A 57,671-nucleotide genomic window follows, 5' to 3' on the forward strand; every position below is an offset into this window, starting at 1 on the left:
GCGGGAAGCCCGGTGGGCTTCCCGTAGCGTCAGCCTGAGCGAGGCGGTAGTCGAGCGAAGGCCGGATTGAGTCCGAGCGTAGCGAGGTCCGCTGTTGCGGGGCCGAAGGCGAGCCGTTAAGCGGGAAGCCCGGTGGCTTCCCGTAGCGGCCGTAACTCAGCAACAACCGCGCGCAACCATTGAGTTACGGTCGTTTCCCGCCTCGTAAACGACCGTAACTCAACAGGAACGACGCACCCTCATTGAGTTACGGTCGTTCACAGGGCCTGAAATGGCCGTAACTCAACAGGAGCGCGTGCGTGTTGCTGAGTTAGGGTCGTTATCCGTCAAGAACCGGTCGAGACCGAGTCCGTAACGGCAACGCGGATTCAGTCACGGCCACCATCCCATCTTCTTCCTTCTCCTTTTCCATTCCGGCCCGTGCGGGTTTTCTCTCCTTTCGCCCCGCACGGGCCTCTTTCATATCGGAATCGGCCCGCGGCCGATGCTGTTCGACGGCATCGCGCGCAGCACGATGCCATTCCTCACTTCGAAGCGATCATCATGACAGAATTCACATCTTCAGTCACCTGCGATCACAACCGCATCGTCATCGACGGCAAGCCGCGCGTGCTGCTGTGCGCGTCGCTGTTCCCGTTCCGCGTACCGCGCGGCCAGTGGCAGCAACGTCTGCAAGCCGTCAAACGACTCGGCTACCACGCCATCGACGTGTACATCCCGTGGAACTTCCACGAAACCGCGCCCGGCGTGTGGAACTTCGCCGGCAACCACGACATCGAGGAATTCCTGCGCATGACCCACGCGGCCGGCCTCTACGCGATGGTGCGCCCCGGCCCCTACATCTGCTCCGAATGGGACGGCGGCGCGATCCCCGCATGGGTCGCCACCGACCCGGAGCGTGGCGGCGGCCGTACCGCGCTGCGTCAGAACGCCCCGCGCTTCCTCGACGCCGTGCGCGAATGGTACGGCCATATCCTGCCTATCATCGCCCGCCAGCAGTACGGCCACGGCGGCCCGGTCATCGCCGTGCAGGCCGACAACGAACTCGACTTCTACTCCTGCCGCGATCCGCGCGGCTACATCGGCGCGCTCGCCGACATGATGCGCGCGGCCGGCATCGACGTGCCGATCGTCGCGTGCGCCGGCCAAGGCGACATTGAGCGCGCGTTCGGCGGTGCGAACGGCGTGACCCCGGCCGTCAACCTGTACGCCGACGACAACGGCGTCGACATGGATGCGCACATCCGCTACTACCGTGCGGCCGCCGACCGGTACGACGTGCCGCTGATCGTGACCGAAACGAACCGTTGGCATCGCACGCTGCGCCGCATGGTCGGCGCGGGTGCGCGGTTCGTCGGCCCGTTCCTGCAGGTGTCGGGATGGGATTACGATTTCTCCACATCCGTGAACAATTGGGGTCATCTTGAGTCATATATGACCCATGACTACGATTTCGGCGGCGTGATCGACCCGGCCGGTCAGGAACGCGAGGACGCGGACGACGCGCGTCGACTGAGCGCGATCATCGCGGCGTTGGGGGAGCGGCTCGCGGCCGCCGAACCGGCCGAATCCCAGTCGGTTGCGTTCCGCGAGACAGTAGGCGTCCGATCCTGCCACGCCGGGCAAGGTGAGTGTCATGTCGAGCGGAGCGAAGCGGAGTCGAGACATCTTGTTGACGTCGATGCGTCCAATCGAGCAGTTGCCGCGGTCAACACCGAACTCGGCATCGGCATCCTCGATCTGGCGGGCGGCGGCCAGCTGCTCACGCTCACCAATGTTTCCAAGCACGATCTGGCGGTGCCGACCGTGTCGGCCACGGCCCGCGATCGTGAACTGTCGCTGCCGGACGTGACGGTGCCGGTCGGTGCCGGCATGATGATCGTCCGTGATCTTCCGGTGGACGATCGGCTGACGTTGTGTGCGACCGATGGAGAACTGATCGGTCTGCATACCGATACCGTACAGACTGATCATTCGGGTGAAGATTCGACGAACGTTGCCGGTTCGAGTGAAGACGATGTGCAGAACGACGCGGCATGTGAACGCACCGTGATCGAACTGTCGGCGCCGACCATGCATGCGGGGCAGGTGTGGGCGGCGTTCGCGCCCGGTGAGGATTCCGCGATCGCCGTGAGCAGTCAGTGCGGTGACGTGGAGACGCACATCGAACACGATGCGCTGTTCGTCTCCGGCACCGAAGGATCGGTCGCATTCACCATCTGCGGCGGTGCACGCGCGTACCGGATCGTCGTCTCCCAACCGGTCAAACAGTACGCGCCGACCAGTGCGCCGGTCACGACGGTCACCGAAGTTGAGACGGACGACACGCAGCCGGCATGGTCGAGGATCGATCCGTCGGCGAACGACGGTCGTGCATTGCCAATGGAGGATGTCGGTCGGTATGCCGGGGCCATGCGGTACTCGGCTGCACTCGACGCTGCGGATTACGGCACTGTGACCGGTGTCGTGCTGCGTGATGCGGCCGATACGATCAGCGTGCGGTACGGTGATCGCGACTTTCACGACATCGATACTGATGATCGTAACGGTCGCGATTCCGACACCAATGATCATGATGGACGCGAAATCTTCACGCCGTGGCAGGCCAACGGCGGCGGGGCTCTCTATGTGCCGTTCGTTCCTGATCGTTTCCGCGCTCATCTGGGCGACGTCGTCGCGGATAGTGTGGTTGAATCCGGCTACGATCCGACCGCGGCCGCATCGCACGAACTGTCCGTCACCGCGCGCATCTGGGGTCACTCCAACTTCGACGACGCACGTCTGCCATCGCTGCGACTGACCGCCAAACGCGGCATCACCGGCGCGCTCGCCGTCAACCAGACCATCGATCTCGGCTCCGGCTGGCTCACCGTCTACGATCCCGACGATCCGGCCGAGGAGCAGCGTCTCCAGCACGCCGGACTCGTGCTCGGCGCCGATCCGGAACCGCGCGGCGGACTCGGCGGACGCACCACCGATGTCTGGCCGCACAAGCTCGCCTACACGCGCGTGCTGCACGTGGGCGATGCGACCGTCGCCGCACTACACGTGCGCCGCGGCGAGGCTCGGCTCGACGTGCGACTCAACGGTCGCACGGTCGGTTCGATCACCCCGCTGCAGCCGACCCTGTGGCTCGGCGAAGTGCACGACGGCGACGAACTCACTGTCGTCGTCTGGCGCGCATGGGGCGAGAACGCCGGGCGCATGACGCTGCTCGCGGGCCGTGAAATCACCGGCTGGACGATGGCCGCACAAGGCCTGCCCGAACTGCGCGCCGCGGCGGATAGTGCGTGTGATGATGTGCGTTCCGTGAAGCTGCCGCTGAGCGTCGCGCCCGGCGAAGGCGTGTGGCTGCGCGTGCCGCGTGCGGCGCTCGCCGATGCCGTGTGCTCGATGAACACGGTCGTGCGGTTCGACGGCGACGGGCTGCAATTGACCGCGTTCACCGACGACCTGTGCCTGGGACGCGTCGTGCTCGGAGGATTGCCGGGCACGATGTTCGGCGGCGGCCACGGCGACCTGTTCCTCGTCCCCGAGGAGTCGGCCGGCGACCTGCGGCTCTACGCCGAAGCCACACGCGACACCGCCGGCACCCTCAACGTCATCACCCTCGGCGGCCCCGTCGACCTCGACTGACACTTTCCCGAAAGGCATCATCATGAAAACTCCCATCGATCTGAACGATCCGTACGGCTATCTGCTCGTCCACTTCATCGAAGACCCCGAGCACTACACCGAACGCATCTACCTCGACCTATCCGAAGGCGACGATCCGGAACGCTGGCATCCGCTGAACGGCGGCAACCCGATCCTCACCTCCACGCTCGGCACCACCGGCGTGCGCGACCCGTATCTCGTGCGCAATCCCGAAACCGGCCGCGTCTACATCATCGCCACCGACCTGCAGGTCTTCGCTGGCGGCAGCGGGTCCGACGGCGGCAGCGACTGGTATGCGTTCTCGCATCACGGCAGCACGAATCTCATCATCTGGTACTCCGACGATCTGGTGCACTGGAGCGAACCGCACGCGCTCGACGTGTCCCGCCGCGCCGACGGCACGCATGCGCAGCTCGGCATGGCGTGGGCTCCGGAGGCACTGTGGGTGCCGGACTACTATCCGGCTGGTTCCGAGGCCGAACACGGCGGCACGCGCGGCGCGTTCGTGCTGTACTGGTCGAGCAAGCTGTTCGCCGACGACAACGTCGAGCACAAGGACGATTCGGTGTACGACCGTGTGATGTGGGGCGCGACAAGCGATTTCACGAACGAGACGTACGAGTACGGCGGCCTGTTCATCGACCTCGGCCGCGACACGATCGACACGACGATGATCCAGCGCGTGCTGCCCGACGGCACGATTCGCACCTACCGCGCGACCAAGGACAACGGACCGCAGACCTCCAACATCTGGCTCGACTCGACCGATGCGAAGCGCTGGTGGGAGCCGGGAACCGAGTGGCACGTCATCCAGAAGAACATCGGCGTCGACTGGACGCCCGACCATCATGCTGGCGGTGTGGAAGGTCCGGCGCTGTTCGCCTCGCATTCGGATGATCGCGTGTATCTGTATGTGGACGTGATTCCGTCGATCGGCTACCGTCCGATGGTGTCGACCGATCCCGATCGCGGATTCGACTACCTGCGCTCCAACGATTTCTATATGGCCCCGCACACCAAACACGGTGGCGTGATGTCCCTCACCCGTGCCGAATACGACCGCATCAAGGCCGCCGACGGCACCATCGGCTGAGACGGATGATCGTTCGCGCTATCCGGTTCCGGTCGCCGCGCCCCATTCTGTCCCAGCACAACTATTCTCGGAAATCAGCCCCGTCGTCCGGAAACAGTCGCACTGGGATATCGTCAGTGCAACTATTTCCGGACGACTCCATTGGCAATCGGGGCGTTAGCGGATGCGCTCGGCCAGCACCCATGCAGCGTAAAGGGGAATGCTCCTGAGATCACCTTCCACGCCGAAGTTCTTCGCGCTCAGTCGCACCGCATAGGCCGGCCGGTACTTCGCGCGATATGCGACGAGGCTGCGCGCTGTCACATTGCCGCCCGACTTGACCTCGATCGGCACCACGTTGCCGTCGCGGTCGCGTACGATGAACTCCACTTCGCCGCGATTCAGGTTACCCCAGTAGTATGCGGGGATTTCGGCCGCCGTGAGCTGTTGCAGCACGTAGTTCTCGTTCAGCGCGCCGCGGAATGCGGACGCCTTGTCGTCCGCCGGCATCAGATCCGTAAGCGTCACGTCGTAATCGCACGACAGCAGTCCTGTATCGGCCATGTACACCTTGAACGTCGAGGGATCTTCGAATGCCCTGAGCGGCGCGGTCGGTTCGCTCACCTGCGTCAATCGGGTGATGATGCCCGCCGAGACCAGCCACGACAGCGCGCCTTGATACGCGTTGGCGCGACCTCCGGAACGGATCGTCTTGTACTGGAACTTGTGGTTTTCCTTCGCAAGCTGGCGGGGGATGCTGTTCCAGGCCTCGAGGATGCGCTGGGTCTCGCGTGCGGACGAATACTTGGCCATGTCCGCCGTATAGGCCGTGGTGATGTTGCGTTGCAGGGTGCGGGCGGTCTGCAACGAGCCGCCGGATTCGATGTATGCCTTGGTCGGTTCGGGCATGCCGCCGACCAGCATGTATTCGCGAACCAGCTCCATCGCCTTGTCGTGAAGCATGAATGGCCGGGTCGGGCTGTCGTATGCCTCGCGGATGTCGTCGACGAGCCGGTCCTCGCCTTTTGCCCACAGGTATTCCTCGAAGTTCATCGGATGCAGCGTGAGCATGTCGACCTTGCCGACGGGGAATGAATATTTGCTGCGGTTCACCTTGACGCCGAGCAGGCTGCCGGCGGCGATGACGTGATACTGCGGTGCATCGTCGCAGAAGTATTTGAGACTGGTCAGCGCCCGTTCGCACAGCTGGATCTCATCCAGAACGATCAGCGTATGCTCGGGGCTGATGTCCATGCGCAGCAGGCTTTCCAGCCCGTGGATGATGTCCGTCGGCGCGATCGATTGGCCGAAAATCGCCGCGGCCCGTTCGTCGCGGGAGAAATCGACGTACGCGATGTTATCGAACGCGCGGTCGGCGAAATGGGTGATCGCATACGTCTTGCCGACCTGCCGTGCCCCGAACAGTACCAGCGGCTTGCGATGCGCGGAATCCTTCCACTGGGCGAGTTGCGAGTCAATCGTTCTGCGCATGACGTACCTTCCGTTGTTAAAAATGCAAAAATATACATTTTTAACATGTTAAAAATGCGTTAACTTACATTTTTAACAGTATAACAGCAATGTGCGGCACTCGGCACAAATCCGTCATCGAGTCCACTTGGTCAACGATTTGTCCACCTATCGGTGCGTGGCGGACGGCGTACGGTAGGCATCGTTCGTCAACGATAACCGGCAATCGGCCGGTCACCGGCATAAGTCAAAGGAGCCGATATGTCTACCGCATCCGCGCAGCCCAACCCGACCGCGCAGCACAGCAAGCCGCTCGCGTTGCGCAACGTCATCGTCACCGACCCGTTCTGGCACACCGAGCAGGAACTCGTGCGCACCGCCGTCATCCCGTTCCAGTGGAACGCGCTCAACGACAACGTTCCCGGCGCCGCCCCCAGCTACTGCATGCACAACTTCAAGGCCGCCGCCGCGCAGAACCAGCGCAAGAACACCGAAGGCAAGAAGTTCGTCCCGCCGGCCTACACCTACCGCGGCTTCGAATCCAAGCCCGAGGACCCCAAGCACCCCGATCCGGACAAGTTCTACGGCTTCGTGTTCCAGGACACGGATTTCTCGAAGTGGATCGAGGCGGTCGGCTACAGCCTGACCCAGCATCCGGACGCCGAACTCGAGGCCACCGCGGACGGCGCGATCGACATCGTGTGCGCGGCGCAGCTCGACAACGGCTACCTCGACACCTATTACATCCTCAACGGCATGGACCGCGCGTTCCACAACCTGCGCTGGCACCACGAACTGTACTGCCTTGGCCACCTGATCGAGGGCGCGATCGCGTATTATGAGGGCACCGGCAAGGACAAGCTGCTCAAGGCCGCCGAGCGTTTCGCCGACTACGTGGGCGAGTACTTCGGTCCGAAGGAAGGCCAGTGCAAGGGCTACCCGGGCCATGAGATCGCCGAGATGGCGCTCGCGCGTCTGGCCGACCTGACCGGCGAAAAGAAGTACCTCGACCTCGCCAAGTTCTTCATCGACGAACGCGGCACCGAACCGAACTACTTCATCTACGAAGGCGAGCGCGACAAGCGCGACGGCTACTCCGACACCAACTGGACGTTCGACTGCGAGTACACGCAGGCCGACAAGCCGGTGCGCGAGCAGAAAGAGGCGGTCGGCCATGCGGTGCGCGCCGGCTACCTGTACTCGGGCATGGCCGCGGTTGCCAAGCTCACCGACGACGCCTCGCTGGTCGAAGCGTGCGAGAACCTGTGGCGCAACATCGTCGACAAGAAGCTGTACATCACCGGCGGCATCGGCGGCACGGTGAACGGCGAGGCGTTCTCGTACGACTACGATCTGCCGAACGACGCCGCGTATTCCGAGTCGTGCGCGGCGATCTCGCTCGCGTTCTTCGCGCGCCGCATGCTTGAGATCGCGCCGAAGGCCGAATACGCTGACGTGATGGAACAGGCGCTGTATAACACGACGCTGGCGGGCATGGCGCTCGACGGCAAGAGCTTCTTCTACGTCAACCCGCTCGAGGTCAACCCGTACGCCTGCCACAAGGACAACCGTGTCGGCCATGTCAAGCCGGTGCGTCAGAAGTGGTTCGGCTGCGCGTGCTGCCCGCCGAACATCGCGCGCATCGTCGAGTCGGTGCAGGAGTACGCGTACACGGTCAGCGACGATACGTCCACCCTGTTCACGCACCTGTACATGGGCGGCGTGGCGCGGGCGACGCTCGGCGGCGCGGACGTGACGCTGGACGTGGCGGCCGAACTGCCGTGGAAGGGCGACGGCGCGGCGACCGTGCGGCTCGGTTCCGAGGAGTCTGCCGACGTGGCCTCCGCGGCGACGTTCACGTTGGCGTTCCGTCTGCCGGGTTGGGCCGGTTCCACGGACGCCGCGGCGGGTGCGATCTCGGCGTCCGGTGAGGCCGACGGCCGTGTCGTGCGTGCGGTGCGTGACGGTTACGTGTACTTCACCGGCCAGTGGCGTGACGGTGACGAGGTGACGTTCGACTTCCCGATGCCGGTGCGCATGATGAAGGCGAATCCGATGGTGCGCGAGGACGCGGGTCGCGTCGCGTTCGTGCGCGGCCCGATCACGTTCTGCGCCGAGGAGCGGGACAACGGCGCGAACCTGCACCTGCTGCACGCGGACGTCGCGGCGATCCTGGCGGACCCGTCGTCGGTGAAGGTCGTGCCGTTCGAGTTCCATGCAGGTGCGGCCGGCATCGACGCGGACGGCCAGGGCGAGGTCGACGAGGTGACCCGCGACATGGTCAAGCTTGAGGTGCCCGCGTGGCGTGAGCCGGTGCCGGCCGGCGCGTCCGCGGAGTCGCCGGCGTTCGCGCCGCTGTACGCCGAGTACCGGCCCGCCAAACGTGAGCCGGTCACCGCGACGCTGATCCCGTACTTCGCGTGGGCCAACCGCGGCGAGAACGAGATGACCGTCTTCCTGCACGACTGATCGCGGCCGTTTCCGTAATACCAATAACCTATAGCGGGCGTGAAATCGTTGAAATTCCAACGATTTCACGCCCGCTATCGTATTTCCCCTCGAAACGCGCATCGGGTAGCGTGGGAGGCAATGGCGCACACAGAGGCTGTGGGGGCTGGAGTGCCGACCAATACCATCACAAGAGGGAAGAAGCATCATGACTCAGTCAACGCAACGCACCATCGTGAAGAAGGTGATCGCGCCCATCGCGCTCGCCCTGTCGTTCTCGCTGGCACTCGCCGGCTGCGGCTCGGCCACGTCGGCGAACGGCGGCGACTCCGTGCAGCCCAGCGAGACCGGCGCGAAGACCACCACCGGCACGCCGCTCAAGGATCTCAAGATCGCCAGCGCCTCCGCGGTCAGCACGCTCAGCGTCAACCAGGAGGCCGGCAGCGCCAACTACCAGCTCGCCGCGCTGTACCAGGAAGGACTCACCGGGGTCGACGCCACCGGCAAGGTCGTGCCCGCGCTCGCCGAAAAGTGGAGCAGCAGCGACAACAAGACATGGGTGTTCGACCTGCGCAAGAACGTGAAGCTGCACGACGGCAGCACGCTCACCGCCGACGACATCCTGGACTCGATCAACACCGCCCGCGACGCCAAGCTCTCGCCGGGCCTGTCGGTCTACTGGCCGGACTACGTCGACAAGGTCGAGAAGACCGGCGACAACCAGATCACCATTACGCTCAAGACCCCGCAGACCGAATTCCCGACGCAGGTCTCGAACGTGGCCGGCCTGTTCGTCACCTCCAAGAAGTTCCGCGAGGAAGCCGGCTCCGACTACGGCTCGGCCAAGAAGCTCATCGACGGCACCGGCCCGTACCAGGTCACCGAATTCGACCCGTCCAGCCACGTGACGCTCAAGAAGTTCAAGGACTACTGGGGCGAGAACGACGGCCCCGACACGGTGCGCGTCGACTTCATCACCGAGGACGCCACGCGCCTGCTCGCCTTCCAGGACGGCAAGGTCGACGCCTCGTTCAACGTGCCCGTCACCAGCGTCGCGCAGTGGACCAAGGATGACGCCAAGGTCACCGCGTACTCCGACCGCTCCTACTACGGCCTGACCTTCGACCAGGGCGTCAAGCCGTTCGACGACATCCACGTGCGCAAGGCGTTCTCCTACGCGCTCGATAAGGACAGCATTGTCAAGGGCGTGCTCAAGGGCTACGGCGAGGTCGCCACCGGCATCGACTCGCCCGAGCAGCTCGCCGGCTGGACCGACAACGACAAGGATAAGGCCGCCGCGAAGGTCAAGGATCTCGGCGCGCTCAGCTACGACATCGACAAGGCCAAGGACGAACTTAAGCAGTCCTCGCAGGCGGGCGGATTCAAGACCACGCTCACGTATCCGACCGGCTACCCGGCCGTCGGCAAGGCGTCGCTCGCGCTCGCCGAATCGCTCAAGCCGCTCGGCATCACGCTCGACGTCAAGGAGATCCCGCTCGAGCAGTGGCTCAGCGAGGTCGGCAACGGCAAGCAGGGCGTGGCGTGGATGATCTACAACCCGACCACCCCGCAGCCGAACGAGGTCACCTCGTGGCTGCTCGCCGCGGGCGGCACGGGCGCGAACCCGGCCAACTGGAAGGACGACGACGTGGCCGCGAAGACCGATTCGATCGGCACGCTCACCGACACGTCCAAGAAGCTCGACATCGTGCTCGACACCACGAAGACCGCACTTGAGCAGGACATCTACTCGCCGGTCTACTGGGGCAAGGCCGCCGTCGCCACGCGCAAGGGCGTCGGCCTGAAGAACATCGACACGTTCTGGCTCGGCACCAACTGGGCCGCCGACTTCGTGCAGCAGCAGTAGGCCGTCGCCAAGCGGTTCCGATTCGATCCATCCGGCTCCCCGCCAAGGGGAGCCTCAACCATGTCTGGAGGGCAACGGTGCGTGCGCTGACTTTTCTCGGCAAACGGCTGGGCAACCTGCTGTTGCTGCTGTTCGTGCTGTCCGTGGTCACGTTCAGCCTGCTGTATCTGACCAACAGCGACCCGGCGCGCACGCTTGCCGGCGCCAAGAAGGTGAGTGCCGCGCAACTGGCCGCGATCCGCGCGCAGTACCATCTCGACGAACCGCTGTGGCGGCAGTACCTGCGCTGGGCCGGCAACCTGCTGCACGGCGACTTCGGCGTGTCCATCCGCACGCAGCTGCCCGTCGCGCAGATGATCGGCCAGCGCGCGTGGATCACGCTCGCGCTGGCGGTGATGGCGTTGGCGATCGCGCTGGTCGTCGGACTGCCGCTGGGAGTGCTCGCTGCACGGCGCAACAGCCGCTGGCAGGACCGGCTCGTCACTGCGCTTGCCGTGGCCGGACTGAGCGCGCCGAGTTTCGCGGTCGGCCTGCTGTTGCTGTACGGACTGTCGGTGCAGCTTGGCTGGTTCCCGATCTACGGCCTGGGAGACGGCGGATTCGTTGACGCGATCTGGCATCTGACATTGCCGGCGATCACGTTGGCGATCGGATTGGTCGCCTCGGTGGTGAAGATCTCGCGCGCCTCGCTGATCAAACAGATCGATACCGACTACACGCTGTTCGCCCGGTCGCGCGGCGTGAGCCGGCGCACGATCCTGCTCGCCCAACTGCGCAACGCATCGCTGCCGATCGTCACGTCGTCGGGACTGCTCATCGCCACGCTGGTGTCCGGCACGGTGATCGTGGAGACGACGTTCTCGATCGGTGGTCTGGGCACGCTGCTGCAGACGTCCGTGACGTTCAAGGACATTCCGACCGTGCAGGCGATCACGATGATCATGGCGACGATCATCTGCGTGGCGACCGCGATCGTCGACGCGTTGGCCGCGCTGATCGACCCGCGGCTGCGCGTGCGGAGGCCGGTCGCCGCTGCGGGACGTGACGACCGTGACCGTCCGGATACGCGTTCCGGTGAAGATGGCGTGAGCAATGATCATGCTGGTGAACAAACGGTGGAGGTGACGCGATGATCGTGAAGATCTGGCACCGATTGCCGCAGATTCTTGCTGTGATCGTGCTGGCGGCCGTGATCGTGCTCAGCGTCGTGCCGGCCCTGAGCGCCGGTGCGCTCGACCAGAACATCCTGCTGTCCACCGCGCCGCCGGACGCCGATCATCCGCTCGGCACCGACGCGCTCGGCCGCGACGTGCTCAAGCTCACGCTGGCCGGCGCGCGCACCGCGGTCACCGGACCGGTTGTCATTGCGGCAGGCGCGATGACCGTCGGACTGGTCTTCGGCCTGACCGCGGCATACGTCGGCGGATGGGTCGACTGGATCATCTCGCGCGTGGTCGAACTTATGCTCTCGCTGCCCACGCTGCTGCTCGCCATCGTCATCGCCGGCGTGATCGGCGGCGGCTACTGGACGAACGTGCTCGTGTTCGTGATCCTCTACGCGCCATACGAGGTGCGGCTCGTGCGTTCGGGCGCGCTCGCGCACATCAACGACCCGTTCCTCGACGCGGCGCGGCTGCTTCAGCTCGGGCCGCTGCGCACGCTGGCATTCCACCTGTTCCCGGTCATCCGGCCGCTGGTGGGCGCCGCCCTGTTCCTCGACATGAGCAACGCGCTCGTGTCGTTGTCGTCGTTGTCGTTCCTTGGTCTCGGCGTCTCCCCGCAGGCGGCCGACTGGGGGCGTCAGCTGTCGGACGCGCGCAACCTGCTGTTCGACAACCCGTTCGCCGCGATCGCGCCCGGCGTGGCCATCATCGTCACGTCGATCGCGCTCAACATCGTCGGCGACTGGATCACCGAAATCAGCGAACGGGAGGAACGGTGAACGTCATGGTCTCAGCGTCATCCACATCATCCGCGGCATCCGCCGAACCGGGGCTCGCCGCAGCCGTCCCCGCCATGCAGGTGCGCGGACTGCACGTGACGATCGCCGGCAAGCCCATCATCCGCGGCGTCGACCTGACGATCCCCGCGAACGCGACCGTCGCCGTGGTCGGCGAATCCGGCTCCGGCAAGTCCGTCACCGCGAAGGCGTTGTCCGGACTGCTGCCCGAACGATCGCGGGCGACCGGCGACTACCGGCTGTTCGGCGAGCCGGTCGATCTCGAATCGGGCGAGCGCGCGTGGCGCAGGCTGCGCGGCGGCATGATCGTGTGGCTGCCGCAGGATCCGTTTTCGTCACTCGACCCGCTGCGCACATGCGGCCGGCAGATCGAGGACGGTCTGCTCGCGGCCGGTCGGCCCGGACACGCGGGTGACGGTTCGCAGACGACCGATCGCGGCAAGCCGGGCAGGGCACAACGTCGCGCCGCCGTCGAACGGCTGCTCACCGACGTCGGACTGCCGCCGGCCGTGGCCGACGCGTATCCGCACGAACTGTCCGGCGGCATGAGGCAGCGCGTCGCCATCGCGGCCGCGCTCGCGCCTGCCCCGCGCATCCTCATCGCCGACGAGCCGACCACCGCGCTCGACGCATCCACGCAGGAAACCGTGCTCGACCTGCTCGAATCGTTACGCGCGTCGCGGCATATGACGCTGCTGCTCATCACGCACGACCTTGCGCTGGCCGTCGAACGGGCCAATCATCTCGTCGTCTTCCATGGCGGCGAGGTCGTCGAAGAGGGCGGCCGCGACCAGGTCGTGCACCATCCGCGCTCGCCGTACACGCGCGAGCTGCTCGAGGCCCACGCCAAGCTGCACGTCGAAGCGCCGGCCGAAACCGGCGAAACCGTCGTCATGGCGGCGCATCATCTGATGAAAACCTATCCGGGAGCGGTTGCTCCGGCCGTGGACGACGTGTCGCTCGACGTGCGCGCCGGCGAGATCCTCGGCCTCGTCGGCGAATCCGGCTCCGGCAAATCGACCGTCGCGCGCTGCATCGTCGGCTTGGAGACGCCGGATTCCGGCAGCGTCGTCTACACGGGCGACGACGGCAACCCGACCGGATGGTCGCGCGGCGAGGCGCAGCTCGTCTTCCAGAACCCGTACGGGTCGCTCAACCCGACCATGACCGTGCGCCAGACGCTCGCCGAAGCGCTGCGCGTGTCCGGCAAACCGGCCGACGACGCGGCCGTGCGCGCGCTCGTCGCCAAGGTCGGGCTGGAAGCCGAATACATCGACCGCAAGCCCGGCACATTGTCGGGCGGGCAATGCCAGCGCGTCGCCATCGCCCGCGCGCTCGCGCCCGAACCGAAACTGCTGGTCGCCGACGAGGCCGTGACCGCACTCGACGCGAACATCCAGACCCATGTGCTTGAAACGCTGCTGGAACTGCGCTCGCGGCTCGGGCTGGCGATCCTGTTCATCTCGCACGATCTCGATACGGTGCGCCGCATCGCCGACCGCATCGCCGTGATGCGTCACGGCCGCATCGTCGAGACCGGCACCACCGACCAGGTGATGAACCATCCGCGGCATGACTACGTGCGCGGGCTCATCGCCGCCATGCCGCCGTCGCTGGACTGACCAGCCGCGTCCGCCTTGCCGTCTCGCCGTCTTGCCGCGCTAGCGTGCGGCGGTACCGCGGGCGCATCCGCACAACCGTAAGGAGTCGATCATGATCCGAACCATCGCTTCCGTCATTGCGCAAGGCGCTTCGCCGCGCGAGATCGATGGCATCGTCATCCCCGAGCCGACGGCGAGCGCCCTCGCCCAAGCCGGCGGCGCGCTCGTGCGCACCGTGTATCTGGCGGTCGACGACGGCCGCGACCCCGACGGTGCGGACGAAAACGTCGGCGGACGTGACGGCGAACATGATGTCGAATCTGACGATGCCGGTACCCCGACCATCGCGGCGCTGCTCGGCTATCACCGACCGCACACGGCCCAGCAGAAACTCACCGCGATCGGAGGTGATCGCCGGCTGTGGCGCGATCTGATCGCGTTCGCCGAACGGGATGCGCTGCGCGATCCTGACATCGCCGTGATCAAATACGATCTCAATCGGTCAGATGCGATCGATACGGCTGGTCGCACTGATCAAACCGATCAAATCGATCGAACTGATCAAATCGATCGAACCGACCAAAACGGCGATGAATCCGACACGACGCCCGACCTGCCGCGCACCGACGGCGCGGCCACGCACTATCGGCAGACGACCGAATTCACCTGCGGGCCGGTCGCGGTGCTGACCGCGATGCACCGGCTCGGCCTCGCACCGCGGCCCACGCGCGCCGAGGAATTGCAGATGTGGCGCGAGGCGACGGTGGCCGTGGCGTGCGAGCCGTACGGTCTTGCGCTCGCCGCCGTCCGTCGCGGGGCGCACCCCACGATCCGCGTATCCGCCGCGGGACCGGTGCTGCATCCCGACAGCCGTCTCGGCATCCTCGACCCGGCGATGGCCCGCGACACGCAGATCGCGTTCGAACGGCAGGCGCACGAACAGGGCATCGACGTGCAGATCGCGCCGTTCGACGCCGCCGACATCGCGGCGCTCGTGGATGCCGGCCATGTGGCGGTCGTGCTCATCGACGAGTTGCACATGCACGGCGAAGCGTGCCCGCACTGGGTGACCGTCACTGGTCGCGATCCGGCCAGCGGGGCGCTGCTGATCGACGACCCGTGGACGGATGCCGAGTACGGCGAGACCGGCGTGGACGCATGGCAGCTGCCGGTTCGCCCGGAGGACTTCGATCTGATGATCCGCTATGACGCGCCGCGTTCGGCGCAGGCCATGCTGGTGTTCTGACGTTATCGGTGTGCTCGTCGCCGGGCATGGGTCGCAAGGGGCGCGTGTGTTCGTGCGGCCTGGTTAGGCTGGCGGGTATGGACGTGACGACGTGCCGGCTGGACGGACCGGTGGAATTCGTGTCGATCGGGCGGTTTGTATCCGGCCCGGGATGGCGGCATGCGCGCCGCACGATCGACTCGTTCGAGCTCATGTTCGTGCGCCGCGGCGAACTGCCGATCCGCGTGGGGGCACGTGAAATGCACGTGGGCGCCGGCGAGATCATCCTGCTGCCGGCCGGTGTCGAACACGCGGGCATCGACATCATCACCGACGATCTCGAGTTCTACTGGATGCACGTGCGGCTGCCGGCCACACGCGCGGTCAGCGAATCAGACATCCCGCAGGATGACCGGATACTGATCATTCCTGATCGGAGCCGTATCCCGGATCCCGATCGTGTGGCGGTTCTGTGCGGGCAGATGATTGATCTGTACGCGCGGTTCGGCCCACACCGCAACGTGTACTGCGACTACTTCGCGACGACCCTACTGCTGGAGATCAGCGCGCAGATGCGCTCAGTGATAGCGGTGCCGGCACAGGATGCGCCGCAGACCGGCATCGTCGGCATTCGCACGGACGGTCGACCGATCCTCGCGTCCGATGTCGCCGTCGCCGGGCGCTGGCACGGAGGAGTATCCGAGGATCTGTCGAATCCGATCCGCCGCGCCATGCTCGCCGGCCGCGACGATCGTGCCTTGCTCGGAACCGGCGTCGGCAATGCGCAACCCGTGCCATACGGCAATCGGCAGGCCGGGCTCGCCCCTATGCTCGCCGTACGTGCGTGGATCATGGCGAACGCAACCGACGATCTCACGGTCGCCGGCATCGCGGCCCGCTTCCACTATTCGCCCAGCTATCTGACGGCCATGTACAAGCGCGTGTTCGGTGTCGGTGTGGTTGAACAGATCGCCGAATACCGCATCGACCGCGCCCGCGAACTGCTCAGCTCAACCACGTCGCCGGTCGCGGACATCGCCCGCGAGGTCGGGTACGCCGATCCCAAATACTTCATGCGCGTGTTCAAGCGCCGCACCGGACTGACGCCGGGCCAGTACCGTGCCGCGTTCCCCAAACGCCTCTACAACAGCGTGTGAGATGGCCTGCCGTGGCGGGAAACGCCATCAGCTCAGCAGCGCGGCGATGATCGCGATAAAGATCGGGCTGGTCAGCGTCGAAATGAGGATGCCGTCGCGCGCGAACGTGAGGCCCACGTTGTATCGTGCCGCGTAGTTGTACACGTTCTGGCCGGTCGGCAGCGCGGCGAGCACCACGCACGCGTACAGCACGTTGCCGCGGAAGCCCATCACGAAATACGCGAGCAGGAACGCGATGATCGGCATCACGATGTTCTTGAGCACCGCGACCGTGAAGATCGCTGGCACGTCGCCCTTCTGCTGCAACGGCTTCGTGCCGTGCAGCGACATGCCGAACGCCATCAGGATCATCGGCACCGCGGATTCGCCGATCATGTTGATCGGGTCGTACAGGTAGTTCGGGATGAACCAGCCGGTTTTCGCGTTGATGGCCGACAGGGCGATGCCCAGCAGCGAGCCGATGAGCAGCGGCTGGTGCAGCGGCTGCGTGAGGATCGCCTTGGCCGAGACCTTGCCCTTGGTGGTCACGTCGAGCGCGGTCAGGCCGATCGGCGTGAACAGGGCCTGCTGCATGACCAGGATCGGCGCGACGAGCGCTCCGTTGCCGAGGATGTACGTGGCGATCGGCAGACCGATGTTGTTCGAGTTCAAGTACAGCGAGTTGAGCGAGCCGATGATCGCGTCAGGCGCGCTCATGTGGAAGAACATGCGGTTCAGGATCAGGAAGACCACGCCGACCAGCATCGCGGAGAAGAACGCCACGATGATCGACGAGTGGAAGATATCGAAGATCGGTTCCTTCGACAGGATCGCGAACATCAGGCACGGGCTGGAGACGAAGAAACTGAACCGGTTGAGCACCATCTGGGCGGTCGAACCGCCGATCTGCATACGCGCGGCGATGTATCCCGCCAAAATCACGATGCCGATGACGCAGAAACCTTCCATCGCGCTCAGCAAACCCGCCATGATCCACCCCTCTTCATCAATCCTGCAACGTTCCCCATAGTGCCACACGCGGCATGTTCCCGCGGGTTCGTCTCATACCGTAAGCGCAGTGCGCGACGTGCGTTTGGCCCGCGACTCGCGCCAGAACGTCAGGCACACGAAGCCGAACACGAACGCGACCGGCAGCATATGCCGCTCGAAGTTGTTCGCCGGCGCGGTCGCCATCACGCCCATGAGCAGCAGCAGCGGGAAATGCGTGAGCAGCGTTCGCCAACGGCGCGCGATCACCTCGGCCGCGCCGACCAGCAACGTCAGCGTCACGTAGAAATTGCCGTGCGTAAGCCAGCCGAGCAGCGGGATTTTGCCCCAATGCCGGGCGAACTTCGCCACGGATTCGCGCCAGTCATGGTTCACGAGTTTGAGCCACGTGCTGGTCTTCTGCACGTAGTCGCTGGTCACGTAATAGTCCATCGACACGTACGGCAGGTCGGTCGGATCGAAGTAGCCGAAACATTCCGCCAGCAGCGCGTCGAGCGCGATCACCGGGTTCGCCTTGACGATCTCGAGCCATGCCGCATTGAAGTTGCGCATGTCTGCGGGCGTGACGGTGCGCCACTTGTAGCTCACCTTCTTCGACTGGATGCCCGACGATTTGACCGGGTCGGCGTCCTGCCGGAAATACGCCTCGGCCATCTGGTCGAGGTTGAAGATCGGTTCGAGCTTCCTGCGCGCGTCGGCCGGAATGCCGTTCGGATTGAGCTTGGCGACGCGGGCGATCATCTGCAGCTGCACGCCGCGGCTTTCGATCGGGTCTCCGTTGATGATCATGCCGCTCGAGACCATCAGCGAGATGCCGCCGTGGATCACCAGCGTCGGCAGCAGCAGCGCGACGACATACGTGCGCCAACGTTTGCGGTCGGCGATCAACGCGAGCACGATCTGCGCGGCGATGATATACCACGCGTACTTCGCGGAGATCAGCATCACGCAGGAGGCCGCGGCGAACGCGATTAGCGAACGTTTGCGCAACGGGACGATCCGGTCGAGCGGACGCGTGCCGTCGCGGTTGCCGCGTCGCCACGTCATGTGCAGCTCATACCACACGCCGAACCACCAGACGAACGCGAACGCGAACAGCGGCGACTTCGTCAGCGAGATCGTCGAGAACAGTGCCAGCGGGCAGGTCAGGAAGAACAGCAGGATCACGAACCGCGCGAACCCGCCGGCCGCACGGTTCGGATACGGTTGCGGTCGCAGCCGGGTGATCGTCAGCGATCCCGTCACGCCGCGCTCGGGGCGGGCGAATTCGACCGGCCGCACGTACTGCGGTCGTTCGGGATGCATGTAGTCCGGATCGTCGATCGCGTACGCCGGCCGCAGCCACGGCAGGTTCAGGAACCGGTGCGCGCACGAGGCGACGCAGAAGACGGCGAACAGCCATTGCAGGAAGGACAGCACGACGAAGCCGGCGTCGTTCGAACCGGTCAGGTAGCGCGAGACCGACGCGGCCGAGCCGTATACGACGGTGAGCACGATGTTGTGCTGGTCGGTCAGATACGTGGGCTCGCTCGGCCACATGTAGTGCGCGGTCGGGTAGATGTCCATCGGCACGAACGAGAAGAAGCCGATGTACGGCTGCTTCATGCCGGTCCACTGGTTCCACGCCCAGCTGAACTCGCGGGCCTGCGAGCGCACGTCCGCGCCGAACGCGCTCATGAGCGTGAGCGGCACCCACAGCCAGCCGGCGGCGAGGATGAGCGTGATCTTCCAGCCGCGGTCGGTGGCGCGGGTGATCGCGCGGCCGATGGCGGCGAATGAGACGCGCAGTCCGGTGGCGACGTGGCCGGCTCGCACCTTGCGGCCCCATGCGCGCCATTCCATCGGCAGGTGCCAGGAGTCGGGCAGGATGCGGCGGCCGGTGCCGCGGCGGGCGAGCGCCCAGATGATTGCGAACGTTACTGCGAACGTGAGGATGCTGTACGTGGTGTTCGTGCCCGTCCAGTCGGCGATCGAACCGTCCTCCCAGTACAGCGGGCCGACGCCCACGCACAGGGCTATCCACAGGCGTGCGAGCACGGCCAGCGTCCAGCGGGCGGCCGCGCCGATGCGGGCGAGCGCGGCGGCGGGGCGTGGCGGTTGCGTGTGGGCGAGAGTGTCGCCGTGAATACGGTTGCCGGTGTCGCCGGTATGTTCGGTGTCGGTATTGGCATACCTGGCGACGGCATCCGTGTGCCCGGCGGCAACATCGGCACGCCCGGTGGCGGCATTGTCGGCGGTTTCGCTGGCGCGCCCTGTGGTGTCGGCGTTGCCGACGCGCGGCGTACCTGGGGTGACTGCTGACTGGGGTGAGCTCATAACATGCCATTCTATGAGGCGAGGTGCCGTGGCGGTCTCTCCTCCAGGGCATACTGCCTCTCTTCCCGGGCATACTGCCGTTTCGGGCTTCGGGAACGGACGTAAGCCCGGGAGGAAAGGTGCCCGTTCCCGGGCTTACTGCCGTTTGGGAGGCCAGTACCGGCCGTATGCCCGGGAGAGTGGCTGGGCTGAGTGGTTGTTTTCGTTTTTTCGGGGGTTTCCTTCCCGGGCTTACGCCCGGTTGGCGGGGTGAAACCGGCCGTAAGCCCGGGAGAGTGGCTGGTTTAGGTGGTTGTTTCCGTTTGGGGGCTTCCTTCCCGGGCTTGCGCCCGTTTGAGAGGGCGGAACCGGCCGTAAGCCCGGGAGAGTGGCTGGGCTGGGTGCCGCGTTCCTCGGTCTTTGGGCGCCGGCTTCCCGGGCATACTGCCGTTTTGGGCGTCAGGAACGGCCGTATGCCCGGGAGGGGATGGGCCGGTGGGTGTTGTTCCTGGGCTTACTGCCGTTTGAGGGGCCGGTACCGGCCGTATGCCCGGGAAGGGGCTGCCGTATGTTCCGGTATGCCCGGAGGTGTTGACGGATCGACGGTGTTCGTCCATATCTCGAGCTGGCGCGATTTCCGCGTTTTGACGTGCGAACGGTTGCGGCGTAGGGTGATTCCCATGATTTCCATGACGAAAGCCGCAGCGCCGCGGCTCCCGCAGACCGAACAGGTGGCCGACGAGGTCGTTGCCGAAGCCCAGATGGAGTCGACGCATGCGTTGGCGCGCCGCATGGTCGAGCGGGGCAAGATCGCCCTCGAATCGCCGAACGGCATTCCGATCACCGTGATCGCCGCCGATCGGCTGTCCAGTGCGTTGGTGCGGTTCGGCAGACCGTGGGTGAATCAGCCCGGCCGCTCGTTCACGATGACGTTCGTGACGGTGATTCCCGAGTCGGTGGCCGATGACGAGGTGGTCAACGGCTGGCTGCAAATGATTGCAGGGCTTGCGGCGCTCGACGCGCTCGAAGGCGCGATCGACGACGCCGGCGCGCGGCCGTTCAATCCCGACTGTGGATTCCAGATCAAATGGCCGAACGACATCTATTGCCACGGGCTGAAGATTGGCGCCACCGCGACCGAGGTGCTGCCTCTTCCGGCATCCGCGCCGGCCGTGGGGAGTGCTTCGGCCGACGGCACGTCCGATAGAAGTGCGTCTGATGGGGGCGCGCCCGATGATGGTGCCGCATCGATCGGTGGAAGCGCTGCGCCCGGCAATGCCGCATCTGATGACGCCGCAGTCATCGCCGAACCGCGGATGGCCGTCGTCTTCAGCGTCGGCCTCAATCTGGATATGCCGGCCGCCAGCCTGCCCACCGCGCAGGCAACATCGTTGCAGATGCACGTCGGCCCACTGCCTCCCGTGACGCAACTGCGCGACATGATCGCCGCGCGGCTGGTCGAATCGCTGCGTTCGCGATTGACGACGTTCGTGGCCATGCCGCTCATCCAGGCGAGCCGCCTGCGTTCGGAGATGCGCCATGTGTGCTGGATGATGGGTCGCACGGTGCATGCGCAGCTCATCGACGGCACGGCGGTGCGCGGCGAGGTGCTCGCGCTCAACGACGACGCGTCGCTGAGCATCCGTACCGCCGACGGTGACGTCCGCGCCCTGTTGTCCAGCGAAGTCAGCCTCCTCGACTGAACGGCTGCCCTGCGCAAAACCCGCGCGAATCGGTTCGAAACGTCCGGTCGCGCAGTACGGCAGGACGCCTGATACGCCCGCGCTGCCGCGATGTCTGCGTGCGTTGTCGAGGTCGCGGCGGACGTATGCTGGGGACGTGACTGAGATTGGTGATGTGGTGAGATCGGCCGCGAACCGGGCGACCGTGCGGATGCCGCGTACTGTCGCGGCGGTTGCGCCCGGCGCGGTGCTGCTGTTCGACGAGATCGGATCGACGAATACGTTCGCACGCGAGGCGCTTGCCGACGGGCGTCTGACGGCTGGATGCGACAGGGCGGATGACGGCGCGACTGATGGCAGGCAAGCCGTCGGAGTGATCGCGGCGGTCGCGACGGATACGCAGACTGCCGGCCGCGGACGGCTCGATCATACGTGGGTCAGCAAGGCGGGGGAGTCGTTTACGGTATCGTTCGTGACGCGCGTGCCGCGAACGATCGCAACGAACGCGCAGATCAACGGCTGGCTGCAAATGATCGCAGGACTGAGCGCACGCGACGCGTTGCGTGAAGTCGTGCACGGCTGCGAGCCGATTGCCGTGACCGATGACGGACGCATGGTCGACGCCGATCGCGCGCCCGGATGTGGCGTGGGTTGCGATAACGCGTCTGAGACCGCCGGCCGTGCTGGCGAATGCGGCACGGAGGCCGCCGGATGGTCCGATGCCGGCGCGTCGCGGTCGGGCGGCCCGTTCGACTTCCAGCTCAAGTGGCCGAACGATATCTTCTGCGATGGCAGAAAACTGGGCGGCATCCTCGCGGAGATGGTGATATTGCCGGACGATCCGCAGTCCGTGGGCGTCGTGTTCGGCGTCGGACTGAACCTTGCGGTGCCGGCTGATCGGCTGCCGACGGAGCAGGCCACGTCGCTGCAGCTGCATTATCGGATCGACGATGATACGGACGGACTGCGCGACGCGATCGCCGCGCGGATCGTGGCATCGTTGCGGTCACGACTGCGCACGTTTGCGGATGATCCGGACGGCAGCGTGAGGGCGTTGCTCGAGGAGGCACGGGATTGCTGCTGGACGCTTGGCAAGCAGGTCGAGGCGCATTTCACTGACGGCTCGACCCTGTGTGGCGCTGCGCTTGCGCTCAATGCCGACGCCTCGCTCACGATTCGCGATGCGGACGGCAACGCCCACATCGTGCACACGGCCGATGTGGGCGTACTGGCGTGAATGATGTGCGGGGGGGGGGGGGATTCTCCGCTCACTTCGTTCGGTCGAAATGACAGTGACGTGGTGTTGCGTTTGGTCGGAATGACGGTGACTTCAGCCAAACGCAACACCGGAAAGCTGTGATTCAGCGCTTGAAACGGGCGACGCCGGCGATGACGAGGGATGCGACGGCGGCCTTGACGAGGTCGCCCGCCACGAAGCCCATCGACGCGAGCGCGACCGTGCCGAACGGCATGCCGGTGATCGCGGACTGTACCGTGAAGCCGAACAGATAATCCAGCACGATGCAGCCGATCACGGCGGCCGCGAAGTAGCGTGCCGCGGTCAGTGCGGTGCACAGGATGCGGCTGGAGGAGCCGGAGCCGGCGACTTCAACGCCGGACGCGTGCGCCGCACCGAGCAGATCGGCGCTCGACGCCGCATGCCGCACCGAACCCTTGAGCAGCGCGGTCACGATCGCGGCCGGCAGGAATCCGATCAGGAATCCGGCGCTCGGACCGACCAGCGCCGCGGTGGACGCGCCGCCCGCGAACACCGGCAGACCGGCCGCTCCCGCGACCAGATACAGCGCGATCGCCGCGCCGGCCTGCCGCCAGGTCATCGTGAGCGCCGCGACCATCACCACGAAGGTCTGCAGCGTGATCGGCACCGGTGTGCCCGGGATCGGGATGCGTCCGGCCATCGTCGCCAGTGCGAGCAGCACGGCGAACACGACCGGCTTGGCGACGGTGCCGACGATCGCGCGACGGCCGGCGGTCGATGCGGCGACGGATGCCGCGGCGGATGATGTGGTTTCGGTGAGATCGGTCATGTGCATTCCCCTTCGTGAGCGTGACCGCATTCGCGGTCGAGATCCCCAAAAAAAACAGGTGAAATGCTGACGAAAAACGTGTTCTCGTCAACATTGATTCGGTATCGTACGCCGTGATCTGATGGTTACGTTTGTGTAGGCATACAAAACAGCCGTCGTTTTTTTGTCAGGTCAACGGTGTCGTCAATACAGGTTCCAGGTCTATCTTTTGACGCTATGACTGGAACTGTCAAGAAATTACTGATCGCGAACCGAGGTGAGATCGCCCTGCGCGTCGTGCGCACCGCACGCGAAATGGGCATCGCCACGGTCGCCGTGTACGCGGAGCAGGACCGCGAGGCCCCGTACGTCGACATGGCCGACGAGGCGTACCTGCTGCCTGGCGACACGTACAAGGACACGTATCTCAACGAGGACCTGCTCATCGACGTGCTCCACCGCTCCGGCGCGAACGCGGTGCATCCTGGCTATGGATTCCTCTCCGAAGTCGCCTCGTTCGCCGCCAAGGTCATCCAGGCCGGCGCGATCTGGGTCGGCCCGGCCCCGGAGGCGCTCACCGACCTCGGCGACAAGATCACCGCCCGCCGCGTCGCCACGCGCGCCAAGGTCCCGCCCGTCCCCGGACTCAACGAATCGGTGTCCGACATCCGCGCGCTCTACGACTTCGCGCACACGCACGGCTACCCGATCATGATGAAGCGCACGGACGGCGGCGGCGGACGCGGCATCACCATCGTGCGCAGCGACGACGAACTGCGCGGCTTCTACATGAACCACGACGCGATGCAGGGCGGCGATCTCGACGAATACTTCGTCGAACGGTTCATCGACAAGGGACGCCACGTCGAAACGCAGTGCGGCCGCGACTGCCACGGCGACTTCGCCGTCTACTCGACGCGCGACTGCAGCGTGCAGCGCCGCAACCAGAAGCTCATCGAGGAGGCCCCGGCCCCGTTCCTGCCCCGGGGCGTGCACGAACAGCTCGAAACCTACTCGCGCCGCCTGTTCGAGGCGGTCGGCTACGTCGGGCTCGGCACCTGCGAGTTCATGCTCACCGACACCGGCAAGGTGTACTTCCTCGAGGTCAATCCGCGCTTGCAGGTCGAACATACTGTAAGCGAGCAGGTGTGCGGGCTGGATCTGGTGCGCGAGCAGATCACGATCGCGGACGGCGGTTCGCTCACCGAACCTCCCGCACCGCGCGGGCACAGCTTCGAACTGCGCATCACCTGCGAGGACCCGGCGAAGAACCTCACGCCGAGCTCGGGCACGCTCACCGAGCTGCACTGGCCGTCCGGCCCCGGCATCCGCATCGATTCGGGCGTGGTGGAAGGCGACACGATCTCGCCGAAATTCGATTCGATGATGGGCAAGCTGGTCGTCACCGCGCAGGATCGCGCGTCGGCCGTCGCTCGAGTTCGTCGCTCGTTGGGGGAGTTGCGAATCGAGGGCGTGCCGACGCCGGTCAGCCTGTTCGAGCAGGTGTTCCGCGACGACGAGTTCACGGCCGAACACGGGCACGCGTTCGACGTGAGCACGAAGTGGCTGGAACGCAAGTATCTCAACCGCGAGGCGAGTGCGGCGAAGGCCGGTCAGCCGGCCTCGCTGAGCGCGGCGACCGCAGGTTCGGCTGACGCGGCTGGTGCAGCTGGTGCGGCCGCGCAGAACGAAGCGAAGCCGACGCCGACCGAAACGTTCGTGATCGAGATGAACGACAAGCGCGTGAAACTGACCGTGCCGCTCGACATCGTCGAGAACATCACCGGTTCGGCGCGCGCCCGCGGCGCCCAGCGGCCGACGCAGCCGTTGCGCGGTGCCGGACTGCACCGGACGGAATCCGCGCAGCAGAAGACCGCCGACCGGCCGGGCGTGATCTCCGCGCCGATGCAGGCGGTCGTCACGCGCATCAACGTGGCCGAAGGCCAGCATGTCGCCAAGGGTGATCTGTTGGTCGTGCTCGAGTCGATGAAGATGGAGAACTACGTGTATGCGCCGGCGGCCGGCACTGTCACGAAGATCTTCGTCGGTCCGGCGACCGGCGTGGAGGCGGGGGAGACGCTCGTCACGCTGGACGTGGACGGTGCGGCGGGCAAGCCGAAGACGGACGGCAAGTCCGACGATGGTGCCGAAGTGAAGTCCGATACGCAACGGAAGGGGGACGCGCAATGACCGACATCATGCAGTCGCCGGCCGTGAAACAGTACATGAAACAGTCTGCTGCAACGGCTGCGAACGATGGCGCGGATGCGCACGTTGGCAGTGCGATCGCCGGTGCTGCGACGAACGGTACCGGCAGCTCGGCGAGTGTGCCCGTCGTAGACCATCAGCCGATCCGCGCAGCCGTCGCCCGTGCCGCTGAACTCGCGCGCGACGCCGAGGCGCACGCCCGCGAACGCCAGCACGTCAAAGGCAAGAACACGGCCCGCGAACGACTCGACCTGCTGCTCGACACCGGCAGTTTCGAGGAGATCGGCCGGTTCGCCGGCGGCGACATCAACGGCGGCAAGGCCGGCGCGGCCGTCATCACCGGGTTTGGCAATGTGTACGGCCGTAAAATCGCCGTCTACGCGCAGGACTTCTCGGTGCGTGGCGGCACGCTGGGCCGCGCGGAAGGCGAGAAGATCTGCCGGCTCATGGACAAGGCGCTCGAATTGAAGGTGCCGATCGTCGCGCTCATCGACTCCGGCGGCGCACGCATCCAGGAAGGCGTCGCGGCGCTGACCGAATACGGGCACATCTTCCGCCGCACCTGCAAGGCGAGCGGCTTCGTGCCGCAGATCTCCATCATCTTGGGGCCCTGCGCGGGCGGCGCGGTCTACTGTCCGGCCCTGACGGACCTGATCATCATGACCCGCGAACATTCGAACATGTTCGTGACCGGACCGGACGTGGTCAAGGCCGCGACCGGCGAGGTCATCAGCATGGACGATCTCGGCGGCGGCCTCGTGCACAACCGCGTCTCCGGTGTCGCGCACTATCTGGGCGAGGACGAGGCGGACGCGATCGATTACGCGCGCACCGTGCTCGCCTATCTGCCGTCGAGTTCCGACAGCCAGCCGCCGACGTACGCGTACGCGGTCACCCGGGCCGAACGCGAGACCGCGCGACGGCTCGCGACGATCGTTCCCGACAATGACCGGCAGCCGTACGACATGCTCGACGTGATCCGCTGCATTGTCGACTACGGCGAGTTCGTGCAGGTGCAGGAACTGTTCGCCGGCTCCGCGATCGTCGGATTCGCATGCATCGAGGGGCATCCGGTCGGCGTGGTCGCGAACCAGCCGAACGTGAACGCGGGCATCCTCGACGTCGACTCGTCGGAGAAGGTCGCGCGGTTCGTGCGGCTGTGCGACGCGTTCAACCTGCCGGTCATCACGCTCGTGGACACGCCGGGATACAAGCCGGGCGCCGAACAGGAGCACGCGGGCATCATCCGCCGCGGCGCGAAGGTGATCTACGCGTACGGCAACGCGCAGGTGCCGATGGTCACGGTCGTGCTGCGCAAGGCGTTCGGTGGCGCGTACATCGTGATGGGGTCCAAGGCGATCGGTGCGGACATGAACTTCGCGTGGCCGAGCTCGCAGATCGCGGTGCTCGGAGCCACCGGCGCGGTCAACATCATCCACCGCAAGGATCTGCAGAAGGCGAAGGAATCCGGGCGCGACGTGGACGCGCTGCGCGCGCAGCTCGTCGCCGACTATCAGCGCACGACCGTCAACGCGAACCTGTCGCTCGAAACCGGGCAGATCGACGCGATGATCGACCCCGAACAGACGCGGCAGGCGATCGCCGAATCGCTGCGGCTGCTCGCCGGCAAACGACGGGCGCGCGCCACAAGCAAGCACCACGGGAACCAGCCTCTCTGATTTCGCAGACTTTCTGAACACGACCAATCAACCTACGTAAAGGAACTTTCATGACCACATTCTTTCTGAACAAGCTGGCGGGCGAGCCGCATGCGCTCGCATTCGCCGGACAGTCGACGCCGTGGACCGCGGCACTCAACGAGCAGACCGTCGACCCGACGCTTGCCTCCGCGTTGCGAGACCACGCGTCCGTCGCCGACGCGATGCTCGCGCCGGTCGCCGCCGACCTGCTCGCGACCACCGGCCGGTCGCTCGACGTGTTTGCGGTCGCCGCAGCGAACGGTGCGAACACCGCCAAGCTCGGTGCCGCGGCCGACGCGTCCATCTCCGTGCCCGGCATCGCGCTCAGCCAGCTCGGCGCGTTGATCGACGCGGCCGCGCTCGGCTACGACGTCGCCGCGGCCAAGCCGCTCGCCGTGCTCGGCCATTCTCAAGGCATCCTCGCCGTGCACATGGTGCGCGCGATCCGCGAAGCCGGCTCGATCGACACGGCTGCGGCCGACATCGACGAGATCCTCGCCATCGCCAAGCTCATCGGCATCGCCGGCACGCGCCGCGCCCGCGAACTCGCGCTCGTGCCGCGTCTCGCCTCGGCCGGTGCGGCTTCCGACTCCGGCCCGGCCACGCCGATGCTGTCGGTCAAGGACGCGACGCGCGCACAGGTCGACGCGCTCATCGCCCGCGTCGAACAGAACCCGGCCGTGCGCGGCCCGATCGCCGTGGCCGTCACCAACTCTGCGAACCACGTCGTGCTGTCCGGCTATCCGCAGGACCTCGCCGCGTTCGCGCTCGCCGCCGAAAAGGAACACGCCAAGCAGGCCAAGCTACGTGCCGACAAGGTGCGTGGCGGCCACGTGTTCGACCCGACGCTCGAATACCTGGACGTGACGCTGCCGTTCCACAGCCCGCTCATGGCCGACGCGGTCGAGCAGACCGTCGCATGGGCGTCCGCGTGCGGTCTGAATGCCGATCATGCGCGCGAACTCGCCGCCGAAGTACTGCTCAACCATGTGGACTGGGCCGCGCGTGTTCGTGAAACACTTGAGGCCACCGATCCGGCGCGGTTGTGGATCGTCGACTTCGGTCCCGGCGCGACCGTGGGCAAGCTCATCACGACCGTCGCGCAGGGCACCGGCGTGGGCGTGGTCGAAGCCGGCACCGCCGCCGACCGCACCGCGCTCTCCACGCTGGAAGGTGAGCCGGCCCGCACGCAGGACTGGCGAACGTTCGCACCCGTGGTGCTGCACACGCCGGCCGGTGACAAGGTTCGCACCCGCTTCTCCGAACTCACCGGCAAGGCTCCGGTGCTGCTTGCCGGCATGACCCCGACCACCGTCGACCCCGAAATCGTCGCGGCCGCGGCCAACGCCGGATACTGGGCCGAACTCGCGGGCGGCGGCCAGGTGACCGCCGACGTGTTCGACCGTCACGTCGCCAAGCTCGAGGAACTGCTCGAGGAAGGCCGCACGGTCGAATTCAACGCGATGTTCATGGACCGCTACCTGTGGAACCTGCAATTCGGCGGCACGCGCATCGTGCCGAAGAAGCGCGCGTCCGGCGCGCCGATCGACGGCGTGGTCGTCTCCGCCGGCATCCCCGAACTCGACGAGGCGGTCGCGCTCATCCACGACCTCAACGCCGACGGCTTCCCGTACGTGTGCTTCAAGCCCGGCACCGTCGACCAGATCCGCCAGGTGATCCGCATCGCCAAGGCCGTCGCCCCGGTCAAGATCATTATGGAAGTCGAAGGCGGCCTTGCCGGCGGCCACCACAGCTGGGAGTCGCTCGACGACCTGCTGCTGACCACGTATGCACAGGTGCGCGAACAGAGCAACCTCGTGCTCGTCGCCGGCGGCGGCATCGGCACGCCGGAACGCGGCGCCGACTACATTTCCGGCGACTGGGCGCTCGCCTACGGCCGCCCGAAGATGCCGGTGGACGGCGTGCTCGTCGGCACCGCCGCGATGACCGCCAAGGAGGCGCACACCAGCCCGCAGGTCAAGCGCATGCTCGTCGCCACGCCCGGCATCACGGCGGATGACGCAGTCGACGCCGACCCGTTCGCCCCGCTCGGCGAACGCTGGGTCCCCAGCGGCAAGGACGTCGGCGGCATGACCTCGGGTCTGAGCCACCTGCACGCCGACATCTACGAGGTCGAGAACTCGTCCGCCGCGTGCGGCCGTCTGCTCGTGCGCGTCATGAAGCACCCCGAGGAGCTTGAGTCGCGCCGCAGCGAGATCATCGCCGCGCTTGACAAGACCGCCAAGCCGTACTTCGGCGACCTCGAAACCATGACCTACCTCGAGTGGGCGCAGCGGTTCGCCGAGCTCGCGTTCCCGTGGGTCGACCCGACGTACGCCGACCGCTTCCTGCACCTGCTGCAGCGCATCGAGGCGCGCGTGAGCGACGTCGACCACGGCGAGATCACGTCGCTGTTCGACTCCCGCGCCGACGTCGAATCCGACCCGGCCGCCGCGATCGCGAAGCTCGCCGCCGCGTATCCGCAGGCGTGCACGCTGACCGTCGTGCCGGCCGACGCCGCGTGGTTCCCGGTGCTCGTGCGCGAGTATCCGAAGCCGATGCCGTTCGTGCCGGTGATCGATCACGACCTGCTGCGTTGGTGGGGTCAGGATCAGCTCTGGCAGTCCGAAGACGACCGGTATTCCGCCGATTCGGTACGTGTGATCCCGGGGCCGATCTCGGTGGCCGGCATCACGAGCGTGGACGAGCCGATCGCCGACATCCTCGGCCGGTTCGAATCCGCGATGGTCGACCGCGTGGCCGGCGAGTCGGCGGCTGATAATGGTCGCGACGATGCCGATCGCGCGGTGACAGCGTTCGCACAGCTGGGAAGCGCGGACAGCGCCGAGGCATACGTTCGCAAGGCCCCGAACATCTCGTGGGTCGGCCATCTCATGACCAACCCCGCATACGGCACCGCGGTCGGCGACCGTGACTACGAGATCACCAAGGTTGGGGAGCGCGACGGCGCGACGCTGCTCGATCTCGACATCCACCTCGACACGTACTGGGATCACGATCCGGACGGCGGCCTGTCCAAGCACGCCGTGCGCGACATCGTGATTCCGCTCAACGTGCGCCCGGCCGAATCCGGTCTGCTGCCGGTCGTCGACCGCGAACGTTTGCCCCAACACGTCTACGCGATGCTCGCCGCCACCGCCGGCATCGGCAACACCGCCATCACCGGCGACCGGCTCGACGCGATGCCTTCCATCCAGGCGCCTGCTGAAGTGTCCTTGGCCCCCTCGGCTGAGGGGGCTGTCAGCGAAGCTGACTGGGGGAACGTCGCACCTGACGACGCATCTCGAGCGCCATTCGGCGAAGCGCGCGCGCACTACACCCTCTCCGCCAACCTCGGCTTCGACCATGAGGCCGCGACCGCGGGCCAGCTGCCGCAGGACCTCGTCGCCTCCCGCATCGCGCCCGACGCGCTCGTCGGCCCGGCATGGCCGGCGATCTACGCGGCGCTCGGCTCGGTCATGGTCGACGGCTTCCCGATCATCGAAGGCCTGCTCAACGCCGTCCATCTCGACCATCTCATCGAACTCGACGTCACCGAATCCGAACTGCTGGAGCACATCGGCGAAACGATCAGCCTCACGTCGTGGGCCGAACCGTACGCCGAATCGGCCTCGGGTCGCGTCGTGACCATCCACGTCATCCACACCGCCGCCGACGGCACAGCGCTCGCGCACGAGACCGAGCGGTTCGCGATCCGCGGCCGTGCGTACTCCGACGCGCTGCCGGCGCCGGCGCCCGACAACGGCGATTGGCTGGCGATTCGCGCGACTGCAAGTAATGCACACGCTGGCACGGCTGACAACGGTGGCATTGCCGATGCGGATCGCTTCGAGATCGCGCCGACGCCTCGCAGGGTGCTTCGCCGCGTCACCGTCACCGCGCCGAGCGACATGACGGCGTTCGCCCGCACCTCCGGCGACTTCAACCCGATCCACACCTCCGTGCGCGGCGCTCGCATCTCCGGACTCAAGGCCCCGCTCGTGCACGGCATGTGGCTGTCCGCCGTTGCCCAGCACGTCGCACAGGCGACCGATATCAAGGGCGCGCACTACGAGATCGCCGGCTGGACCTACAACATGTACGGCATGGTCCAGCTGGGTGACCGCGTCGAAATCACCGTCGAACGCGTCGGCAAAGTGCGTCACGGCGGCCTCGCGCTCGAGGTCACCTGCAAGATCGACGGCGCGCTTGTTTCACGTGGAACAGCCGTGACCCGCGCGCCGATCAGCGCGTTCGTCTACCCCGGCCAGGGCATCCAGAAGCAGGGCATGGTGCTCGACGAGCGTGCCAAGTCCGCCGCCGCCCGCGACGTGTGGGAGCGTGCCGACAAGCTCACCCGATCCAAGCTCGGATTCTCGATCCTCGGCCTCGTGCGCGACAACCCGAAGGAGCTCACCGCCAACGGCGTCACCTACCGTCACCCCGACGGGCTGCTCAATCTCACGCAGTTCACGCAAGTCGCGCTCGCGACCGTCGCGTTCGCCCAGACCGCGCGTCTGCGCGAGGCCGGCGCCGACATCTGGCCGTCGTACTTCGCCGGCCACTCACTCGGCGAATACAACGCGCTGAGCTCGTTCGCCGGCGTCATCCCGCTCGAAACCGTGCTCGAACTCGTGTTCCACCGCGGCTCGACCATGCACCACCTGATCGACCGCGACGCGCAGGGCCGCTCGAACTACCGCATGGGCGCGCTGCGACCGAACCAGTTCGGCGTGGGCGACGACGGTGTGCGCGAGTACGTCGAGTCGGTCGCCAAGGCGAGCGGCGAATTCCTCGAGATCGTCAACTACAACCTCGCCGGCCAGCAGTACGCGATCGCCGGCACCATCGCCGGACTCAAGGCGCTGCAGGCCGACGCCAGCCGCCGCGCGAAGGAATACGGCGGCAAACCGCCGTTCATGCTCGTGCCCGGCATCGACGTGCCGTTCCATTCCACGCTGCTGCGCAAGGGCGTGCCCGAATTCCGCGACAAGCTCGACGCGCTGCTGCCCGCCTACATCGACTACCGCGGACGCTTGGTCGGTCGGTACATTCCGAACCTCGTGGCCGTGCCGTTCGAGATGACCCGCGAATTCGCGGCGAAGATCCTCGAAGTCGTGCCGTCCGAGCGCATCAAGGCCGCGCTGGACGATCCGGCCGTGTGGGATTCCTATGCTGCGGACGGCCAGAAGCTCGGCCGACTGCTGCTCACCGAACTGCTCAGCTGGCAGTTCGCCTCTCCGGTGCGCTGGATCGAGACGCAGGCGCTCATGTTCGGCGACCGTGCGGCCGGCGGACTCGGCGTGGAGGAGTACGTCGAGGTCGGCCTCGGCAACGCGCCGACGCTCGCCAACCTCGGCACGAAGACGCTGCGCATGCCGCAGTTCGCCGACCGTGCCGTGGCCGTGTACAACGTCGGCCGCGACGAGGGACGCGTGTACATGACCGACACCGATTCGCTCGCGCCGGAAGTTGATGACGTTCAAGAGCAGGCGGTAGCCTCGGCTGAGGGAGCTGGCACGCGAAGCGTGACTGAGGGAGCGTCCACGGCGCAAGCCGCCAACAACAACGCGACCGAAGGCCGTCCCTCTTCCGCCGTCGCAGCTTCGTCGAGCGTTTCAGTTTCTACGCTCCCTCAGTCTGCTGCGCAGACAGCTCCCTCAGCCGAGGGAGCCAAGGAATCCTCCAGTGCCGTGAGCGAGCTTGGCTCCGCACCGAGCGGCCCTGTCAGCGACCTCCCCTTCAAGGCGTCCGACGCGATCGGCGTGCTCATGGCATACTCCGCCAAGGTGCGCCTCGACCAGATCGGCGCATCCGACACCACCGACACGCTCACCAATGGCGTCTCCTCCCGCCGCAACCAGCTGCTCATGGACATCAGCTCCGAACTCGGCGTGGCCAGCGTCGACGGCGCGGCCGAGGCGACGCTCACGCAGCTTGCGCAGATCGTCAACAAGGCCGCCCCGAACTACAAGCCGTTCGGAGCGGTGCTCTCCGACGTCATCCGCGACCGTCTGCGCTCGCTGTTCGGCGCGGCCGGCGTCAAGCCGTCGCACATCCGCGACCGCGTGACCGGCGTGTGGCAGCTCGGCGAAGGCTGGGTGGCCGCCACCACCGCGGCGCTGCTGCTCGACACCCGAGAGGGCGCCAGCTCGCGCGGCGGCGATCTCGCGAAGCTGCCGACCGGCGCCGTCGCGAACGCGCCCGACGCCGACAAGCTCATCGATGATGCGGTCGCATTGGTCAGTCAGACCAAGGGCGTGGCCGTCTCCAAGCCGTCCGCCGGCGGTGCCGCGGGCGGTGCCGTGGTCGATTCCGCCGCACTCGACGCGTTCGCCGCGAAGGTGACCGGTGAGAACGGCGTGCTCGCCACCGCCGCTCGCACAGTGCTCAACCAACTTGGTATCAGCGCGCCGGCCGTCGACTTCGATGCTGACGAGGCCGCACGCAATGCGGCCGTGGTCGCGACCGTCACCGCCGAACTCGTCTCCGACTGGCCGCAGCAGGTGAGCCCGCGCTTCGACGCGAACAAGGCGATCCTGTTCGACGACCGTTGGGCGTCCGCCCGCGAGGACCTCGCCCGCGCGTTCTACGACAACAACCCGGCGCTGCTCGCCGGCAGCTTCCGCGGTTTCGGCAAGCCCGTCGCCGACGAAGCCCGCTGGTTCGCAGAGCGTGTTGATGTGGCGGCTTCGACGCTCCCTCAGTCAGCCCTACGGGCTGCCAGCTCCCTCAGCCGAGGGAGCCAAGATGCTTCGGCTCCCTCGGCTGAGGGAGCTGGCAGCCGAAGGCTGACTGAGGGAGCGTACACTCGATCCGTCCAAGAAACCGCTTTCGCTTTAAAGACCGCGTTCGAGCACATCGCAGCCGAAGCCGTGCAATCCGTTTCCGACGACCCGGCCGCGTCCCGCTTCGCGGGCGACATCGCCGTGGTCACCGGCGTCGCTCCCAACTCGATCGCCGCGCAGGTCGTCGCGGGCCTGCTCGCCGGCGGCGCGACCGTCATCGCCACGTCGCACAGCTTCAAGCCGTCCGTCAAGGCGTGGGCGAAGCTCACGTACCGCACTCATGCAACTGGTGACGCGAAGCTCTGGCTCGTCCCCGCGAACCTGTCCAGCTACCGCGACGTCGACGCTCTCGTCGACTGGATCGGCAACGAACAGAAGAAGACGAGCGGTGCGACCACCACGGTCTTGAAGCCCGCGTACGAGCCGACCCTGTTCTTCCCGTTCGCCGCACCGCCGGTGCGCGGCACGATGGCCGACTCCGGCGAACTGTTCGAATCGCAGGCGCGCCTCATGCTGTGGGGCGTCGAACGCGCGATCGCCGGACTCGCGAAGATCGGCGCGGACACCGACGTGCAGCACAGGATGCACGTCGTGCTGCCCGGCTCGCCCAACCGCGGCGTGTTCGGCGGCGACGGCGCGTACGGCGAGGTCAAGTCCGCGTTCGACGCGATCGTGCGTCGTGCACATGCCGAACGCGTGTGGTCCGATCGCGTGACGTTCGCCCATCCGAAGATCGGCTGGGTGCGCGGCACCGGACTCATGGGCGGCAACGATCCGCTCGTCGCCGTCGTCGAAAAGCACGGCATCCGTACGTACTCGACCGCGGAAATCGCGGATAGACTGCTCGATCTGTGCACCGCGGAATCGCGCGCGGCCGCGGCAGTCGCGCCGCTCGACGTCGATCTGACCGGCGGACTCGGTGATCAGCCGCTCGACATCCGCGCGTTGCGCGCGGAAGCGGAGGCGGATGCGGTTCAGCGGCAGGCGGTAGCCTTGGCTCCCTCGGCTGAGGGCCGAACCGTGAAGCAAACGCCGGCGGCGTTTGTAGGCGAGGTGCGAGCGACAGCGAGCCGACTGGACGCGGCCGTAGGCCGACCGCAATTGCGGGACGCTGGCACGCGAAGCGTGACTGAGGGAGCGTCTGTGGCGGCAGCCGCCAACAACAACGCGACCGAAGGTCGATCCTCTTCCGCTGTCGCAGCTTCGTCGAGCGTTTCAGTTTCTACGCTCCCTCAGTCTGCTGCGCAGACAGCTCCCTCAGCCGAGGGAGCCGAGAATCCTGCCGGAATGACGCTCAAAGCATTGCCTACGCCGAACGTGCCCGCTCAGCCGGCCGTCGACCTGGCCGATTGGTCGACCGTCACCGCGCGTCCGGAAGACGAGGTCGTGATCGTCTCCATCGGCGAACTCGGCCCGTGGGGCTCCGGCCGCACCCGCGCCGAAGCCGAACTCGGCATCCACTCCGACGGCACCGTCGACCTGTCCGCCGGCGCGGTCCTCGAACTCGCGTGGAACATGGGACTGCTCACCTGGCAGGACAGCCCGAAGCCCGGCTGGTACGACACCGACGGCAACCTCGTGCCCGAGGAGGACATCCACGACCGCTATCACGACGAGGTCGTGGCGCGCTCCGGCATCCGCCCGTTCGAGGACGGCATGGGCGACGACTACCGTTCGTCCGACGGCGGCCGCCACGGTAACGACGAGGAGGAGGCCGAGGTCTACCTCGACCACGACGTCACCTTCTCGGTGCCGACCGAGGATGCCGCCCGCGAATACGTCGCGCTCGACCCGGACCACACCACCATCGCCCGTGACAGCGAATCCGGCGAGTGGAACGTGACCCGTACGGCCGGCTCGATGATCCGCGTGCCGCGCCGCGCCACCATGACCCGCACGGTCGGCGGCCAGTTCCCGACCGGATTCGACCCGGTCAAGTGGGGCATCCCCGCCTCGATGGTCGGCGACGTCGACAAGATCGCGCTATGGAACATCGTCACCACCGTGGACGCGTACCTGTCCGCCGGATTCACGCCGGTCGAGATCCTGCAGGCCATCCACCCGTCGATGGTGGCGAGCACGCAGGGCACCAGCTTTGGTGGCATGATGTCGATGCGCAAGCTGTACCTCGACCGCTTCCTCAACCACGAGATCCCGACCGACATCCTGCAGGAGGCGCTGCCGAACGTCGTCGCCGCGCACGTCATGCAGTCGTACATCGGCGGCTACGGCAGCATGGTCCAGCCCGTCTCCGCCTGCGCCACCGCCGCGGTCTCGCTTGAGGAGGGCTTCGACAAGATCAAGCTCGGCAAGGCCGACTTCGTGGTCACCGGTGCGATCGACGACATCGGCGTGGAATCCGTGATCGGCTTCGGCAACATGAACGCCACCGCGAACTCCGCCGAAATGTACGGCAAGGGCATCGACGCGCGGTTCTTCTCCCGCGCGAACGACCGTCGCCGCGGCGGCTTCGTCGAGTCCCAGGGCGGCGGCACGATCCTGCTCACGCGCGGCGACATCGCGGCGCGGCTCGGACTGCCGGTCGCGGGCGTCGTCGGCTACGTGCACTCGTTCGCGGACGGCGCGCACACGTCGATCCCGGCCCCCGGACTCGGCGCGCTCGCGGCCGGTCGCGGCGGTCGCGACTCGCAGCTCGTGCGCGACCTGGCGGCGCTCGGCGTCACGCCGGACGACATCGCCGTGGTCTCCAAGCACGACACGTCCACCAACGCGAACGATCCGAACGAATCCGAACTGCACAACACACTGGCGCACGCGATCGGCCGCACCGACGGCAACCCGCTGTTCGTCATCTCGCAGAAGTCGCTCACCGGCCATGCGAAGGGCGGCGCGTGCGTGTTCCAGATCAACGGGCTCACGCAGCTGTTCCGCACCGGCGTGATTCCGGCGAACGCGGCGCTCGACTGCGTGGATCCGAAGCTGGCGCGCGACGACCACATGGTATGGCTGCGCACGCCGCTGCGGATCGGTGCCGGTGCTGGTTCGGCCGCGACTGGTTCGGCTGCCGTTGGACGTACGATCAAGGCCGGTCTGGCGACATCGCTCGGCTTCGGGCATGTGTCCGGATTCGTGGCGATCGTGAACCCGGGCGCGTTCGAGGCTGCCGTCGCGCATGTGGACGGCGAGGACGCGCTGGATGCGTGGCGTGATCGCGCGAACGCGCGACTGGCCGCCGGTCAGCGTCGCCTCGAGGAAGGCATGATGGGCCACGCCGCGCTCTATGAGCCGATCGAGGAGCGTCGCTTCCGCAAGGACGGCACGCGTCTGCCCGACGGCACGCGCTACGACGCCCACGAGGTCGAAAAGGCCATGCTGCTGGATAATGACGCCCGCCTCGGCAAGTCCGGCTTCTTCGAAGCCTGACTCACCGCGTGACGGGTCTCTGGGAAGTGCCTATCGGCTGGTCGGTAGTTGAGATGCTCCGCTGAGGAGCACCTTGGTGGTCCTCACCATCCGGTGACTAGACGATATGCACCTCCTAGCTCGCTGAGCGGCGCATATCTTCTTCATAGACGGTATGCGCCGCTCAGGTGCATCTCAACGGTGCATACCATCTATTTGATAGTAGGAGTGCACCGTGCCATGCGGTGCGAGACGCGGGAGGTTGCCGAATGCTGGGATTGGGGCACGACGTGGTGGATGTAGCCGCTTTCGCGGCGCAGCTGGCCGAACCGGGCTCGCGGATGCGCGGCCTGTTCTCCGCCCGCGAGCTGCGCCAGGCCGCGGCCCGTGCCCAAGCCAAGCACGACGGGGAGGCGGTGCATCTGGCCGCCAAATGGGCCGGCAAGGAGTCGGTTCTCAAGGCGTGGTGCGAGGCGCTGGGGGAGCGCCCCTACCCGTTCACGCTGGACGACCTCCCGTGGCGCGAGATCGAGATCCTTGACGACTCGCGCGGCGTCCCGCACGTGGTGCTCTCCGGCACGGTCACATCGGCGTTCCTCACATCGCTGCCCGCCGATGATACGCATCATCAGTCCGCCGCCCACTGGCATATCTCCCTGTCCCACGATGGCCCCGTCGCATCCGCCGTCACGATCCTTGACTGATTCCGCGACCGTCTTGCGGAATGCCTGAATCAAGATGAACAGGATTCGAGCAAGACGCGTGTCGAATCGGTTCGATGTCGAACCGGTTTGACATAATCGACTGCGAGCACAGCACAGGACTGGCGCACCTGATCGCGAAGCCGGTCCACCGTTAGGAACGAGGGAGTTTCACCATGACCGCAACCGCGAAGCACGCCACCCCGGATGCCATCTTCCAGGTCCGTTTCGATCGTCACCGCGACGAACTCGAGCGCCTCTTCATGAGCCTGTACCACGACGCCGACGCCTTCAACGAACTCGTCACCGCCATGACCGACGCGGCCGCCGCCCGCCCGAAGGACCTGCGCGAGCTGGACGTCAGGCGCGAGGAAGACCCCGAATGGTACAAGCGCGGCGACATGTTCGGCATGACCATGTACACCGACCTGTTCGCCGGCGACCTCAAGAAGCTCGCGAACAAGATCGACTATCTCAAGGAACAGAAGCTCACCTACCTGCATCTCATGCCGCTGCTGCAGATGCCACACCCGAACAACGACGGCGGTTACGCGGTCGAGGACTTCGACAACGTCGACCCGGCCCTCGGCACCAACGAGGATCTCGCGAACCTCACCAAGAAGCTGCGCAAGGCCGGCATCAGCCTGTGCCTCGACTTCGTGATGAACCACACCGCGTCCACGCACCGCTGGGCCAAGGCCGCGCAGGCCGGCGACCCGGAGTATCAGGACTACTACTTCTGCTACGACGACCGCACCATCCCCGACCAGTACGACGCCGTCGTGCCACAGGTCTTTCCTGGCTCCGCGCCCGGCAACTTCACGTGGAACGAGCAGATGCACAAGTGGGTCATGACCCAGTTCTATCCGTTCCAGTGGGACCTCAACTACCGCAACCCGAAGGTGCTCGTCGCGATGATGAGCAGCGTGATGCACCTCGCCAACCTCGGCGTCGAAGTGTTCCGCATCGACGCGGTGCCCTACATCTGGAAGGAGTTCGGCACCAACTGCCGGAACCTCCCCACCGTGCACACCATCGTGCGCATCCTGCGCATCATCCTCGAATGCGTGTGCCCGGCCGTGGTGCTCAAGGGCGAGGTCGTCATGGCCCCGAAGGAGCTCGCCGCGTACTTCGGCACGCCCGAGGCCCCCGAGTGCCACATGCTGTACAACGTGTCGATCATGGTGAACCTGTGGAGCGCGCTCGCCAGCCAGGACACGCGTCTGCTCAAGGCGCAGATCGACAAGCTCAACGCCCTGCCGGAGAACTGCTGGTTCGTCAACTACCTGCGCTGCCACGACGACATCGGCTGGGGCCTCGACGAGGACGTGGAGAAGGAGCTCGGCATCGACCCGCTTAAGCACAAGGAGTTCCTGTACCACTTCTACGAGGGCGCGGTGCCGGGCAGCTGGTCGATGGGCGAACTGTACAACTACGACGAGGCGACCCGCGACGCCCGCAGCTGCGGCACCACCGCGAGCCTCACCGGCATCGAGAAGGCGATCATCACGCACGACAAGCCGTCGCTGGAGCGCGGCGTGGAGCGCGACCTGCTCATGCACCGCGCGATGGCGTTCCTGCGTGGCTTCCCGATGCTCAACTGCGGCGACGAGATCGCACAGCTCAACGGTTGGGATTACAAGGACGATCCGGATCGCATCGAAGACAGCCGCAACCTGCACCGCAGCAAGTTCGATTGGGACAAGGCCGCGCTGCGCAACACGCCCGGCACGCTCCAGAACGAGCTGTGGGAGGGCATGGAGAGCCTGCGCGAGATGCGCGACGATCCGTGCTTCGCGCCGGATGCGTGGGTGTCGACTTGGGATACGTTCAACGACGCGGTGCTCGCAGTCGTGCGCAAGGTGGACGGTGACGAGAAGACCGGTGAGGGTGAGCGCGTGATCGTCGGCCTGTTCAACTTCTCCGGATATCCGCAGCATGTGCACCTCAACGGTTCGCAGGGCATCATGAATGCGATGGACGCCGATCTCGAGCCGTACGAGGCGAAGATCGTCGTGCGATAGACGATTTCGTCGGGTCGAGTTGCCGCTTTCGCCGATGTGTGTATAATGGCACAAGTCGCCGAAAGCGGCACGCGGATGTAGCTCAATGGTAGAGCCTCAGTCTTCCAAACTGATTACGCGGGTTCGATTCCCGTCATCCGCTCCGGTCGAGAAGGTCGGGAATCCAAGTGTGGCAAGGATTCCCGACCTTTTTGTTGCGCGTGCCGCGTACAGTGGTCACGCAGGACGCAGCAGGACATTCAAGGCAAAGGCGGTCGCATGGCAGGGTTGACGAGATCGACGAACGTGACGGATGCCGAACAGAGTGAGATCGCCGCGGCCAAGTCAGCTGCGCCGGCCTCCGCAACCGAGCCGAACGAGTCGAACGAGGCGACCGAAATCGTCGACGGCAAGGTCGAGGAGGTCAGCGTCTCGCGCCATCCCACGCCGTCCATTCCCGAGTCCGACCTGTCGCTGGCCGACATCGAACGCCGCCGCTCGCATCCCGCGCAGTGGGCCGTGTACGTCGTGGCCGTCATGGCCGCGATCATCGCGCCGTACGGGCTGGGCCGCATGCTCGCTGCCCGGCACACCGACTGGCTGGTTGCGCACATGAGCGCGTTCGACCCGCGCGGACTCGCGTTCCTCTCGTGGACGGTCACGCTGGTCGCGCTGACCGGTCTTGGCATGGCGATCGTCGAGTCGCGCACGTGGCTGTGGCGCATCGTGTTCGTGATCGGACTGGCCGCCGAACAGTTCGTGGCCGGACTGAGTTTGCTCAAGATCAACTTCTGGTATTCGACGTACGTGGTGTACGGCGAGGCGGCGCCGTTGGCGAACGCGACGAACCTCGGCATCATCGCGGCCGGGTTCGGCATGGCTGCCTACGCAGTGGTGTGGGTCGGCCTGCTGATCGCGATCCGCAAGGAGTCGCCGCTTAACGTGCTCACGCGCAGCTGGGCGTCGTTCATCCTGTTCTTCGTGATCGAGGCGGCATCGCTGCTCGTCGTGATGTTCGGCGGACTGCTCACCGCGGTGTGACGGCTTGGGCCGCGGGGTCTTTCGCCAAGTCCGCACCGCCACGTACACTATCCCCTTGGCGTGTTTCGCCCGCGGATTGAGAGCGCACCGGCAGAAGGCCGGGTGCACCGCGCAGCAACATAAGGAGGATTCCGTGGCACTTACGACGGAAGAAAAGCAGGAAATCATCGCCAAGTTCGCTACCCACGAAGGTGACACGGGTTCGCCGGAAGTTCAGGTCGCGCTGCTGAGCAAGCGCATCGCCGACCTGACCGAGCACCTCAAGGAGCACAAGCACGATCACCACTCCCGTCGTGGTCTGCTGCTCATGGTCGGTGACCGTCGTCGTCTGCTTGACTACCTCAAGCGCGTCGACATCAACCGTTACCGCGCCCTGATCGAGAAGCTGGGTCTGCGCCGATAACAACTTTTGCGCCCGGGCACTTGTGCTCGGGCGCTTTTGCGTGGTATTGCAAGGCACGATACGGCCGAGTGGCCGGGTGCGGTTGTCCGAGGGTGAAACGCAACATATAACTAAGTCTGGAATCTGACAGAGGAACGGCGCGGGGGAGTCCCGCGCACCGAACACGAATGAGGACGGACGGCAGACGTCGGGAGGAAGAGACGCGCGACGGACCGTCCACGATCGGCAGACAGCGTACGCAAGTACGCACGCATGGCAGAGGAATGGCTTGGCCGAACGGATGGCATGACAGCCATGGCAGCAGGTTCGGCACAGCAGTAGGAAAATAACAGAAGACAAAAGGAGGAACCCTATGGAGGGTCCCGAAATCAAGGCCGTTGAGGCCGTTATCGACAATGGATCGTTCGGCAAGCGCACGCTGCGCTTCGAGACCGGTCGTCTCGCGCAGCAGGCGGACGGCGCGGTGGCCGCCTACCTCGACGACGATTCGATGATCCTGTCCACCACCACCGCCGGTTCCAGCCCGAAGGAGAACTACGACTTCTTCCCGCTGACCGTCGATGTGGAAGAGAAGATGTACGCCGCGGGCAAGATCCCGGGCTCGTTCTTCCGCCGCGAAGGCCGTCCGTCGAGCGAGGCGATTCTCGCCTGCCGCATCATCGACCGTCCGCTGCGTCCGCTGTTCCCGCACACGCTGCGCAACGAGGTGCAGGTCGTCGAGACCGTGCTCGCCATCAACCCGGACGATGCGTACGATGTCATCGCGCTGAACGCGGCCTCCGCGTCCACCATGATCTCCGGTCTGCCGTTCTCCGGCCCGGTGTCCGGTGTCCGTCTGGCTCTCATTGACGGCCAGTGGGTCGCGTTCCCTCGCTGGAGCGAGCGCGAGCGCGCCGTGTTCGAGATCGTGGTCGCTGGCCGCGTGATCGAGAACGGTGACGTCGCGATCGCCATGATCGAGGCCGGCGCCGGCAAGAACGCTTGGCACCTCATCTACGACGAGGGCCAGACCAAGCCGGACGAGACCGTCGTGGCCGGTGGTCTCGAGGCCGCCAAGCCGTTCATCAAGGTCATCTGCGAGGCACAGAACGAGCTCAAGGCCAAGGCCGCGAAGGAGACCCGCGAGTTCCCGCTGTTCCCGGAGTACACCGACGAACTGTACAAGCGCATCGACGAGATCGCGCACGAGGACCTCAACGAGGCGCTGTCCATCGCGGAGAAGCTGCCGCGCCAGGACCGCATCCACGAGATCAAGGAGCACGTGCGCGAGATCCTCGCCAACGAGTTCACCGACATGGACGACGCCGAGAAGGAGAAGGAACTCGGCAACGCGTTCAAGGAGCTGCAGCGCCAGATCGTGCGTCGCCGCATCCTCACTGAGGACTACCGCATCGACGGCCGCGGCCTCAAGGACATCCGTACCCTGTCGGCCGAGGTCGACATCGTGCCGCGTGTCCACGGCTCCGCCCTGTTCCAGCGCGGCGAGACCCAGATCCTGGGCGTCACCACGCTGAACATGCTCAAGATGGAGCAGCAGATCGACGCGCTCTCCGGCCCGCAGACCAAGCGCTACATGCACAACTACGAGATGCCGCCGTACTCCACCGGCGAGACCGGCCGCGTCGGTTCCCCGAAGCGCCGCGAGATCGGCCACGGCGCCCTCGCTGAGAAGGCCCTCGTGCCGGTGCTGCCGAGCCGCGAGGAGTTCCCGTACGCGATCCGTCAGGTCTCTGAGGCCATCGGTTCCAACGGCTCCACCTCGATGGGCTCCGTGTGCGCCTCCACCCTGTCGCTGCTCGCCGCGGGCGTCCCGCTGAAGGCCCCGGTCGCGGGCATCGCGATGGGCCTCGTCTCCGGCGACGTGGACGGCCAGCACATCTACAAGACCCTGACCGACATCCTGGGTGCCGAGGACGCGTTCGGCGACATGGACTTCAAGGTCGCCGGCACCTCCGAGTTCATCACCGCGCTGCAGCTCGACACCAAGCTCGACGGCATCCCGGCCGACATCCTCGCCGGCGCCCTCCAGCAGGCGCACGAGGCCCGCGCCACAATCCTCGACCTCATCAACGAGTGCATCGACGGCCCGGCTGAGATGAGCGAGTTCGCCCCGCGCATCATCACCACCACCGTCCCGGTCGACAAGATCGGCGAGATCATCGGTCCGAAGGGCAAGAACATCAACCAGATCCAGGAGGACACCGGCGCGGAGATCGCCATCGAGGATGACGGTACCGTGTTCATCTCCTCTGAGGGCGGCGAGGCGGCCGAGAAGGCCAAGGCCATCATCGACCAGATCGCCAACCCGCACGTGCCGCAGGCCGGCGAGACGTACAACGGCAAGGTCGTCAAGACCACGTCGTTCGGCGCGTTCGTCAACCTGACCCCGGGCACCGACGGCCTGCTGCACATCTCGCAGATCCGCAACCTCGCCAACGGCGAGCGCATCGACGCGGTCGAGGACGTGCTCAAGGAAGGCGACACCGTCGAGGTCGTCGTGCAGGGCGTGGATGACCGTGGCAAGATCAGCCTTGCGATCCCGGGCTTCGAGGATCAGGAATCCGGCGCCGGCCGTGGTGGCCGCGGCGACCGCGGCGGTGATCGTGACGACCGTCGTCGTGCGCCGCGCCGCGACCGTGACGACCGTCGTTCCGATCGCGACTACGACGACCGTCCGCGCCGCTCACGCCGCGACGATCACGATGACGATTACGATGATCGTCCGCGTCGTCGTCGTTCCGATCGCGACGATTACGATCGTGATGATCGTCGTGACGACCGCCGTGCGGCTCGCGATGACCGCGACGATCGCGATTACGATGATCGTCCGCGTCGCTCTCGTCGTTCCGATCGCGACTACGACGATCGTGATGATCGTCGTGACGACCGTCGTTCGTCCCGTGATGACCGCGATGATCGTCCGCGCCGTTCCTCGCGTCGCGACGACCGCAACCCGCGCTACGCCACCGACGAGAACTACGACGAGTACCGCGCCGACCGCGTGGAGCGCACCGAGCGCCCGCGCCGCCGCGTGCGTCGCGACTTTGATCCTTTTGAAGACTGATCGTCTTCAAAAGGATCCTTCGCGGCACGCCGCTCACTTCTCGCCTACGGGAAGCCCACTGGGCTTCCCGCTTAACGGCTCAGCGTTCGAGGACTGATCGTTCTCCTATGCTGTGATATCTGATGAAGGGTGTGATCGGGAAATAGTATTTCCCGATCACACCCTTTTTGTTGCCGACTATCAGCGGCTGTATTGCTTGCGTACGGCCTCGCCGCTGATGTTCATGAGTTTGCCGATCACGTTCCACGATGCGCCGCGACGACGCAGCTCATCCACGATGATGCGGGTCTGCCGCCTGTTTTCCTGCTCGAAGACCTTCTTCTGATAGACGAGCCGCTTGAGTCGCGCCCCGGGATTCGGATCGTCGGAGATGTCGGCTGGTTCGGGATACTCCGTCGTCTCCATATCCGTGCTGATTCGTTCGCCGAGCCGCTCATAATATGACCGGTCGAATCGTACTCCGTTATGGTGTTCGTCGGCGTGCGTCTGTGTCTCCATGGTCACCTCCGAGTCGCGTGCCAATACCGTATTTGGTAACTGTAACGGGCCGGCATGGCATGACAGATCATGATTCTGCCGGTATCGGCCCCGTATGGAGCCTCGAAGTAGCCGATCTCGTAGAGTCGGTTGCCTTGCGGATCGGGGTCGACCACCAGGTAGGTCGGCGGGTCTCGATCGGTGTTCGCTCCCACATCCTCACCGTGCGCGTACGCATGCAGTATGACGTCATCCGGAACAGGAGAAACGATGACTCCCCTGATCAGATGCGATTTGCGCGCACTATTGAGAATGATCGGTTGGTCATCAGTATAGTTCATGTCGCAACCTTGGTTGTCGTTGGGCAGGGGTGGACGGTTATCCGAGGCATGGTGATCCTTTCGTCGCGTGGTATCCGATACGACGAAGGTAAGGTGAGGTCTGCGCTGCACGCAATGAAAACCGGGGTATGTGGTCGAACGGTCGGAGTTATCCACATTCGGCGTGGATGACCTTGGGTGGAAAGCGGCCGATGCCGGTGCGGCGTCGGTTCGGATGATGGATGAACGGGACGATTATGAGACGGGGTGCCGTTGGGCTGGCCCCGTGGCCCCGCTAGGATGGGAACCATGAGCAATGAGCAGCAGTATGACGACGAGATTCTTGACAGCAATGCGATCAGCCCGACCGATGAGACCGGCAATCCGATTCCGGTGACGATCCCGATCGCGCTCGCGCCCGGCGTGACGGTCGTGTACACGACGCGACTGGGTGGCGTGAGCGCCGGCGACTTCGGCGACTGCAACCTCGGCGGCAAGTCCGGCGACGATCCGGCTGCGATCGAGGCGAACCGCGTGGCGCTCGCCAAGCAGCTCGGCTGCGGCCTGTCGCTGGTCAGCCAGGTGCATTCCGCGACGGCGGTCGACGTGGACGAATCGTGGCATCTCAACACGCCGTTCGGATTCGACGTGTCCGGCACGCCTGGCCTGGCCGCCGACGGTACCGACGAGCCGACCGTGGTCGAGGCCGACGGCCAAGTGACCAGCCGCAAGGGCGTCGCGCTCGGCATGTTCGCCGCCGATTGTCTGCCGGTGCTGTTCGCCGATCCGGTCGCCGGCGTGATCGGCGCGGCGCACTGCGGCCGCCGAGGTCTGGTCAAGGGCGTGATCGGCGAGACCGTCGATCTGATGGTCGCCAAGGGCGCCGAACGCGGCCGCATCGTCGCCACGCTGGGCCCCCGCATCTGCGGCGACTGCTACGAGGTCGGCGATGAGATCGCCGACGAATTCCAGAACCGTTTCCCGCTCACCAAGACGACCACGCGCTTCGGTGGTACGGGCATCGACATCGCCGAAGCCGCGATGATCGACCTCGCCTTCGCCGGCGTGAACCAGGTCGTCGACTCCATGCCGCGCATCCACGCGGCCACGCAGTACCTCGAGGCCGACCCCGAACTCGCCGCGCTGTGCACGTCGGACGGCGAAGGCCCGACGTCTCTGGCCGAACGCATCGCGAACGTGAGCCACAGCATGTGCACGCTCGAAAACCCGCTGTGGTACTCGCACCGCCGCGCCGCGCTCGCCGGCAAGACGCGTGAGGGCCGTCTGCTTGCGCTCGTCATGATGCAGTAGCGTCGCGCGGCGGAGGCTCGTCAACCGCGCATATTCCGTGCAGAAGGTGTGGCACACGCCACACTTGTCTGCCAAGCAGTTACGGTGGTGCGTATGAGTCAGAGCAAGAGAGCATCCAACGTACCCGTGGTCGCGGTCGTGCTGGCGGCCGGTTTCGGCACGCGCTTCGACCCGGCCAATCCCAAGCAGCTCGTCTCGGTCGGCGGCAAGCCGATCGTGTGCTGGAGCATCGAGGCGTTCGAGTCGAACCCGCGCATCACCGACATCATCGTCGTGGTCAACCCGACCGTGCGCGCCACTGTCGAGGAGCTCATCGAACAGGCCGGCTATCCGAAGGTCCGCATGATCATCAACGGCGGTGCCGAACGCGTCGACAGCACCGAGGCCGCGCTGGGCGCGCTCGCCGACGCCGGCATTCCGGCCGATGCGAAGATCCTCATCCACGATGCGGTGCGTCCGTTCGTCGAACAGCGTTCAATCGACGGCTGCATCGACGCGCTCGACGAACTCGATGCGGCCACGGTCGCGTTCGCCAGCACCGACACCGTGCTGCTCACCGAATTCCGCGACGGACGTAAGGTCGTGCGTCAGGTGCCCGACCGTCCGCACACGTTCCGCGCGCAGACCCCGCAGGCGTTTCGCTTCGACACGATCCGCCGAGCGTACGAACTCGCGTCGGCCGATCCGTCGTTCCACCCGACCGACGACACGCGCGTCGTCGTCGACTATCTGCCTGACGCGGCGGTCGCCGTGGTCGACGGCAGCGAGTCGAACCTCAAGATCACGACGCTCGCCGACATGCCGACCGCGGAACGGATCGCGGCCGAACGACTCGGCGGCGTGGCGAGCGGACCGTCCGCGCACATTCCTGGCACGCCGGCCGACCATCCGGCTTCGACGGGATATCTGTCCGGTGACGCCGCCTCCTTCGGCCCGTCCGAACACACCTCGATGACCCGCGAGGAGGCCAAGGCCCGCATGCACGCGATCTTCGCCGAGGCCGCGCGCGGCATGCGCCGATAGCCCGCGCGAACAGGCAGATCCAAGCCAGACCCAACAGAACCGAGCCGTGAGGACAGCATCATGCAGCAGATCAACGTGGTGATTTCCGGATTCGACCATTACGACGGCGTGGCCGTGAACCCGTGCGTCGACGTACCGCGCACGCTCGCCGAACGCGGTGTGGCCGACCTGCCGGACGGGATCGAACTTGCCGTGCACGCGGTCAGCCTGCCGGTCAGCTATACGCGCGCATGGGAGTCCCTGCACGACACGCTGGAATCGGTGCGTCCCGACATCGTCATCGCGACCGGACTCAAGCACACGGCCCGCGGCGTACTGCTCGAGCGATGCGCCACGAACCAAATCAGCAACGGTCGGCCGGACGCGGACGGCATGGTTCCTCCCACCGGTCCGATCCGTGCGGACGGTCCGGCCGCGTATTGGACGCGTCTGCCGCTGCGCTCGATCCTGCGCGATTTCACGCGCGACGGCATCCCCGCGTCGCTCAGCTCCGACGCGGGCACGTTCGTGTGCAACTCGCTGTTCTACCGGCTGATGGACTGGACGGCGAAACGCGATCATGCGCTGAGTGGATTCGTCTCGCTGCCGCGCGCCGCCGAGGATCATGCGGTCGCGGACGGTCACGGTCTGCCGATCGACCGTCTGGTCGCGGCCTGCGGCGACGTGATCCGCGAGACGATGCGCTACCGGCTCGAGCCGTCGTCCGGCGACATCCTGATCGCATGAGCGCTGCGTGCGGTTGTACGGGGGCATGCGCGGTTGCGCGGGACTTCGTCAGACGCGTGACTCTCGCGTACCGACGGCGTGATCGGTGAGCATACACATGTCGCGAAACGCCGCGAATCACGCCGTTGACTGACTTTTGGTCGAACAGAGCATGAGACTTCTGTGAGGATACGCGTCTCCCAGCATGTATTCAGCTCAAATGCGCTAAAGTTCTGGCGTGGATGGTCCCGTTCGGGGCTGGGGTGTCTGAACAGATGGTTGAAAGGATGTTGGCATGGTGGATCGGTTCCCGATCGTGTGGCACGGGTACGACAAGGACAAGGTGGACGAGGCGTTCGATACGGCGCAGAGCACGCTCGTCTCGCTGCGTGAGCAGATCCAGCAGTACGACCGCCAGATTCTGAGCCTGCAGTCTCAGCTGCAGGAGGAACGCAACAAGAAGTCCTCGCAGAAGAACTCGTTCGCCTCGCTCGGCGCGAACGCGCAGCAGATGCTGGCCTCGGCCGAGCAGACCAGCGCCGAGCTGCTCTCGCGCGCCAAGCAGGACGCGCAGTCCACGAAGGACGCGGCGCAGGCCCAGGCCGAGACGCTTATCAACAACGCGCGCCTGGACGCGCAGCACATCGTCGACGACGCGAACGCGAAGGCGAAGTCCATCCTGCACGACGCCGAAACGCAGGCACAGACCACGACCACCACCGCGCAGGAGGAGGCCGCGCAGCTGCGTGGCGAGACCGCCAAGATCGTTTCCGAACAGCGCCAGACCACCGAACTCGAGATCAACAACGCCCGCGAGGAGCACACCAAGCGCATGGCTGCCGAGAAGGCCAAGCAGGAGCGTGAGCTGAGCGAGCTTAAGGCCACCGCGACCGCGCAGATCGCCGCGCAGCGCAAGGCCGCCAGCGAGGAGATCACCCGTCTCAAGTCCGAGAACAACGACCAGATCGAGGCCGCGCTGGCCGAGGCGAACAAGAAGCTCGCCGACGTGCGCGAGCAGGTCTCCAAGATGCGTTCCGACGCGCAGCGCAAGGCCGCCGAGATCACCGACGCCGCCAACGCGAAGGCGCAGGGCATCCTGGACGAGGCCGAGGTGCACCGCACCAAGACCATGAGCCAGGTCAACGCCGAGGTCGAGCAGATCCGCACCGACATCGCCGCCCAGCAGGACGACGCCACGAAGAAGGTCAACGCGCTGCTCGATCACCTCGAGGAACGCCGCGTCGCCGCCAAGAAGGAGGCCGACGAGCTGATCAGCAAGGCCAAGACCGTGCGAGAGGAGGCCGACGAGTACGCGGCCGCCAAGCGCAAGGAGGTCCAGTCCCAGGCCGCCGAGATCCTGCACAAGGCCGATGTGGACGCCGCCGCACAGGTCGAGGAGCGCCGCCAGGCCGCGCAGTCCGAGATCGACGGTCTGACCGCGCACATCGCCGAGCTGCAGCACCGCGAATCCGCGATCACGCAGCGCGTCACCGAGCTTAAGGCCATGTTCGCCAGCGCGTTCGGCAACTTCATGACCGCGCCGGTCGACGGTGACGATGCCGACGGCAAGCCGGACGCCGATCAGACCGCGCCCGCCTCCGGCGACGACGATGCGGCCCCGGCCGACGAGTCCGCGTCGTCGGACGCGAAGTGAGCGGTAACACGCTTCGAGTAGACTGATCACTGTTTGTCGTCACGGCACCCCGCGCCTGCGGTTTGCGGTCAATCTGACCGCCCGCGCACGGGGTGCCGTGGCATGTCCGGGCCTGCCGCAGCACGCAGGTCCATCATTTCGATACAAAGGAGATCGCATGAGCGAAATCACCGCGCTGAGCGCCGACGCGCTGGGCAAGCTGCGTGACGAATTCGATGCGGACGGCACCAACCGTCTCGCCATGAACGCTGTGACTGCGGCCGGCATCGACAAGGTCGCCCGCAACTACGACCGTGCCCGCCTGCTGCAGCGTCGTTTCTCGACGATCGTCGACAACGGCGAGGTCACGCACCAGGATCGCTCCGGCCGCTGCTGGCTGTTCAGCTCGTTGAACGTCGCGCGTTTCGTCGCCAAGAAGAACATGAACTTGAAGGAGTTCGAGTTCTCGCAGAACTACGCGATGTACTACGACAAGCTCGAGCGCGTCAACTACTTCCTCAAGGACGTGGCCGCCCTCGTGGCCGCTGGCGAGCCGAACGACTCCCGCCTCATCAAGCACCTGCTCGACGACGTGATGGGCGACGGCGGCCAGTGGACGATGGCCATGAACGTGTACAAGAAGTACGGCGCGGTGCCGAAGGACCTGTTCCCGGAGACCGAGTCCTCCAAGAACACTGGCCCGATGAACACGCAGCTGCGCCACATGCTGCACACGGCCGTTGCGCACCTGTTCGCGGCTGCTGGTGATGAGGCGAAGACCGCCGAGATCGTCTCCGAGGCGACCGCCGCGGGCCATCGCATCCTGACCATCCACCTCGGCGAGCCGCCGGTCTCCTTCGATTGGGAGTGGACCGACAAGGACGGCGAGTTCCACCGCGACGGCGAGATCACGCCGGTCGAGTTCTGGAAGAAGTACGTCGGCTCCGCCGATCTCGAGAGCTACGTGTGCCTCGTGGACGATCCGCGTCAGGAGCACGCCAAGGGCAAGAAGATCGGCATCGAGCACCTCGGCAACGTGGCGGGCGGCGATCCGACCGAGTACCTGAACGTGCCGAACCAGTTCATGAAGGACTGCGTGCGCCAGATCCTCGAGGAGCAGGGCATCCCGGTGTGGTTCGGCGCGGACTGCGGTCCGTTCATGGACCGCGTGAACGGCGCGTGGGCGACCGACCTGTTCGAGTACGACAAGGTGTACGACTTCGACTTCGACCTGAACAAGGAAGATCGCGTGCGCTACTGCGACTCCGCGATGAACCATGCGATGGCGTTCGTCGGCGTGGACGTGGCCGAGGACGGCAAGACCACCCGCCGCTGGCGCGTCGAGAACTCGTGGGGCAAGGACATCGCCGACAAGGGCTACTTCACCATGAGCGACGACTGGTTCACCGAGTACGTCTACGAGGTCGCCGTCCCGAAGGCGATGCTCCCGGCCGAGTACCAGGCCGCACTGGATGAGCCGGCGACGATGCTGCCGGCTTGGGACCCGATGGGCGCTCTCGCCTGATCGAGCCCGCTGGGCTCGATCAGGCGAGAGCGCCCGAGCTGCTGAGCCGTCAAGCGGAAAGTCCAGTGGACTTTCCGTAGGCTCAGCGCACGGCTGACAAGCCGTGCGGTACAGCGAGGGCAGAAACCAGCCTCGCCGTAGGCGAGTCCGTAATTGCGTAAGCCCAGCAAGGCTTGGCTTCTAGAGCTATCCCGCGTGGCGGTTTTTGCTCGCTGAACACCCACTCAGCGAGTAAAAACCGCCACGCGCATATTCGCGAAGGCCATACAAAGCAAAAACGCCAGCCCCTCGGCTCCCTCGGCTGAGGGAGCTGTCGAGCAAAGCGAGACTGAGGGAGCGTACACCCAACCACCTCCACGGAATCGCAGTTCACATACCCGCACCTCTATTAACGCCACGAAGAATTCCACCACCGCGAGAACCTATAGCACCAAAGACGCTGCTACTCTCCTCACCCCATATCCACATTCCAGTCCCGAATTTCCCCATCCCGCGCCCCTCGACTATCCTATGTTCGGTATCGCTGTACGCAGGAGAAAAGCAGAGGAGAGCATCACGATGGCAGGTCTTCGCGGTCCGGACAGTTCCGAGGACGAGCGTCGCTTAAGCAAGAACGCCGTGTTTCCCGAAACGGTCGACGTGAACATCCGTCAGCTCGACCCGATTCCGGCCCCGCGCTATTTCCTCAAGGAACTGCCGCTCACCGACGAGATGAGTGATCTCGTCCTGCGCTCGCGCCAGGAGATCCGCGACATCCTGCACGGTCGCGACGACCGTCTGCTCGTGATCGTCGGCCCGTGCTCCATCCACGATCCCAAGGCCGCGCACGAATACGCGACCAGGCTCGCCGCGGTCAATCGCGAACTCAACGACCGTCTGCTGATCGTCATGCGCGTGTATTTCGAGAAGCCGCGCACCACGATCGGCTGGAAGGGTCTGATCAACGACCCCGATCTCAACGGCAAGTTCGATATTCGTAAGGGCATGTGGCTCGCCCGCAAGGTGCTCACCGACGTGCTGTCGCTGGGCCTGCCGACCGCGACCGAATGGCTTGACCCGATCACCCCGCAGTACATCTGCGACCTCATCAGCTGGGGTGCGATCGGCGCGCGCAACACCGAATCGCAGGTGCACCGCGAGCTCGCGTCCGGCCTGTCCATGCCGGTCGGCTTCAAGAACGCCACCGACGGCTCGATCAAGCCGGCCGCCGACTCGTGCTATGCGGCCGCGTTCGAGCATCATTTCCTGTCCATCAATCTTGATGGCCGTGTCATTTCCGCCGAAACCAAGGGCAATCCGGACTGCCATCTCGTGCTGCGCGGCTCGAACTCCGGTCCGAACTATGATGCGGCATCCGTGGCGCAGGCGCTCGCCGATCTCAAGGCGTCGAAGGCGTCCGGCCCGAGCGAGCATGGCCTGGTCATCGATGCGGCGCACGGCAACTGCGGCAAGGACGAGAAGGTCGAAGCCGAGGTCGTGGAGAACATCGCCTCGCGCATTGCGGCCGGCGAGCAGGGCATTCTCGGCGTGATGATGGAAAGCTTCCTCGTGGCCGGGCATCAGAAGCCGGCTCCGCTCGACCAGCTCGTGTACGGCCAGTCGGTCACCGACTCGTGCGTGCCGTGGGACCGCACCGAGCAGCTCCTGCACACGCTCGCCGACGCGGTCGCCACGCGCCGCGCCGCCTGATCGTCGCCCCGGACCTCGCCGTTTGTTCCCGTGATTCCTTATCCTTGGGGGAAGATCAAGGAATTAAAGGAGCATCATGCAGCAGCAGAACAACATGGGGGACGCCGTGCACCACGCCGGCCCGCAGCCGCTGAATACCCCCGAGGAACTGCGCGCCATCCGTCAGGCGATGGACGAGGGCAAGAATCCGCTCGTCGCCACTGACGTGCCGCGCTGGGAGGATCAGGTCGGCGTCAGCCGCATCGTCAACCGTCGCATCCTCGAACTCGAACCGTTGCCCACGCCGGCGCAGGTGCTGGCCGAACTGCCGCTCGACAAGACTGCGCAGGAGATCGTCGCCTACTCGCGCGACGAGATCCGCGCATGCCTCTACGGTCAGGACGACCGTCTGCTCGTGATCGTCGGCCCGTGCTCCGTGCACGATCCGGCCGCCGCGCTCGACTACGCGCACCGGCTCGCCCGCGTGATGAAAGAGGTCGAGGGCGAACTGCTTATCGTCATGCGCGTGTACTTCGAAAAGCCGCGCACCACGGTCGGCTGGAAGGGTTTGATCAACGATCCGGATATCGACGGCACGCACAACATCAAGAAGGGCCTGTTGCTCGCGCGCAAGACGCTGCTCGGCGTGCTGGGGGAGGGCTTGGCCGCCGCGACCGAGTTCCTCGAGCCGACCAGCCCGCAGTTCATCGCCGACGCGGTGAGTTGGGGTGCGATCGGCGCGCGCAACACCGAATCGCAGGTACACCGCCAGTTGGCGTCCGGCATGTCCATGCCGATCGGCTTCAAGAACGCGACCGACGGTTCGGTCAAGGCTGCGGTCAACGGCTGCTTCGCGTCCGCGCAGCAGCACACGTTCTTCGGCATCGACCACATGGGCCGCGCGTGCGCGGTCGAAACGCTCGGCAACCCGGACTGCCACGTTGTGTTGCGCGGCTCGATCCACGGCCCGAACTACGACGCGGCGTCCGTCGCCCGTGCGATGGACGACATTCGTGCGATGATGCCGGCCGATTCGGCCGCCGCGCATGGGCTGATCATCGACTGTTCGCACGGCAACTCCGGCAAGGATGAACACCGTCAGGCTGAGGTCGTGCGCGACATCGCGCGGCGCATCGCCGACGGCGAGACCGGCATCACCGGCGTGATGATGGAAAGCTTCATCGAAGGCGGCAACCAGCCGGCCGCGCCGCTCGACCAACTCGTCTACGGCAAGTCGATCACCGACAAATGCATCAGCTGGCAGGAGACGGAGCGTCTGCTGCACGAGTTGGCCGACGCCGTCTCCACCCGCCGCTGGAAGTGACTGAAAGGAACCACCATGACCACCATCGCCATCATCGGCGCGCTCACCGAGGAAGTCGCGCACATCGCCGGCGCGCTCAACAATGTCGAACACGACGTCGCCGCCAGCCTCGATGTGTCGCGCGGCACCATCGACACCACCGACGGCAAGCAGATCACCGTTGCCGCAACCGTCGGCGGCATGGGCCTTGTCAACGCAGCCGCCACCACGCAGCGGCTCATCGACGCGTACCGGCCGGACGCCGTCATCTTCTCCGGCATCGCCGGCAACCTCAACCGAAACCTGCACATCAACGACGTGGTGCTCGGCGGCACGTTGCGCTACCTCGACACCGACATGCGCCTGGTCGGCCAGTGGACGCCTGGCACGGAAAGCACGCCGGTCGAGGAATTCCACTCCGACGACCGTCTGCTCGCGCTCGCCGACGCGGCGCTGAACGACATGGGCATCACGCACATCACCGGCATCATCGCCTCCGGCAACTACTTCGTCGACGACCCGAGGAAGGTCGAGCAGGTCATCCACGACACCGGCGCCGATGCGGTCGAAATGGAAGGTGCGGCCGTGGCGCACGTCGCCGCCCGCAACAGCGTGCCCGCGCTCGTAATACGTGCGCTTTCGGACAACGCCGACACTGATTACGAGGTGTTCAAGGAGTTCGACATCTCCGAATACGCGAATACCGCCGCCGCGCTCGCCGTCAACATTCTCAAGCGGATGTAGCGCGGTCATCCGGTCGCTCGACCGAAATGACCGGGGTGGACGCTGCATTCCGTCCCGCCGCAACATGAACAGCCGTTGAACTTACGTAGTCGCGCGTGCAAACTACGCATGTCGGCCACTACGCTGGAAGCCGTACACTCGTTTCGCGCGGAAAGGTTGTTCCATGACGTGGTGGCAGATCCTGCTCATCGTGCTGCTGGCGATGGCCGCGGCCGCGACCGTCGCCGCCGTGCTTGCCTATGAGGCCGGTCGCCGGCGAGGCGATACGCGGGTCGCGGACCTGCTGCGCGACCCCGCCCGCCAGTCCCTGTTCGGCGAGGACATGCCAGTGCGCGACGCCGAACGCGGCCTGATCGAGGTCGCCCCCGAGTCGGTCATCATCTGCGACGCAAAGTACAACGTGCGCTATTTCAGCCCCGGCGCGAAGCAGTTCGCGCTCGTCGACCACGGCCGTATCGACTCCGACGAGATCAAGGATTTCCTCTCGCTCACCATCGAGGACGGCCGCGTGCGCGAACGTGAAGTGGCGATTCCCGCTGATCGCGAGCACCACATCGCCGCCGCCCCGTCGGATGGGCGCGGCGTGCGGCCCGGGCAGGAAGTCCCCTCGGACCTGCTCTATCTGCGCGTGCGCGCCGGTCGCATAGTGGACGGCCTGTATGCGGTGTTTCTCACCGACATGAGCGAACAACGTCGTTTTGAGGCGATGCGCCGCGATTTCGTCACGAACGTCTCGCACGAGCTGAAGACCCCGGTCGGCGCGATCTCGCTACTGGCCGAGACGATCACCGACGCGGCCGACGACCCGGATGCGGTGCGGTATTTCTCCGGTCGCGTGGCCAAGGAATCGAACCGGCTCACCGAGCTCGTGCGCCGTCTGATCGACCTGCAGAAGGCGCAGTCGATGGAGGGTGTGGTCGAGATGAAACCGGTGTCGGTGATGGCGGTCGTGCGCGACGCGATCGGTGAGAACCAGCCGCAGGCCGACGCCAAGCGCATCGACATCCGGCTGACCGACAACGGCACGTCGGTGCCGCTCGTCGTATCCGGCGATGCGGATACCGCGGATGTCGGCGATGAGGTGACCGTGATGGCCGACGACGAGTCGCTCAAAACCGCCGTCAAGAACCTCGTCGAGAACGCGATCCACTATTCCCCCGAACAGACGGTCGTCGCGGTCGGTGTCGCCGAGAAACGCGGCAAGGTCACGATCCGCGTGGTCGACCAGGGCATCGGCATCCCGGCCGAGTCGCTGGGCCGCGTGTTCGAGCGGTTCTACCGCGTCGATCCGGCGCGCTCGCGCGAGACCGGCGGCTCCGGGCTGGGGCTGGCGATCACCAAGCATTGCGTGCAGGAATGCGGCGGCACGATCTCCGTATGGTCGCGCGAGGGCGAGGGCTCGACGTTCACGATCGAGCTGCCGGCAGCGGAAGACGCCGCCGCGAACGGAGATCGTAAGGATGCGAACACCGATGCGTGACTACGTTGATATAGTCGACGCAATCGGTTACGTAGTTTAGGAAGTTCGTCATATTCGGTTCACCGAACGGCTACGATAAACCTCAGCAGTGAGATCGTTGCCTGTGTCGGAACGAGATGAGACGAAATCAATAGAGAAACAGGATAAGGACAGATGACCCGCATTCTGATCGTTGAAGACGAGGAGTCGTATCGAGAACCGATGGTGTACCAGCTCACGCGCGAAGGCTACGACGTGTCCGCGGCCGCGACCGGCGAGGAGGGGCTGGAACTGTTCACGCAGGGCGGGTTCGACCTGATCCTGCTCGACCTGATGCTTCCCGGTCTCGACGGCACCGCGCTGTGCCGTCGCATCCGCGAGCAGAGCCGCGTGCCGATCATCATGCTGACCGCCAAAAGCGCCGAGATCGACAAGGTCGTGGGCCTTGAGATCGGCGCGGACGATTACGTGACCAAGCCGTATTCGTTCCGCGAGCTGCTCGCCCGCATCCGCGCGGTGCTGCGGCGCAACCAGATGGTGGCCGAGGTGGCGGGCAACGCGGACGGCGACATGCCGCTGACCTGCGGCGACATCGTGATGCACATCGGCCAGCACCAGGTGAGCGTGCGCGGCGAGAACGTGTTCTTCCCGCTCAAGGAATTCGAGCTGCTCGAATACCTGATGCAGAACAAGGGCCGCGTGATGACGCGTCACCAGTTGATCGACCGGATCTGGGGATCGGATTACGTGGGGGACACCAAGACGCTTGACGTGCACGTCAAGC

Annotated in this window: 35 protein-coding genes and 1 tRNA gene (1 of these 36 only partly in view); 30 read left to right on the plus strand and 6 right to left on the minus strand. The window is 65.8% G+C overall.

Features of this window, described 5'->3' with window-relative positions; all coding sequences use genetic code 11:
• Window positions 1–543 precede the first annotated feature (543 nt).
• The gene (locus KIH76_RS04690) at window positions 544–3,636 is read left to right on the plus strand and encodes a beta-galactosidase (protein ID WP_219069571.1); all 3,093 of its coding nucleotides are present in this window, start codon (window positions 544–546) and stop codon (window positions 3,634–3,636) included.
• Between the two features lie 22 nt (window positions 3,637–3,658).
• The gene (locus KIH76_RS04695) at window positions 3,659–4,750 is read left to right on the plus strand and encodes a glycoside hydrolase family 43 protein (protein WP_219069573.1); all 1,092 of its coding nucleotides are present in this window, start codon (window positions 3,659–3,661) and stop codon (window positions 4,748–4,750) included.
• Window positions 4,751–4,906: 156 nt separating this feature from the next.
• On the opposite strand, the gene KIH76_RS04700 is transcribed toward KIH76_RS04695, so the two are convergent.
• Window positions 4,907–6,220 (minus strand): ATP-binding protein, encoded by a 1,314-nt coding sequence (locus KIH76_RS04700; protein ID WP_219069575.1) that lies wholly within the window; start codon window positions 6,218–6,220, stop codon window positions 4,907–4,909.
• 240 nt (window positions 6,221–6,460) lie between these two features.
• Here KIH76_RS04700 and KIH76_RS04705 point away from each other — a divergent pair, with 240 nt between their 5' ends.
• The 7 genes from KIH76_RS04705 to KIH76_RS04735 all read left to right on the plus strand — a co-directional run bounded on the left by KIH76_RS04705 (window position 6,461) and on the right by KIH76_RS04735 (window position 16,457).
• Window positions 6,461–8,668, plus strand: a complete 2,208-nt coding sequence (locus KIH76_RS04705) for a glycoside hydrolase family 127 protein (RefSeq protein ID WP_214372600.1) — start codon at window positions 6,461–6,463, stop codon at window positions 8,666–8,668.
• A gap of 187 nt (window positions 8,669–8,855) precedes the next feature.
• Window positions 8,856–10,514 (plus strand): ABC transporter substrate-binding protein, encoded by a 1,659-nt coding sequence (locus tag KIH76_RS04710; RefSeq protein WP_214372599.1) that lies wholly within the window; start codon window positions 8,856–8,858, stop codon window positions 10,512–10,514.
• Between the two features lie 77 nt (window positions 10,515–10,591).
• Window positions 10,592–11,647, plus strand: a complete 1,056-nt coding sequence (locus KIH76_RS04715; protein ID WP_214372598.1) for an ABC transporter permease — start codon at window positions 10,592–10,594, stop codon at window positions 11,645–11,647.
• Complete coding sequence (locus KIH76_RS04720; RefSeq protein WP_214372597.1) at window positions 11,644–12,456, plus strand: ABC transporter permease; 813 nt, start codon at window positions 11,644–11,646, stop codon at window positions 12,454–12,456. Before KIH76_RS04715 ends, KIH76_RS04720 begins: the two co-directional genes overlap by 4 nt.
• Window positions 12,457–12,461: 5 nt before the next feature.
• Entirely contained in the window at window positions 12,462–14,096 is a 1,635-nt protein-coding gene (locus KIH76_RS04725) for an ABC transporter ATP-binding protein (protein WP_219069577.1), read from the plus strand.
• 91 nt (window positions 14,097–14,187) lie between these two features.
• Window positions 14,188–15,321: a peptidase C39 family protein gene (locus tag KIH76_RS04730; protein ID WP_219069579.1), complete on the plus strand. Its 1,134-nt coding sequence runs from the start codon at window positions 14,188–14,190 to the stop codon at window positions 15,319–15,321.
• A gap of 77 nt (window positions 15,322–15,398) precedes the next feature.
• The gene (locus KIH76_RS04735) at window positions 15,399–16,457 is read left to right on the plus strand and encodes an AraC family transcriptional regulator (protein WP_236036828.1); all 1,059 of its coding nucleotides are present in this window, start codon (window positions 15,399–15,401) and stop codon (window positions 16,455–16,457) included.
• Between the two features lie 27 nt (window positions 16,458–16,484).
• On the opposite strand, the gene KIH76_RS04740 is transcribed toward KIH76_RS04735, so the two are convergent.
• Together KIH76_RS04740 and KIH76_RS04745 are read right to left on the minus strand one after the other, a co-directional pair.
• Complete coding sequence (locus KIH76_RS04740; protein WP_219069581.1) at window positions 16,485–17,426, minus strand: AEC family transporter; 942 nt, start codon at window positions 17,424–17,426, stop codon at window positions 16,485–16,487.
• A gap of 72 nt (window positions 17,427–17,498) precedes the next feature.
• Window positions 17,499–19,760 carry a DUF6020 family protein gene (locus KIH76_RS04745; RefSeq protein WP_219069583.1) on the minus strand — a complete coding sequence of 754 codons (2,262 nt, stop codon included), beginning with the start codon at window positions 19,758–19,760 and terminating at the stop codon, window positions 17,499–17,501.
• A gap of 770 nt (window positions 19,761–20,530) precedes the next feature.
• Here KIH76_RS04745 and KIH76_RS04750 point away from each other — a divergent pair.
• Both KIH76_RS04750 and KIH76_RS04755 read left to right on the plus strand, forming a co-directional pair.
• Window positions 20,531–21,442, plus strand: a complete 912-nt coding sequence (locus tag KIH76_RS04750; protein WP_236036842.1) for a biotin--[acetyl-CoA-carboxylase] ligase — start codon at window positions 20,531–20,533, stop codon at window positions 21,440–21,442.
• A 136-nt stretch (window positions 21,443–21,578) separates the two neighbouring features.
• A complete protein-coding gene (locus KIH76_RS04755; RefSeq protein ID WP_219069587.1) occupies window positions 21,579–22,658 on the plus strand; it encodes a biotin--[acetyl-CoA-carboxylase] ligase in 1,080 nt (359 codons plus the stop codon).
• A gap of 124 nt (window positions 22,659–22,782) precedes the next feature.
• Here the strand turns inward: KIH76_RS04755 and KIH76_RS04760 are convergent, their stop codons facing one another.
• The gene (locus KIH76_RS04760) at window positions 22,783–23,469 is read right to left on the minus strand and encodes a biotin transporter BioY (protein WP_219069589.1); all 687 of its coding nucleotides are present in this window, start codon (window positions 23,467–23,469) and stop codon (window positions 22,783–22,785) included.
• A 216-nt stretch (window positions 23,470–23,685) separates the two neighbouring features.
• On the opposite strand from KIH76_RS04760, the gene KIH76_RS04765 reads away from it, so the two are divergent.
• The 9 genes from KIH76_RS04765 to KIH76_RS04805 all read left to right on the plus strand — a co-directional run bounded on the left by KIH76_RS04765 (window position 23,686) and on the right by KIH76_RS04805 (window position 44,719).
• A complete protein-coding gene (locus tag KIH76_RS04765; protein WP_219069591.1) occupies window positions 23,686–25,638 on the plus strand; it encodes an ATP-binding protein in 1,953 nt (650 codons plus the stop codon).
• The gene (locus tag KIH76_RS04770) at window positions 25,635–27,335 is read left to right on the plus strand and encodes an acyl-CoA carboxylase subunit beta (protein ID WP_219069593.1); all 1,701 of its coding nucleotides are present in this window, start codon (window positions 25,635–25,637) and stop codon (window positions 27,333–27,335) included. The genes KIH76_RS04765 and KIH76_RS04770 overlap by 4 nt, the downstream gene beginning before the upstream one ends.
• 50 nt (window positions 27,336–27,385) lie before the next feature.
• Window positions 27,386–37,528 carry a type I polyketide synthase gene (locus KIH76_RS04775; protein WP_219069595.1) on the plus strand — a complete coding sequence of 3,381 codons (10,143 nt, stop codon included), beginning with the start codon at window positions 27,386–27,388 and terminating at the stop codon, window positions 37,526–37,528.
• Window positions 37,529–37,776: 248 nt separating this feature from the next.
• Window positions 37,777–38,211 (plus strand): holo-ACP synthase, encoded by a 435-nt coding sequence (locus KIH76_RS04780; protein WP_214372582.1) that lies wholly within the window; start codon window positions 37,777–37,779, stop codon window positions 38,209–38,211.
• Between the two features lie 173 nt (window positions 38,212–38,384).
• Entirely contained in the window at window positions 38,385–40,232 is a 1,848-nt protein-coding gene (locus KIH76_RS04785; protein ID WP_214372581.1) for an alpha-amylase family protein, read from the plus strand.
• Between the two features lie 71 nt (window positions 40,233–40,303).
• Window positions 40,304–40,374 (plus strand) — tRNA-Gly (locus KIH76_RS04790).
• Between the two features lie 116 nt (window positions 40,375–40,490).
• On the plus strand, window positions 40,491–41,252 hold the full coding sequence (locus KIH76_RS04795; protein ID WP_236036829.1) for a hypothetical protein: 762 nt from the start codon (window positions 40,491–40,493) through the stop codon (window positions 41,250–41,252).
• Window positions 41,253–41,385: 133 nt separating this feature from the next.
• Window positions 41,386–41,655, plus strand: a complete 270-nt coding sequence (rpsO, locus tag KIH76_RS04800; protein WP_214372580.1) for a 30S ribosomal protein S15 — start codon at window positions 41,386–41,388, stop codon at window positions 41,653–41,655.
• Between the two features lie 352 nt (window positions 41,656–42,007).
• On the plus strand, window positions 42,008–44,719 hold the full coding sequence (locus KIH76_RS04805; RefSeq protein WP_219069597.1) for a polyribonucleotide nucleotidyltransferase: 2,712 nt from the start codon (window positions 42,008–42,010) through the stop codon (window positions 44,717–44,719).
• Window positions 44,720–44,899: 180 nt separating this feature from the next.
• On the opposite strand, the gene KIH76_RS04810 is transcribed toward KIH76_RS04805, so the two are convergent.
• A complete protein-coding gene (locus KIH76_RS04810; protein ID WP_214372578.1) occupies window positions 44,900–45,217 on the minus strand; it encodes a hypothetical protein in 318 nt (105 codons plus the stop codon).
• 2 nt (window positions 45,218–45,219) lie between these two features.
• Window positions 45,220–45,537 (minus strand): hypothetical protein, encoded by a 318-nt coding sequence (locus KIH76_RS04815; protein ID WP_214372577.1) that lies wholly within the window; start codon window positions 45,535–45,537, stop codon window positions 45,220–45,222.
• Between the two features lie 288 nt (window positions 45,538–45,825).
• On the opposite strand from KIH76_RS04815, the gene KIH76_RS04820 reads away from it, so the two are divergent.
• The 10 genes from KIH76_RS04820 to KIH76_RS04865 form a co-directional block, all read left to right on the plus strand.
• The gene (locus tag KIH76_RS04820) at window positions 45,826–46,827 is read left to right on the plus strand and encodes a purine nucleoside phosphorylase YfiH/LACC1 family protein (protein ID WP_214372576.1); all 1,002 of its coding nucleotides are present in this window, start codon (window positions 45,826–45,828) and stop codon (window positions 46,825–46,827) included.
• A 93-nt stretch (window positions 46,828–46,920) separates the two neighbouring features.
• The gene (locus KIH76_RS04825; protein WP_214372574.1) at window positions 46,921–47,850 is read left to right on the plus strand and encodes an IspD/TarI family cytidylyltransferase; all 930 of its coding nucleotides are present in this window, start codon (window positions 46,921–46,923) and stop codon (window positions 47,848–47,850) included.
• Between the two features lie 60 nt (window positions 47,851–47,910).
• Window positions 47,911–48,576, plus strand: a complete 666-nt coding sequence (locus KIH76_RS04830; RefSeq protein WP_214372572.1) for a pyroglutamyl-peptidase I — start codon at window positions 47,911–47,913, stop codon at window positions 48,574–48,576.
• 274 nt (window positions 48,577–48,850) lie between these two features.
• On the plus strand, window positions 48,851–50,209 hold the full coding sequence (locus tag KIH76_RS04835; RefSeq protein ID WP_236036830.1) for a coiled-coil domain-containing protein: 1,359 nt from the start codon (window positions 48,851–48,853) through the stop codon (window positions 50,207–50,209).
• A 157-nt stretch (window positions 50,210–50,366) separates the two neighbouring features.
• Entirely contained in the window at window positions 50,367–51,713 is a 1,347-nt protein-coding gene (locus tag KIH76_RS04840; RefSeq protein WP_219069599.1) for a C1 family peptidase, read from the plus strand.
• A gap of 558 nt (window positions 51,714–52,271) precedes the next feature.
• Window positions 52,272–53,402, plus strand: a complete 1,131-nt coding sequence (locus KIH76_RS04845) for a 3-deoxy-7-phosphoheptulonate synthase (RefSeq protein ID WP_236036831.1) — start codon at window positions 52,272–52,274, stop codon at window positions 53,400–53,402.
• A gap of 76 nt (window positions 53,403–53,478) precedes the next feature.
• Window positions 53,479–54,705: a 3-deoxy-7-phosphoheptulonate synthase gene (locus tag KIH76_RS04850; RefSeq protein WP_219069601.1), complete on the plus strand. Its 1,227-nt coding sequence runs from the start codon at window positions 53,479–53,481 to the stop codon at window positions 54,703–54,705.
• 15 nt (window positions 54,706–54,720) lie between these two features.
• Window positions 54,721–55,428 (plus strand): 5'-methylthioadenosine/S-adenosylhomocysteine nucleosidase, encoded by a 708-nt coding sequence (mtnN, locus tag KIH76_RS04855; RefSeq protein WP_219069603.1) that lies wholly within the window; start codon window positions 54,721–54,723, stop codon window positions 55,426–55,428.
• A 163-nt stretch (window positions 55,429–55,591) separates the two neighbouring features.
• Window positions 55,592–56,908 (plus strand): sensor histidine kinase, encoded by a 1,317-nt coding sequence (locus KIH76_RS04860; protein WP_219069605.1) that lies wholly within the window; start codon window positions 55,592–55,594, stop codon window positions 56,906–56,908.
• A gap of 153 nt (window positions 56,909–57,061) precedes the next feature.
• Window positions 57,062–57,671, plus strand: the 5' portion of a protein-coding gene (locus KIH76_RS04865; protein WP_219069607.1) for a response regulator transcription factor. The gene runs 95 nt beyond the window's last position; 610 of the gene's 705 nt are visible here — the first part of the coding sequence; the start codon lies at window positions 57,062–57,064; the stop codon falls past the right edge of the window.

Source organism: Bifidobacterium simiiventris, from assembly GCF_019331715.1.
GTDB lineage: Bacteria > Actinomycetota > Actinomycetes > Actinomycetales > Bifidobacteriaceae > Bifidobacterium > Bifidobacterium simiiventris.

Excerpts from the sequence above, each read along its gene's own strand:
- KIH76_RS04690 (WP_219069571.1), top strand. The coding sequence starts at position 544 with ATGACAGAATTCACATCTTCAGTCACCTGCGATCACAACCGCATCGTC.
- KIH76_RS04695 (WP_219069573.1), top strand. The coding sequence starts at position 3,659 with ATGAAAACTCCCATCGATCTGAACGATCCGTACGGCTATCTGCTCGTC.
- KIH76_RS04700 (WP_219069575.1), bottom strand. The coding sequence starts at position 6,220 with ATGCGCAGAACGATTGACTCGCAACTCGCCCAGTGGAAGGATTCCGCG.
- KIH76_RS04705 (WP_214372600.1), top strand. The coding sequence starts at position 6,461 with ATGTCTACCGCATCCGCGCAGCCCAACCCGACCGCGCAGCACAGCAAG.
- KIH76_RS04710 (WP_214372599.1), top strand. The coding sequence starts at position 8,856 with ATGACTCAGTCAACGCAACGCACCATCGTGAAGAAGGTGATCGCGCCC.
- KIH76_RS04720 (WP_214372597.1), top strand. The coding sequence starts at position 11,644 with ATGATCGTGAAGATCTGGCACCGATTGCCGCAGATTCTTGCTGTGATC.
- KIH76_RS04725 (WP_219069577.1), top strand. The coding sequence starts at position 12,462 with ATGGTCTCAGCGTCATCCACATCATCCGCGGCATCCGCCGAACCGGGG.
- KIH76_RS04730 (WP_219069579.1), top strand. The coding sequence starts at position 14,188 with ATGATCCGAACCATCGCTTCCGTCATTGCGCAAGGCGCTTCGCCGCGC.
- KIH76_RS04735 (WP_236036828.1), top strand. The coding sequence starts at position 15,399 with ATGGACGTGACGACGTGCCGGCTGGACGGACCGGTGGAATTCGTGTCG.
- KIH76_RS04740 (WP_219069581.1), bottom strand. The coding sequence starts at position 17,426 with ATGGCGGGTTTGCTGAGCGCGATGGAAGGTTTCTGCGTCATCGGCATC.
- KIH76_RS04745 (WP_219069583.1), bottom strand. The coding sequence starts at position 19,760 with ATGAGCTCACCCCAGTCAGCAGTCACCCCAGGTACGCCGCGCGTCGGC.
- KIH76_RS04750 (WP_236036842.1), top strand. The coding sequence starts at position 20,531 with ATGGTCGAGCGGGGCAAGATCGCCCTCGAATCGCCGAACGGCATTCCG.
- KIH76_RS04760 (WP_219069589.1), bottom strand. The coding sequence starts at position 23,469 with ATGACCGATCTCACCGAAACCACATCATCCGCCGCGGCATCCGTCGCC.
- KIH76_RS04765 (WP_219069591.1), top strand. The coding sequence starts at position 23,686 with ATGACTGGAACTGTCAAGAAATTACTGATCGCGAACCGAGGTGAGATC.
- KIH76_RS04770 (WP_219069593.1), top strand. The coding sequence starts at position 25,635 with ATGACCGACATCATGCAGTCGCCGGCCGTGAAACAGTACATGAAACAG.
- KIH76_RS04775 (WP_219069595.1), top strand. The coding sequence starts at position 27,386 with ATGACCACATTCTTTCTGAACAAGCTGGCGGGCGAGCCGCATGCGCTC.
- KIH76_RS04780 (WP_214372582.1), top strand. The coding sequence starts at position 37,777 with ATGCTGGGATTGGGGCACGACGTGGTGGATGTAGCCGCTTTCGCGGCG.
- KIH76_RS04785 (WP_214372581.1), top strand. The coding sequence starts at position 38,385 with ATGACCGCAACCGCGAAGCACGCCACCCCGGATGCCATCTTCCAGGTC.
- KIH76_RS04795 (WP_236036829.1), top strand. The coding sequence starts at position 40,491 with ATGGCAGGGTTGACGAGATCGACGAACGTGACGGATGCCGAACAGAGT.
- KIH76_RS04805 (WP_219069597.1), top strand. The coding sequence starts at position 42,008 with ATGGAGGGTCCCGAAATCAAGGCCGTTGAGGCCGTTATCGACAATGGA.
- KIH76_RS04810 (WP_214372578.1), bottom strand. The coding sequence starts at position 45,217 with ATGGAGACACAGACGCACGCCGACGAACACCATAACGGAGTACGATTC.
- KIH76_RS04815 (WP_214372577.1), bottom strand. The coding sequence starts at position 45,537 with ATGAACTATACTGATGACCAACCGATCATTCTCAATAGTGCGCGCAAA.
- KIH76_RS04820 (WP_214372576.1), top strand. The coding sequence starts at position 45,826 with ATGAGCAATGAGCAGCAGTATGACGACGAGATTCTTGACAGCAATGCG.
- KIH76_RS04825 (WP_214372574.1), top strand. The coding sequence starts at position 46,921 with ATGAGTCAGAGCAAGAGAGCATCCAACGTACCCGTGGTCGCGGTCGTG.
- KIH76_RS04830 (WP_214372572.1), top strand. The coding sequence starts at position 47,911 with ATGCAGCAGATCAACGTGGTGATTTCCGGATTCGACCATTACGACGGC.
- KIH76_RS04835 (WP_236036830.1), top strand. The coding sequence starts at position 48,851 with ATGGTGGATCGGTTCCCGATCGTGTGGCACGGGTACGACAAGGACAAG.
- KIH76_RS04840 (WP_219069599.1), top strand. The coding sequence starts at position 50,367 with ATGAGCGAAATCACCGCGCTGAGCGCCGACGCGCTGGGCAAGCTGCGT.
- KIH76_RS04845 (WP_236036831.1), top strand. The coding sequence starts at position 52,272 with ATGGCAGGTCTTCGCGGTCCGGACAGTTCCGAGGACGAGCGTCGCTTA.
- KIH76_RS04850 (WP_219069601.1), top strand. The coding sequence starts at position 53,479 with ATGCAGCAGCAGAACAACATGGGGGACGCCGTGCACCACGCCGGCCCG.
- mtnN (WP_219069603.1), top strand. The coding sequence starts at position 54,721 with ATGACCACCATCGCCATCATCGGCGCGCTCACCGAGGAAGTCGCGCAC.
- KIH76_RS04860 (WP_219069605.1), top strand. The coding sequence starts at position 55,592 with ATGACGTGGTGGCAGATCCTGCTCATCGTGCTGCTGGCGATGGCCGCG.